The organism is Cryobacterium melibiosiphilum, assembly GCF_003602235.1.
GTDB classification, from domain to species: Bacteria; Actinomycetota; Actinomycetes; order Actinomycetales; family Microbacteriaceae; genus Cryobacterium; species Cryobacterium melibiosiphilum.
This window is the reverse complement of the sequence record NZ_QZVS01000097.1, coordinates 169,229-226,899: the sequence shown is the minus strand read 5'-3', so window position 1 is coordinate 226,899 and position 57,671 is coordinate 169,229. Positions and strand designations below refer to the sequence as shown.

The following is a 57,671-nucleotide window of genomic DNA, read 5'->3' as shown; positions in this document are numbered from 1 at the left end:
TTTGACAGAGCGAGCACGACCGTGAATTACGTGCCGGGAACGGCCGCGAGCATGGAGTCGTTCACGAGCGGGCGCGTGCAGGAAGTCGCTCAGTGGTTGATCGATAATTCCGTGCCTGCAGCGGGGCTCGTCGCATTCGTTTACAAAGACGGTACCTTTCCCCCGAACCCGGTTGTCCACTCGCCAGACAACACGTGGGCTACGAGCCTTGGCCCGGCCTACCACGACTTCAACGAGGGACTCCGGACAGCTGACGGCGAGGGAAAACCCGTGATCTCCATCGAGCACAGTTTCGGTACGAGCATTGCCGGCAAGGCTGAGACGGCAGGAACCGAGTTCGCCCATCGGGTGTCGCTTTCTGGAATTGGCATGACCGAGGAATGGTCGGCCAACCCGGGCACTCAGTATTCAGACTTCACGGGGTCGAACGACGTCATCCGTTCGGTGCGCGGAAGCCAGATTGGTGAAATTGGATATGGGCAGGCCCCCTCCGAAGCGAACGGTTACCAACTTCATGACAGCGGCCTCGGCGCCAGCTGGCAAGAGAACGTCTCGAAGGCTGTTCCCGTCCTCGGAAGCTGGCTGGATTCTGGGTGGGGAGTCCAGAACCACCTCACTATCGCTGGCGATACCGACAACGCGACCGTCCTCTTGGGGCTTCGAGAGATTGTGACGGACACACAATGAGGGTGGACACAAGATGAAGTACGCAGCGTCGATCGTTTTCGTGCTGGCCCTCAGCGTATTGCTCACAGGATGTTCGGGAGGACTATTCATGCAGTCTTATGAGAGTGTGAAAGCGGAGACGATCCACGAGGTGGATCTCGTCGAGGCGCTTCTCGACCCCCTCGACGTCGTCTCGGTGGAAGAAAACACGAAGGGCGATTCTTTTCCTTGTGCGAATCGAACCGGGCTGCTCTACACCGGCCAGCGTCTGATCGAGGTGAGTGTCGACTTCGATCGACCGGCATGGTTGAAGACATTGCAGCGCGACTATGACGACCGTGAGTGGGCCAGCACGATCGAGACGCGGAGCAATAGTGGTGAGGTGACCGTGACCCTGGTCAGTCCCGGCGGTATCACTCTGCACATTTCGGAAAATGAAACCCAGGCGGGCGCGCCACTGGTCGTACTGGAGTCCTTCTCCCCGTGCGGCACGGTCGACGACTAGAGTTCGACCCGAGCGAGCGCGCTAGGGCGTGCGCAGCGTGCGGCGCAGCAGCGACAGGGCGTGCTCGAGCACCTGCTCGCGGCTCGGGGCCACCTGACCTTCGCTTGAACCGGATGCCCCGGGCATCGCCGCCGAGTCGGGCGTCGGAATCCAGCGCGTCGCCACGAACCGCAGCACCCCCATGATCGCGTTGGTGAGCAACTCGGCCTGGTCGCGCAGGTCCTGCTCGAGCACGGCCGGCTCGACACCAGCCTGCTCGACAGGTGGCTGGCCCGCCGCCCGCCTGATCCGCAGGTAGACGAGCTCCGTGACCTCGGCGGTGACCCGGGTCATCCGTTCCATCTGCTTGTGCATGAGGTCGGGGTTTTGCCCGAAGACGATGATGCGGTCGGTCATCAGCTTCTCGTCGAAGTTGAGGTTCGCCGCCATCGTCATCATCAGCGTGAGCAGTTCGGCGAGCAGGTCGGAGTCCGACGAGATGAACTCCCGGGCCTTGGCCTCGTCGACGTGGGGCACGTCGGCGCCGATCACCGCGGCATCCTTCGTTTTGAAGTAGTTGAAGAAGGTGCGCTGCGAGATCTCACTCGCCTCGCAGATCATGTCCACGGTGACGTTGTCGAAACCGTGCCGCAGGACAAGGCGCACCGCGTTCCGTTCCACGCGCAGGGCTGTCGCCTGGTGCTTGCTCTCGCGCGTGGTGGGTGTGGTGGTCTCGGGCACGCCGTGTCCTGTCATCGTGTGTTCGTTACTTCGGTCGGGTCGTGAACGCTACTCGTAGCGCAGCGACTCGATCGGGTTCTGCTTCGCCGCGCGCTGGGCCGGAAGCGTTCCGGAGAGGAATGCGATCAGCATGACGAGCAGAATGACGAAGGCGACGGATGTCGGCTCGAACAGCAGGATGTTCAGGCCCGGCAGGCCAGACAGCAGTCCGTCGGCGAGCACGTTGCTGAGAATCGAGCCGAGCCCGATGGCCACGCCGGCGCCGATGGCGCTGCCGAGGAACCCGATGACGATGGCCTCGAGGCTGAACAGGGTGTAGACCTTGCCGCCGCTCATGCCCATCGCCTTCATCAGGCCGATCTCCCGGGTGCGTTCCTGCACGCTCATCAGCAGCGTGTTGATGATGCCGAAGGCGGCGGCGATGAGTGCGATCACGGCGAAGGCGTTGAGCACGCCGACGATGCCGGTGATCACGGTCTGCACGGCGCCGAGCTGGTCTTCGATCGTGCTGGCGGTGTAGCCGTCGGTGGCGAGGTCGGCCTTGAGGGCGGTGATCTGCTCGGCCGAGAGGGTGTCGTCGAAGTGGGCGATGGCCACGCCGTAGCTGGTGACGGCGGTGTCGATTCCCCCGGACTGGGCGTCGGCGAGTTCGGCGATGAGGGCGTCGTTGGCGCCCGCGCCGGCGGCGAGCAGGCTCTCGAGCGAGACGCCGACGACGGTCGCGTCCACGGTGTGCTTCTCACCGAGAATGTCGGTGATGCCGATGGTGACGGATGCCCCCACCGCGTCTTCTGCAGAGGCAAAGCCGAGCGGGCTGACGAAGGTGTCCGGCAGCACGAGCTGGGGTTCGGTCGAGCCGCCGTCGAGCTGCGCGCCGGCGGTGAGGTCGGCCGTGGTGACGGCGGAGGTCGCGTTGATGCTGAATTCGAACTGGGTGCTGCCGCTGTTTTCGATGTAGTCCGGCTGCACGGAACGCACCGGGTCGACCGATTCGATGCCGGCGGTGTCACCGATCGTCTCGAGGTCGGCATCCGTCAGCGCCTGCGTCGTGGTGCCGGGAGGACCCTGGTTGCTTGACACCATGGCGGAGCCGTTCGGGTCGTATTCGACCGGGCCGTCATCAGCGGATGCCGCCTGGCTGGCCTGGGCCACGATGAACACGTCGGGGGAGCCGAGGGCGCCGACCTGGGCGTCGACGTACTGGGACACGCCCGCGCCGACGGCGTTGGTCAGCGTGAGGGTGAAGGCGCCGACGAAGATCGCCAGCACGGTGAGGGTCGTGCGCAGCTTGCTGCGGAACGTGTTCGAGATCGCGGTGGCGACGAGGTCCTGGGTTCTCATGACGCGTCTCCAACGCTGGTGGTGCTGGCCGGGATGATGGCGTGTGCGCCGGTGGGAGCGCCCGCGTGGGAGGGGTTGTGGGTTCCGGAGTGGGCACCGGTGTGGGCCGCCGCGTGGGTCGGATTGTGCGCGCCGGTGTGGGATCCGACATGGTCCGTTGTGTGGTCGGTGCTGTGGATGGCGCCGCCCGGCACGATCAGGCCGTCGCGAATGTAGATCTGGCGGTCGCAGCGGGCGGCGAGGTCCTCGTCGTGGGTCACGATGACGAGCGTGATGCCCTGCTCCCGGTTGAGGGCGAAGAGGATGTCCTCGACGACGGCGCCGGTGGCGGTGTCGAGGTTTCCGGTGGGCTCGTCGGCGAAGATGACGCGCGGGTTGTTGACGAGCGCACGGCCGATGACGACGCGCTGCTTCTGTCCGCCCGAGAGGGTCGTGGCCTTCTTGTCGGCCTTGTCGGCGAGCTCGAGCTGGTTCAGAACCTCCATGCCACGCACCCGACGCTGTTTGTTTCGGATGCCGGCGATCTTCAGGGGCAGGATCACGTTGTCGAGCACCGAGACGTTCGGCGTGAGAAAGAACTGCTGGAAGACGAAACCGAACTCCTTGTTGCGCAGCTCGTTGATCTCCCGGCGGGAGAGGGCCTTGGCCTCCTTGCCGGCGACCTGAACGGTGCCCTCGTCGGGCTCGTCGAGCAGGGCGAGCAGGTGCATCAGGGTCGACTTGCCCGATCCGCTCTTGCCCACGATGGCGACGGTCTCGCCGGCAGCGATCTGCAGGGATACCCCTTTGAGCGCGTCGAAGCGGCTCGATCCCGACCCATAGGATTTCTCCAGGTCACGTGCGTCAATTACCAGGTCGGCTGACATCTCGTTCCATCCTCATCTCGACCGCCACGGCGGGGAGCCATGTTTTGCAGTTACTGCACTTTACGATGCAGAAGCTGCAAAAATGCTGGGATGAGGGCGTTTGCCTCGAACTGGGTCAGATGTCGAGGGAGTCTCCCGGCTCCAGCGCGAAGTACTCGCCGCCGCCCTCTTCGGTGGCCGCCGCGATGCGAGCATTGGACAGGTCCTTGCCGAAGCGGGACAGGCCCATCTCGTGCGTCGGAAAGCTGCGCTGCGGCTTCACGGCCAGCACGTAATCGATGACCTCGCTGATTTTCAGCCACGGCGCCCCGGCGGGCACCGCGAGGGTGCCGACCTGGACATCCGCTGGAATGGTGAAGGAGTCGCCGCCGTAGTAGAGCTCGTCATTGACCAGAACTCCCACGTTGTCGATCACCGGGATCGACGCGTGGATCACGGCGTGCTTCTCGCCGAAGAAGCGCAGCGTGAACGGGCCGGCCGCCACGGTGTCCCCGGCCTGCACGACGGTGATCGGATGCTCCGGCGCGGCATCGGCTACCCCCTGCGGCCCGTAGATGGGCACGTCGGGGTTCATGTCCCGGATGCGATCGAGCTGCGCCGGCGTCCAGTGGTCGGGGTGCTCGTGGGTGAGCACCACGGCGACGGCATTGGTCGTCTCGGTGAGCGCCGTCGTGAGCGAGCCGGGATCGATGAACAGCTTCTGACCGTTGAGTTCGAGGATGAGGGCCGCGTGCTCGAGTTTGGTCAGCTTCATACGCGCAATGTTACCCACCGGGGGCAGCGCGTGGCCCGGCGGGCGAGGGCATCCGTCGCCCGCAACACGCTCAGTTTCGGCTCAGTTTGTCTCACGACGCATTCGTGTGGCATACTCGTAAAGTTGCAAAAACGGCCCCATCGTTTAGCGGCCTAGGACATCGCCCTCTCACGGCGGTAACGCGGGTTCGAATCCCGCTGGGGTCACAGAGCACAACAGACAGCCCGGTATTCCTCGCTCGCGAGGTGCCGGGTTTCTCTGTTTAACCCCTGCCTTAACTCCTGTTCAGTTTGTGTATAACCCCGCGAGGCTGCGACCGGGTTCGGCACGATTGTGCTGATAGAGTTCTGCAAGCGAAGGGGAGTATCCCTAGGGGCTCAGTGAGCCCTATGTCGTGATCGTCAATACGGGCCGCACTGGCGGGGCCCCGGTCACGGTGGCACCCATGATGGTGCGGGAGAGACTTTCGGGTTCCGGCCGTTTCGGCCACCCACCCCGCACTGTCACCGTGAAAGGTTCCCATGGAACTCGCCCTGCCGCTTTGGTTCGAAGTTGGATCGCTGGTCGTCCTGACCCTGATTCTGGTTGCCGACCTGCTGATCGTCTACAAGCGTCCGCACGTGCCGTCGATGCGGGAAGCCGGCCTCTGGGTCGCCTTCTACGTGGGACTCGCGCTGATCTTCGCGCTGCTCATGTTGCTGCTCGGCGACGCCGAACACGCCGGGCAGTTCCTGGCCGGCTGGCTCACCGAGTACAGCCTGTCGATCGACAACCTCTTCGTCTTCGTGATCATCATGGCGAGATTCTCGGTGCCGCGGAAATACCAGCAGGAAGTGCTGATGGTGGGCATCATCATCGCCCTCGTGTTGCGCGGAATCTTCATCCTGCTCGGCGCCCAGCTGATCGAGAACTTCAGCTGGATCTTCTACATCTTCGGCGCGTTCCTGCTGTACACGGCCTTCAACCAGGCCACCGCGAAAGAAGACGACACCGAGAACAAGGAGAACGGCTTCATCCGCCTGCTCCGTCGTCGCATCCACATCTCGGGCGAGTTCGACGGTTCCAAAGTGCGCACCATGGTCGACGGCAAGAAGGTCTTCACGCCGATGATCATCGTGTTCCTCGCGATCGGCACCACCGACCTCATCTTCGCGCTCGACTCGATCCCGGCCATCTTCGGCATCACCCAGAGTCCGTTCATCGTCTTCACGGCCAACATCTTTGCCCTGATGGGGTTGCGCCAGCTGTACTTCCTGCTCGGCGGACTGCTGGAACGCCTCGAATACCTCAAATACGGCATCGCGGTCATCCTCGCGTTCATCGGTGTCAAGCTCTTCTTCCACGCCCTGCACACCAACGAGGTGCCCTTCATCAACGGCGGCGAGGGCGTGGCCTGGGCTCCCGAGATCGATACCTGGACCTCGCTCGGCGTGATCATCGGATCAATGGCCGTTGCCACCATCGCGAGCCTCATCAAGGCCAAGAGCGACGACCGCAAACGCGCCGCCAACCCCGAGGCCGCCCCGGCCCAGAAAACCCCGGAATACATCGACGAGTAGGCATCCGCCCAGACTTGATACGGTAGAGCCTTGCAGGAGTTTCGCCTGCACTGGTTTTGGCCGACGCCCCGAGGGGCGCGAAGCTTCGCGTGCGAAGTGGTGACGCGAACGGTGGGGTACGCATGGCGGTGAACGGCCGAAGCGAAATTGTCTTGGCGAACGCCACCGCGACCCTGCTGTTCAGCGCGCGCACCGACGTCGGCAAGGTTCGCAAGGTCAACGAGGACAGCCTGATGGCCCAGTCCCCTGTGTTTCTGGTCGCCGATGGAATGGGTGGCCACGCCCACGGCGACGTGGCCAGCCAGACCGTCGTGCGTGTCTTCGACGAGCACATCGAGCAGAACACGCCGTCCACGCCGGAACGGATCCTCGACGCCATCCACTCGAGCAACGACGCCGTGCGCGACCTCAGCGCCGTTGACGACTACGGCACCGCGGTGTCGGGCACGACGCTGGCCGGCGTGGCCTTCGTCGACGCCGGCGATGACGTGGGCTACCACTGGATGGCCTTCAACATCGGCGACTCCCGCGTGTACACCTGGAACGGCCGCACGCTCACCCAGTTGAGCGTCGACCATTCCGCGGTGCAGGAAATGGTCGACGCCGGTCTCATCACGGCAGCGGATGCCGAGAAACACCCTGAACGCAACGTCATCACCCGGGCCATCGGCGCGGACGAGTTCGTCGACGCCGACGTCTGGCTGCTGCCGGCCGCCGGACGCCACAGCTTCCTGATCTGCTCCGACGGCCTCACCAAAGAGCTCGACACCGCCGACATCGCGCGGGTTCTGGCCGAGCACCAGGGCGGCCCCGGCTTCAACGATGACCCGGTCGAGGGTGCCGAACTCGGCTTCGGCGCGGCCGGGCACACCGTCGCTGACGTTCTGGTTGAGGCCGCGATCGCGCACGGCGGCCACGACAACGTCTCGGTTGTCTACATCGAAGCCACGCTCGGCCAGGCCGACGACGCCGACCAGACGGGTGTGACGCAGGAGCGCTCACTCGACGACGTCGAAAACACCAATCCCCGAGGCGTGTGACATGTCTCACTACCTGCCGGGCCTCAGCTACGAACCGGGTACCGCTGGTGAATGGCTCGCGGCGACGGATGTCGATCGTCTCATTGTCCTGAAGCTCACCACCACGAGCCCCACCGCGAACGCGGTGTGGGAGAGCCTGCACCGCGGTAACCCGGCTGAGAGCCTGCTCGGAGAACTAACCCGTAACGGCCTCTTCGAGACGCCGCCGTTCGTGCTGCTCACCTGGCTTGGCGACGGCGCGGCGGCCCTGCACGCGATCGTGCGCGGTGACGTGACCGTGACGGTCACGGTCGGCGAGGCGACGATCGAAATCTCCGGACGTGGAGTATCGACCTGGGTGGAACAGTCCTTCACCGGGGCCACGGCGTTCTCCATCGTCTGCGGCGGGGCCGGAGGCACCCGCGGAGCAGACCTTCCTCTGCTCGCCGGTGCTGCCTGGTCCCGGCGCCTGAACGGCACGCTGAGCGCCGGGGCCGGCGCCACTGCCGGTGAGCCGGTCGTCGCAGTGCCGGCCGCAGTGCCGGCCGCAGAGCCGGCCGCGGTGCCGGCTGAAGCGCCAGCCGCAGTGCCGGCCGCGGAGCCGGCTGAAGCGCCGGTCAACGAGAACACGCTGGTGGAAAGTACGTTCATCGACGCCCCGCCGGCGGGCGCAGCAGCCGCGATCGCCGGGCCGCCGGCATCCGTCGTCAGCGGCGCCTCGGAGTACGACCACCTGTTCGGGGCCACCATGATGCGCGGCGTGGAGCAGGCCGCCGTGCGCGAGGATGACGGACCCGAGGGCAGCGAAGGCGCAGAGTCCGAAGCTGCAGCCCCGGAACACATCGAAGCCGAGGGTGATCACGACGGGCTCACGGTGATGAGCGGAGACATCCGCAAGCTCCGGGATTCGCGCCGGCTGGACCGCCGGGCGCCCGCCGCGCCCGTTGCGGTGGCGAACAGCCTGTACCTGCTGCTGCCGAACGGCGCACACGAGACGCTGGGGCAGCCCGTGGTGCTCGGCCGGGCGCCGAGTGTCAGCCAGGTGCTCGGCGGCCAGATCCCGAAGCTCATCAGCATCGGGGCCGGCGACCAGGACATCTCCCGCAACCACGCCCGGTTCGCCCTCGAGGGCGACACCGTGGTCGTGACCGACCTGCACTCCCGCAACGGCATCCTGATCGTGCTCCCCGGCAAGGCGCCGCAACGGCTGCGGCAGGGCGAGCCGACCGCGATCATCCTGGGCACGGTCGTCGACCTCGGCAGCGGCATCACCATCACGGTCTGCGACGACACGGTGGCTCCGCACACGATAACCGGGGACTGAGACGATGCGGCGCGCCCCCTCGGTTCCCCCCGAACTCCCCGGTTACACCTACGTGAAGCCGCTCGGATCCGGCGGGTTCTCCGACGTGTTCCTCTACGAGCAGCGCCTGCCGCGGCGTCGCGTCGCGGTCAAGGTGCTGCTGACCGAGCAGCTCGGGGAGTCGACCCGGGCCCAGTTCGTGGCCGAAGCCAACCTCATGGCGCAGCTGTCGACGCATCCGTACATCGTCACGATCTACCACGCCGACGTCGCGAGTGACCTGCGGCCCTACTTCGTCATGGAGTACTGCCCGGGGCCGAGCCTCGCCGAGCAGTACAAGCGCGAGCCGTTCGGGGTCGAGGACGCCCTGCGCATCGGGGTGCGCCTCGGCGGAGCCGTCGCGACGGCGCACAGCGCGGGCATCCTGCACCGCGACATCAAGCCCGCCAACGTGCTCACCAACGACTTCGGCTGGCCCGCCCTGACCGACTTCGGCATCAGTTCAACCCTCGACGACGAGCTGCCGGTGCAGACCATCACCGGCGTCACCGGCGGCCGGCCCAGCGACACCGCGGCCACGAGCGAGAGCCAGGCCGTGGGCATGAGCGTGCCGTGGTCGCCGCCCGAGATGTTCGACGACGATCCGAAAGCGGATGTGCGCAGCGACGTCTTCTCGCTCGCCGCGACCATCCACACGCTGCTCGCCGGCCGCACCCCGTTTGAGATTCGCGGGCGTTCCAACGGCACCCTCGACCTGATCGGCCGCATCGAACACGGTGCCATCACGCCGATCGACCGGCCGGACATGCCGCGGTCGCTGACCTACGTGCTGCAGAAGGGCATGGCCACCGACCGCGCCGATCGCTATGCCACGGCCGTGGACTTCGCGCGTGCCCTGCAGCGCGTCGAACTCGAGCTCGGCTACTCGCCGACCGGCATCGAGGTGCCGAACCTGCGCCAGCAGGCTCCGGAGAAGGCCGCCGCGACCCCCGAGGAAGCCGAGACCCGCGCCCGCACGGTCGTCACGATCGCCGCCCAGCCGCCCATGCAGGCGCCGGCACCGACCGCGGCTGCCGCGCCTGATGCGACCGCCACGGTGCCCGACGGGGTGCTCGCCGACCGCGAACACACCGACAGCACCGCTCGCGGGTCGCAGGATGAGGCGAGCGACGCAGCGGCCGTCGTCGAGGGCACGGTTCTGCGTTCAAGCGCACGGGAGGAGACGGTCGTGCGGCCGCGGGGTGCGGCATCCGCTCGCCCGGAAACGGCCCCGGACATCGCCGGTACCGTGACGGGTAACGACGCCGGAACCGAGACGACGGCCCAGGCCCCCGCCCGCCGCCCGCGCCTGCTGGCCCGGGTCATCGGGATCGCCGCCGGGGTCGCGCTGCTTGCCGGGGCGATCGCTGCGGTGGCCATCGTCGGCAATCCCGACTCCGATATCACGCCGAGCGCCCGGCCGACCACCGCGCAGGGCGGCGGCGCGAGCGCGGGAGGCGCGGTGCCGACGCCGACGCTCGACGGGGTGGAGACATCCGTCGACGGAACGGTCGTCACGTTCACGGTCAGCAATTCCGCCCCCGAAGACACCGACGTCTACCGCTGGGCCCGGGCCGAAACCCCGACGCAGCCGCAGCTCAGCCAGACCAACACCATCGTGATCGAGGGCGTGACCCCCGGCGCCCGGGTCTGCATCGACGTCTACCTGCAGCGCAGCGACGGCAAGCTCAGCGAGGCCGAACCGGCCTGCAACCAGTGATGTGGGCAGTGATGATCGCCGTGACGGGTGCAGCGTGAAGCCCCTCAAGATCGAGTTCTGCGGCGAGTGGTACACGACCCCGCCCGGAACCGACTTCTCGATCGGGCGGGAGTCCGACCTCTCCATCGACGACAACCCCTACCTGCACCGCACCTTCTTGCGGCTCTACGAGGACTTCGGCATGTGGTGGATCGCCAACGTGGGCAACCTGCTGTCCGCCACGGTGACAGATGCCACGGGGTCGGTGCAGGCCTGGCTCGCCCCCGGAGCCAAGCTGCCGATCGTCTTCCAGCGGATGCGCGTCTCGTTCACCGCCGGCTCGACCACCTATGACTTCACCATCCACGCCGAGGAGGACTACTTCAACACCTCGGTCTCGGCGGCCCAGTCCGACGGCAGCACCACGATTCTGCCGGTGGCCCTCACCACCAGCCAGCGAATGCTCGTCGTCGCGCTCGCCGAGCAGGTGTTGCGCCAGGAGGTTCCCGGCCGGGGAACGATCCCGACCTCGGCCGAAGCCGCGGCCCGGCTCGGCTGGAACAGCACCACCTTCAACCGCAAACTCGACAACGTCTGCGAGAAGCTCGACAAGCTCGGCGTCGACGGGTTGCGCGGCGGCCGCGGCAAGCTCGCCGTCAACCGGCGGGCGCGCCTGGTGGAGTACGCGGTGGCGACCCACCTCGTGAGCGCCGACGACGTCGACCTGCTCGATGCGCCGCCGCCGGCCTGAGCGCCCGCCTGAATACGTGGCCTCAGGGCTGGCGCGCCGGCATCCGCTGCGCGGTAGCTGCGCCGCTGCGCGGTACCTGCGCCACCTGTCCCGCAGGCCGGCCGGCAGGTGCGGTACCTGCGCCGCTGCGCGGTGGGTGTGCCGACCGCGCAGCGGCGCACTACCCGCGCTCGACCCAGGATGGTGCGGGCGCGGCTCAGGGGAGCGCGCTGCGCGGTAGTTGCGCCGCTGCGCGGGGGCAATGCGTTCGGCTGACGGCCGCGCTCGGGCGGCTAGAGGGTCGTGTTACGGTGAATCAGTATTTGCGCGCCCCTGGTCGGGGGTGCGGGCGAGCCGGGGGAGTTGCGTGGGGGCCTGGTCTGATCGGCTGCACGCACCGTCCTTTCTGAGGCCGTCCGCGTGGCGTAAGTCCACGGCATCCGTCGTCGCGCTGGCGGTTTTGGCGGGGGTGCCGCTGAGTTTCGCGGTGCTGCACCAGGGTTTTCCGGTGACGGATGTCGACCTCACCAGCCGGGATGTCTGGGTCACCAATGGCCAGGAGCTGCTCGCCGGCCGCCTGAACCGGCAGATCGAGGAGCTCAACGGCTCGGTCAACGCCGCGTCGAGTGCGTTCGACGTGCTGCAGCACGGCGACGATGTCTTCATGATCGATGAGAGCGTCGGCTCCCTCGAGCGGGTCGACCCCGCGTTCACGACCCTCGGGCAGCGCGTCGACGTGGTTCCGGGGTCGGTGCTCGCTTATGGCGGCGACCTGATCGCGGCCATGGCGCCGACCGGTGAGGTCTGGCAGTTTTTGGCCGCCGGGGAGCTGAACTTCGACCGGTTGACGACCGAACCCGTGATGGAACTGGGCGAGGGCGGCCACATTGCGCTGTCGTCGTCGGGGGCGCTGGTGGGCACGTCGGTGGTGGATGAGACGATCGTCACGATCGCGGAGTTCGGGGCCGAAGCGACCGAGACCGCGCTGCCCGGCCTCGGTGCGCACCAGGTCGCGTTCGTGGGAGAGCAGGCGGTGGTGCTCGACACTGATGCGGGCACCCTGGTCGTGGGCGACACGGTCGTCGAGCTTCCGGGAGACGCGCTGAAGCTGCAGCAGCCCGGTGCCGAGAACGGTTTCGCGGTCGTCGCGACCGGGGATTCGCTGCTGCAGGTGCCGCTTGACGGCGGTGATGTGCTGCAGGTGCCGGCGCAGATTGACACGCCGATCACGGATCCGGCCGCGGTCTCCGCGCCGGTCTGGCTGAACGGATGCGCCCACGGCGCCTGGGCGGGCGCCCAACGGTATATCTCGGCGTGCCTCAACGACGAGTCGGGCGGTGATCCCGTGGTGACGGTCGAGGCGATCGAGCAGCCGACGCTGGGCTCGGTGCTCGAGTTCCGGGTGAACCGCAGCGTCATCGCGTTGAATAACCTCAGCAACGGCAATGTCTGGCTGGTCGATGCGAACATGCGGCTGGTCGAGAACTGGGACGAGGTGACCCCGCCCGAGGAGGAGGACTCCGAGGAGGGCGACGAGAAGGCCTCGCAGCAGTCGTTCGAGGACACCCTCGCCGAGCGCACCGAGCAGAACCGGGCGCCGCTGGCCCGGGACGACGAGTTCGGGGTGCGGCCCGGCAAGACCACCGTGCTGCCGGTGCTCAGCAACGACACCGATCCCGACGGCGACGTGCTCACCGTCGTGAACGTCAACGGGTTTTCGGACGCTCAGGGAAAGCTCGACTTCATCGACGGTGGCCGGGCGCTGCAGTTCACCCCGGGCGAGGGCGTCGCCGGCACCGTCAGCTTTCGCTACACGGTCGCCGACGGGCGCGGGGCGGTGGCGGAAGCATCCGTCAATGTGACCATGCGTCCGCTCGACCAGAACCTGGCCCCGGTCTCCACCCGGGTCGGCGCCGTGAGCGTGGAGCAGGGCCAGCTGGTGAGCTACAACGTGCTCTCGGACTGGATCGACCCCGACGGCGACGACATCTACCTCGTCTCGGCGAGCCCGACCAGCGGCGACGGCGTGCGGTTCGGCCCCGAGGGCTTCGTGACCTTCGAGAGCCGCACCGCCGAACTCGGCCTCAAAGAGGTCACCTTCGTCATCTCCGACGGCCTGCTCACGGCGACCGGGGTTCTCACCGTCGACGTGAAGCCACCGGGAACGCTTGGCCCGGTCGGTACGCCCGACTTCGCGACGACGTTCGTGGGGGAGACCGTGCTCATCGAGCCGCTCGCCAACGACGTGTCCCCGTCGGGCGCTGCCCTGTCGCTCATTAGCGTGAACGAGGTGCCGATCGGCGTCTCGGCCGTGCTCAACCTCGACCGCGGAACGGTCGCGTTCTCGAGCGCCGAGGCCGGCAGCTTCGTCTTCACGTACAGCCTCGGGGCCGGTTCGGCGTCGAGCGTGGGCCTGATTCGCGTCGACGTGAAGGAGGACCCCGCCGAACAGCTGCCACCGATCGCCGTGAAGGACACCGCCTACCTGCGCGCCGGCGAACCCCTGACCCTGTCGGTGCTCACCAACGACGTGTCACCGAGCGGGCGGGTGCTCGCCGTGCAGTCCGTCGACACGAGCGCCGCCAACGACCTCGTCTCGGTCGAGATCCTCACCAACACGGTGCTGCGGGTCACCGCCTCGTCGGCGCTGACCGAGCAGGTGCAGTTCACCTACACGATCAGCGACGGCACCGCCACGTCCACCGCCGGGGTCACCGTCGTGCCGGTGCCGCCTTTGATCAAGCACCAGCCGCCGGTCGCGATCGACGACAACGTCAATGTGCGCGCCGGCGACATCGTGAGCGTCGACGTGCTCGCCAACGACTACCACCCCGACTCCGGAACCATGTCGGTGCTGCCGGGCCTCGCCGAGGCCCCCGCGGGCGGGCTCGCCTTCGTCGCCGGCAACGAGGTGCGCTACCAGGCCCCGAACGACCCCGGGTCGTACAGCGTCGTCTACACGATCACCGACACCTTCCTGGAAACAGCGACGGCGACCGTGCGCTTCACCGTGACGGCAGCGGATGCCGCCGCCAACCGGGCTCCGACGCCGCTGCCGCTGACCATGCGCACCTTCGCCGATTCGACGATCAAGGTTGAGGTTCCGCTCGACGGCATCGACCCCGACGGCGATTCCGTGGTGCTCACGGCCCTCGATTCCACGCCGAGCCTCGGGCGCATCGCCGAACAGGGCAGCGACTACTTCATCTACGAGGCCTACCCCGGCACCGCGGGCACCGACGAGTTCACCTACGAGGTCGAGGACACCTTCGGGGCCGCGGCGACCGGCACCGTGCGTATCGGCGTGATCCCGCGCCCCGAGGTGCTACTGCCGCCGATCGCCGTCGACGACGCGATCGAGATCAAACCCGGCCGCATCGGATCGATCCCCGTCGTGCTCAACGACTCCGACCCCAATGGCTACCCCCTCACCCTGTCCGAGGAACTGCCCGAGGTCGACCCGGGCATCATAGCCACGGTCGACGGCAGCCGCGTCATCGTGGAAGCGCCCGAGGCCGAGGGCACCTTCACCCTGCGCTACGAGATCACCAACGGAAACGGCGGCGCCGACACCGCGTTCGTTCAGGTCAAGGTCACCGCCGACGCCCGCATCGACCCGCCGACCGCCGTCGACCACTACGTCGAGCCCGTCGACGTGGAATCGGGTGACGACGTCTCCGTCGCGGTGCGGGACGGCGCCGAAAACCCGGGCGGACTCATCGCGGATCTGGTGATCAGCCTCGAGGGGCCGAACGCGGCATCCGCTCGCCTCGGCGACAACGGCCAGGTGAGCGTGACGCCGACCCGTGAACGGCAGGCGATCGCCTACCGCCTCACCAACGCGATCGACGAGCTCAGCGCCACGGCGTTCATCATCGTGCCGGCGATGCCCGACCCGGAACCGCCGGAGCCGACCGTAGACCCGAACGCGGGCGAACCGACCGCCGAACCGGAGGAGACCTTTGCGCCGCCGTTCCTCAAGAACATCGGCGACCAGGTGATCAAGATGAACGGGTCGAAGACCTGGAACCTCGGGGATATCGTCGAGGTGCCGTCGGGCCGGCCGCCGCTGATTCTGAGCGCCACCGCGATCAACAGCAACGGCGCCACGACCGCCCTCAACGGCACCACGCTGAGTTTCGTGGCCCGCACCGATTACCGGGGTCCGGCATCCGTCACCTTCGTGGTGACCGACGGCACCTCGGCCGCCGACCCGCTCGGAAACCAGGCGACCCTGACGATTCCGATCACCGTGGGAGACGCCAACTTCGAAGACGTGCCGCCGACCTTCACCCCGCCCACCGTCACGATCGAGGCCGGCGAGACCGCGCTCGTCGTGAACCTGCGCAGCTCGAGCGCGCACCCGAACCCGCAGATCCTGCAGCAGCTCAGCTACGGGGCACTGGCCGGAACGACCGCCCAGGTCGCCGCGACTCTCGACGGCGCGAGCCTGTCGGTCTCGGCGCCGCTCGGCGTGCAGCCGGGCACGAAGGCGACACTGAGCTTCACGGTCAACTACCGCGAGTTCTCGGTGCCGGGCTCCGTGAACGTGACCGTGGTGTCGTCGGCGCGTCCCCTGCCCCAGGCCGTCGCCGACTGCGGCGCGAACTGCAACGGCATTGAGACCCGGCCGAGCGCGCAGGTGATCGTGCCGGTGCTCGACAACGACTACAACCCCTTCGCCCAGGACGGCCGCGCCCTCACGGTGATCGACGCGGCCATCGAACAAGACGTGCAGGGTGGCACCGCCTCGATCAGCTTCACCGGCAGCGGCGTCACGCTGAACACCGGTCCGAGCGCGACCGGCACCCTGACCGCGGTGTACCGCATCCAGGACGCCACGAAAGACCCCAATCGTGAGGTGCAGGGCCGCATCACCCTAGTCATTCGCAACGTACCGGATGCCCCGAACCGGCCGGTCGCGAGCCCCGGCGATGCGAGCGCCACGGTTTCCTTCACCGCCCCGGCGTCGAACAACTCGCCCATCACGGGCTACACGATCGCCTGGAACGGCGATTCGATGAATGTCGGCGCGGCCGGCACCTACAACATTCCGAACCTCACCAACGGCACGAGCTACACCTTCACCGTCACGGCCCGCAACGCGATCGGTGACTCGGCGGCGTCCCCGGCGAGTGCCGCCGTGGTGCCGTTCGGGGTGCCGGGCAGGCCGGCGAGCGCGACGCTGTCCGCCCCGGGCCAGGGCACCGGTGCGCTCGTTCTGAACTGGGAGGCGCCGAACAACGACGGCGGACGCGGCGTCACCAGCTACGAGTACAAGTGGATCGAGGGAACGAGCGGAACCACTTCGACCGCGGCCCGCTCCGCGACAGCGACCGGCAACACTGACCGGCAATACCGCTACGACGTACGGGCCTGCAACCAGGCCGGCTGCGGCGAGTGGCGCACCTCGAACGCCGCGTCCCCCCAACCCAACCCGCCCCCGCCCCCGCCGAGCGCGACCATCAACAAGGGCTCAGCCGGCTCGGCCAACGGCTGCTCCTCGGGCTGCCACAAGGTGCGCGTCGACTACTCCAACTACGTGCCCGGCAACTACAGCATCGTCACCGAGAACAGCACCGGCGGATTCTCCGAACGCACCTTCTCACTCGGTGCGAACGGAAGCGTCGAACTGACCAACGTGATGGGAACCCGGCCAGCGGGCGAGTCCATCCGCGTCAAGCTGACGCGGCAGGGCGACGGCGCGGTCTTCTATACCAACTCCATCTCCGGTGCCCAGTGGAACGGCATGTAGGGCACCATGGAACACAGCAACGCACGACCAAACGGAAGCCAGCCAATGCCAGCACCACAGTCAGCCGTCATCCCCACCACCGTCACGCAGGAACAGGCCGACTGGTTCGCCGAAGCGTTCGACAAGCTCGTCGGCAATGTCAACCAGGCGATCCTGGGCAAGGACCCGGTCATCCGGCTCGTCGTCGCCGCCCTGCTCACCAACGGGCACGTGCTGCTCGAGGACTTTCCCGGCACCGGCAAGACCGTGCTCGCGAAGGCCCTCGCCAAGACCCTCGAGGGCTCCAACTCGCGCATCCAGTTCACCCCCGACCTGCTGCCCTCCGACGTGACCGGCGTCACGATCTACGACCAGGGCAAGGGACTCTTCGAGTTTCACAAGGGCCCGATCTTCGCCTCCATCGTGCTCGCCGACGAGATCAACCGGGCCAGCCCGAAGACCCAGTCGGCGCTGCTCGAGGTGATGGAGGAGGGCCGGGTCACCGTCGACGGCGTCAGCCACGAGGTCGGCACCCCGTTCATGGTGATCGCCACCCAGAACCCGGTCGAGCAGGCCGGAACGTACACCTTGCCCGAGGCGCAGCTCGACCGGTTTTTGATCAAGACCTCCCTCGGCTATCCCGACCACGACACCGCGATCACCCTGCTGCTCGACAGCTCCAACCGGGCCCGCGACTCGAAGATCACCCCGATCATCGCGTCGAGTTCGATCAACACGATGGCCGAGCTTGCGGCCTCGGTCTACGTCGACGAGGCCGTGCTCGGTTACCTCAACGAGATCGTCACCCTCACCCGCACCGACGTCTCCTCGACCCTCGGGGTGAGTATGCGCGGCGCACTCGCCCTCGCGCGGGCGTCCAAGACCTGGGCGCTGTCGCAGGGCCGCATCTACGTGACGCCGGACGACATCCGTGAACTGGCCGTACCGGTGCTCGCCCACCGCATCATCGTCGACCCGGAGGCGGATTTCGCCGGGGTCACGGCCGAGGACATCGTCGGGCGCATCCTGGTCGCCGTCTCGCCGCCGGCGTTCCGCGCGGTCTGAGCCCCGACCGCCCACGATCTGAACCTCGAGCCTGAAGAGCACCCGCCCCATGAGCAGCACCCTCCCCAGCACGTTGCCTCCCGATGACCCGACGACCCTGCCCGCCGCTGCGGCCGCCGGGCCCGGGGCATCCACTGCGCCCGGGCGTGCAGGCGGACAGTACGAGGCGAGCGCGCCCGTCGCGGGGCGGTTCGCGCAGGTGCGCTACGCCCTGGCGAGCATCGGCGGCGCCCTGCGCGCCCTGTTCGGCGCTCTGTGGCGGCTGCTACTGGTCGGGCTGCGCGCCGCGGCTCGGTTCGCGCGCCCGGTGACGGATGTTGTGGGCCCGGCCGGCTGGCTGACCCTCGCCGCCGCCGTGGTCGCGTTTTTGATCAGCCGCGTGTTCGGCTGGGTCGAATTCACCTACCTCGCGACGACCCTGCTCGCCGCGCTGCTCGTGGCCGTCGCCTTCATCTTCGGACGCGCAACGTACCAGGTGTCGATCGCCCTCAACCCGCACCGGGTCGTCGCCGGCCAGCGCGCGCTCGGCGAGATGATCGTCACCAACACCGGTGCGAAGGGGCTGCTGCCGGCCCGCATGGAACTGCCCGTCGGCGAGGGCCTCGCCGAATTCGTGATCCCGGGACTGGCCGCCCGCGGCGTGCACGACGAGCTCTTCGCCGTGCCCACCGAGCGTCGCGCGGTCGTCGTGGCCGGTCCGGCCATCTCGGTGCGTGGCGACCAACTCGGCCTGCTGCGCCGCACGGTGCGCTGGACCGACCCGGTCGAACTGTTCGTGCACCCCGTCACCACCCGGCTCGCGTCCTCGGCGGCGGGCCTCGTGCGCGACCTCGAGGGGGAGATCACCAAGAAGATCACCAACAGCGACATCTCCTTTCACGCGTTGCGGGCGTACGTGCCCGGCGACGCGTTGCGCAACGTGCACTGGCGCACCTCGGCGCGCACCGGCCAGCTCATGGTGCGGCAGTTCGAGGAGACCCGCCGCTCGCAGCTGACGATCATCCACACCGTCGAGAGCGTCGCCTACGCCTCCGATGAGGAATTCGAACTCGGCGTCTCGGTGATGGCCTCGCTCGCGCTGCAGGTGATTCGGGAGAAGACCAACATGAGCGTCGTCACCGAAGAACGCCAGCTCGTCACCGGCACCCCGCTGACCCTGCTCGACGATTCCTCGCGCATCAACCCCGTCGACGCCCGCTACCCGACGCTGCGGGATTTCGCCCGCGACGCCACCCGGCGCCTGCCCGCCCCGAGCGTCGTGATGATCATCGCCGGCTCCCAGACCGAACTGCTGCAGTACCGCACGGTGCAGGCCCTGTTCGGCCCCGACACCAAAACGCTCGCCTTTCGTATTGAGGCTGGGGCGCCGTCACGGCTGTCGAAGGTGAGCGGCCTGACCGTGATCACCCTCGGGCAGCTCGCTGACCTGCCCTCGATCCTGAGACGGGCCAACGGATGAGCCGTTCGACTCCCGCTGCCCGTGTGACTGCTGAGGCACCCCGCGCCTTTCCGACCCAGTCGTGGATCGACGTCGCCGTCATCGGCGTGCTCAGCCTGCTCGGCATCCTCGGTCTCGAAACCTCCTTCGGCGACTACAACTTTCTGCTCGCCGGCCTCGGCGGCCTGCTCGTGGGCACGGCCGTTGCCATCATCGGCTTTCGGCTGCGCCTCGGCGTCCTGACCGCCGTCTTGGCCGGCATCCTCGCCTATTTCCTGCTCGGTACCCCGTTCACGATGCCCGCGCAGGGCCTGCTCGTGGTGCTGCCGAGCCTCGAATCCACGGCTGGCCTCGCCCTCGGGGCGGTGTTCGGCTGGGCCGACATCGTCACCCTCGGCACCCCGGTCGAGGCGCCGTACTACATGCCGGTGCTGCCGTACTTCGCCGCCTGGCTCGTCGCCCTCGTCAGCACGATGCTCGCGAGCCGCTGGCTGCCCGGCCGCCGCCGCACGGTCTGGCGCACGAGCCTGCTGTTGATCGGCCCCGTGCTGCTGTATCTGGCCGGCATCCTCATGGGTACCGACGAGGCCTACTACGCTGCCCTTCGCGGGGTGGCATTTGCCGTCATCGCGCTGGTGTGGATCGGCTGGCGGCGCTCCGGCAGCGGCCTGGCCGCGGCATCCGCTGCCTCGATCGGTGGGGCAGCGGATGCCCCGCGCGTCGACCGGGTCGGCAGCGGTCGGCTGCTGCGCCGCAAACTGCTCGGCACCGTGACCCTCGTCGTCGGCGCCGTGCTCGTCGGCTCGCTCGCCGGCGCCGCACTCACGCCCCCGCCGGACAACCGGTTCGTGCTGCGCGACGAGATCGAGCCGCCGTTCGACCCGCTGCAGTTCGCGAGCCCGCTCGCCGGCTTCCGCATGTACACCAAGACCCTCGCCGACACCCCGCTGTTCACCGTCGAGGGCCTCGAGGCCGGGGACCTGCTGCGCCTGGCAAGCATGGACTCCTACGACGGCAAGCTCTGGAACGTCGCCGGGTCGAGCGGTTCCAGCGGCCCGGGCGGCTCGGGGAGCTTCCGCCTCGTCGGCCGCACTATCCCGGAGCCCGTGCTGGCGACATCCGTTCAGAATGCCGAGGTGACCCTCACGGCGACGGGCTACGACGACGTCTGGCTGCCCGGCATCGGCTATCCGCACACCGTCGACTTCGATGACGCCGACAGCCGGGCCCTGGCCGAAAACCTGCGCTACAACGCCTCGAGCGGTACCGCCGTGTTCACGAGCGGGGTGCAGCCGGGCTACGAGTACACGATCGACGCCGAACTGCAGCAGACCTACCGCGACGAAGACCTCGAAGGCGTGCCCGTCGCCCAGCTCACCCTGCCGACGGTGCAGAACATTCCCGACGTCGTGGTCGCCAAGGCCGACGAGTACGTCGGCACGACCGAAACGCCGATCGACCAGCTGCGCGCCATCGAACAGGCTCTGAAAACGCAGGGATTCCTCAGTCATGGGCTCGCCTCCGACGGGGCTCCCTCGCGCGCGGGCCACGGCGCCGACCGCATCGACGAACTCTTCACCCGCAGCCAGATGCTCGGCGACCAGGAACAGTACGCCTCGGCGATGGCGCTCATGGCTCGCAGCCTGAACTACCCCGCCCGCGTCGTGATGGGCTTCGCACCCGAGGTGCCCGAAGGCAGCGCCAGTGTGGAGGTCACCGGCACCAACGTCACGGCGTGGGTCGAGGTCGCCTTCGAGGGCATCGGCTGGATCCCGTTCTTCCCGACCCCCGACCAGACCGACGTTCCGCAGGACCAGACCCCGAAACCGAAGACCGAACCGCAACCGCAGGTACGCCAGCCCCCGCGCGCCGACAATGAAGCGGATGACCTGCTCACCGCCGTCGAGATCGACGACAGCACCGAAGATGAGCAGGATCAGGGCTTCGAACTGCCCGCCTGGGCCTGGGCCGTGATCTTCGGCGCCGGAATTCCCCTGCTCGCCTTCTTCGGGCCCCTGCTCGTGATCGCCGCGCTCAAGGCCCGACGGCGCCGGCGCCGGCGCACCCTCGGGGCCGGCGACCGACGCGTTGCCGGAGCCTGGGAGGAACTGACCGACGGCTACGGGGAGCTCGGCTTCGAGGTGCCCGCGCGGTTGTCGCGCCGCCAGATCGCCGAGCAGCTCGACGCCCAGTCGGCCGCACAGCCGGCCGGGACCCGCACGGCGCTGCTCGACCCACCCGCAGCACCGACTGCCGGCCCGCCGAACATTGGGCTGAGCGCGCTGGCGCGGTCGGTGGACCGGGCCGTCTTCAACGGCCAAGCCGTTGACGATGCCGCTGTCACCCGGCACTGGACCGAGGCTCTCGCCTCCCTCGCGGCGGTGCGCGCCTCGGCCGGTTGGGCCCGTCGTCTGGTCGCGAGGTTCCGCATCCGTTCGACCCGTTCGCCACGCACCGGCCGACCGAATCGACGAGGAAAGGCATAGGGTTTTTTCCGTGAGCACATCAGGCTTCATCGTTCCGCCGCCGGGATTGTTTCCCGCGACGTCACCGGCCCCGGCGCTGGCAGCGCCCGTCATCGACGGGGCGCCGCCGGCTGCGCCTTCCCGAGCTGCGCCTTCCCGAGCTGCGCCTTCCCGAGCTGCGCCGACGACCGCCGAGCCGACCGCGCCCGTCGCCATCCCCAGTTTTCGGTCGGTGCCGCTCGGCTCGAGTGCGCCGCGGGCTGCGGCCTGGCACCTCGATTGCGCCGACGGCCAGAGCGTCTCCGTGACCGGCGTGGTGCTGCTCGGGCGTCAGCCCGCGGCCGACCCCACGCGGCCGGGTGCGCGCCTGGTCGCGGTAGCGGATGCCGCCACGAGCGTCTCGAAGACCCACGCCGTCGTCGAGGTGGATCGCGCTGCGGGCCTGCCGGATACCCTCTGGGTCACCGACCTGCACTCCACCAACGGGGTCATGGTCACCGCCGCCGACGGCACCCAGTTCGACCTCGCCCCCGGTGGTCGCGCGCCGCTCACCCCGGGAGCGCAACTGTTCCTCGGCGAGTTCCTGATCGACATCCGCTACGCCTAACCCCCCTCCCCGGGCCCCTTCTTTCCGCGAGTGAGCAGTTTTTGCACTTCCCGGGCCCGGGAAGTGCAAAAACTGCTCACTCGCGTGAACAACGGGGGCGAACGCGGGCGAGTGGGCAGTCTTGCGCAGACCTGTTAAGCTGTCGACGTGCTGTTCGGTCAACTTCTTCTTCCGTGCCGCGACGAGGCTCAGACTCTCTAAGCCCTTCTCGTCGCGGAGTTCGTCGTTGGCTGACCACCAAATCTTGAGGAAGACGGACAATCACAGATGCCTAGTTCTACGAGCACCACAGCTTCTACGAGCACCACAGTTTCTACGAGCACCGTGCCACGCACCCTGGCTGAGAAGGTCTGGGCCAAGCACCTCGTCGCCAAGGGCGAAGACGGTGCGCCCGACCTGATCTACATCGACCTGCACCTGCTGCACGAGGTCACGAGCCCGCAGGCCTTCGACGGCCTGAAGCTCGCCGGTCGGCCGCTGCGCCGCCCCGACCTCACCATCGCGACGGAAGACCACAACACCCCGACCCTCGCGATCGACAAGCCGATCAAGGATGTCACCAGCCGCACGCAGATTGAAACCCTGCGCCGCAACTGTGAAGAGTTCGGGGTGCGCCTGCACTCCCTCGGCGACATCGAGCAGGGCATCGTGCACGTCGTCGGCCCGCAGCTCGGCCTCACCCAGCCCGGAATCACCGTCGTCTGCGGCGACTCCCACACCTCCACGCACGGCGCCTTCGGAGCCATGGCGCTCGGCATTGGCACGAGCGAGGTCGAGCACGTGATGGCGACGCAGACGTTGCCGCTCAACCCGTTCAAGACGATGGCGATCACCGTCAACGGAACCCTGCGCCCGGGGGTGACGTCGAAGGACATCATCCTCGCCGTGATTGCCCGCATCGGAACCGGCGGCGGCCAGGGCTACGTTCTCGAATACCGGGGCAGCGCCATCCGCTCACTGTCGATGGAAGCCCGCATGACGATCTGCAACATGTCGATCGAGGCCGGTGCCCGCGCCGGCATGGTCGCCCCCGACCAGACCACATACGACTACCTCGAGGGTCGCGCCCATGCACCCGAGGGCCAGGACTGGCTCGACGCGGTCGCGTACTGGGACACCCTTGCGACCGACGAGGGCGCCGTTTTCGACGCCGAGGTCATCGTCGACGCCGACGAGCTCGAGCCGTTCGTGACCTGGGGCACGAACCCCGGCCAGGGTGTATCCCTGAGCGGCAGCGTGCCCGACCCGGCCCTGATCGACGACGCCAACGAGCGGTCCGCCGCAGAGCGCGCCCTCGAGTACATGGACCTCACCGCGGGAACGCCGATGAAGGACATCCGGGTCGATACCGTGTTCCTCGGCTCCTGCACCAACAGCCGGGTCGAAGACCTGCGTGCCGCCGCCGAGATCGTCAAGGGTAAGACCAAGGCGGACAACGTTCGGATGCTTGTGGTGCCCGGTTCCGCCCGCGTGCGCATCGAAGCCGAGGCCGAGGGGCTTGACAAGATCTTCCTCGACTTCGGCGCCGAATGGCGCTTCGCCGGCTGCTCGATGTGCCTCGGCATGAACCCCGACCAGCTCGAGCCGGGGGAGCGCTGCGCGTCCACCAGCAACCGCAACTTCGAGGGCCGGCAGGGCAAGGGCGGGCGCACCCACCTGGTGTCGCCGCTCGTCGCGGCGGCCACCGCCATCCGCGGCACGCTCTCGAGCCCGTGGGATCTCGAACAGGCGACCCCCACCAATCAAGCCGGCGTCGCCAGCACCTCGAACGGAGCCAACTAATCATGGACAAGTTCACGACCGTCACCGGCATCGGCGTTCCGCTGCGCCGCTCCAACGTTGACACCGACCAGATCATCCCCGCCGTCTACCTCAAGCGGGTCACCCGCACCGGGTTCGAAGACGCCCTGTTTGCGGCCTGGCGCGCCGACCCCGAGTTCGTGCTCAACCAGAAGGCCTACCAGGGCGGCCGGGTGCTGATCGCGGGCGCCGATTTCGGTGTCGGGTCGAGCCGTGAGCACGCCGTCTGGGCGCTGCGCGACTTCGGTTTCGACGTGGTGTTGAGCCCCCGGTTCGGCGATATCTTCAAGGGAAACTCCGGCAAGCAGGGGCTGTTGGCTGGAACGATCACCGACGAGGCGGCCGAGCAGCTGTGGGCGATCACCGAGGCGGATCCCGGCATCGAAATCACCGTCGACCTGGTTGAAAGACACGCCCGTGTCGGTGACCTGACAGTGCCTTTCGAGATCGATGATTACACTAGGTGGCGGTTGCTCGAAGGTCTCGACGATATCGGCCTGACCCTGCGTGAAGAAGCGCGGATAGCAGAATTCGAAGCGACGCGGGAAGCTTTTCTTCCCCGCACTCTCCCGGCACGAACCGCACCGGAACGAACCACAAGGTAGGTAATTTGTGAGCACAGTACTTGATGAAGCACGGGCTGCCCGTGAGGATGCCCTGCACCGCGCCAGCGCGGCGAACCACGGCGCAGCCGTGGGCATGAACGTGGACAAGGTCACCATCCGTGGTGGCCGGCCACTCGTCGGCCGCATTGAGGTCAAGGGCGCCAAAAACCTGGTGACCAAGGCCATGGTCGCCGCGCTGCTCGGGGAAACTCCCAGCCTTCTCAAGGATGTGCCCAACATCAGCGACGTGCGCATCGTGCGCGGCCTGCTCGAGGTGCACGGGGTCAAGGTCACCGAGGGCGACGAGCCCGGCGACATGATCCTCGACCCCGTGGACGTCGAGAGCGCGCACTTCGCCGCGATCGACGCCCACGCCGGGTCGAGTCGCATCCCGATCCTGTTCTGCGGCCCCTTGCTGCACCGCCTCGGCGAGGCGTTCATTCCCGACCTCGGCGGATGCCGCATCGGCGACCGTCCGATCGACTTCCACCTCGAGGTGCTGCGCAAATTCGGTGCCGTCGTCGAGAAGCAGCCCAACGGCATCCGCATGTCCGCGCCGAACGGCCTCAAGGGCGCCAAGCTCGAGCTGCCCTACCCGAGCGTCGGAGCGACCGAGCAGGTACTGCTGACGGCGGTACGTGCCGACGGCATCACCGAACTCAAGAACGCCGCGATCGAGCCCGAGATCATGGATCTCATCCACATCCTGCAGAAGATGGGCGCCATCATCACGGTCGACACCGACCGCGTGATCCGCATCGAGGGCGTCGACCGCCTCGAGGGCTACACCCACCGCGCCCTGTTCGACCGCAACGAGGCCGCCTCCTGGGCCGCTGCAGCCCTCGCCACCCAGGGCGACATCTTCGTCGGCGGCGCCCGCCAGCCCGAGATGCTCACGTTCCTCAACGTGTTCCGCAAGGTCGGTGGCGCCTTCGACATCCACGACGACGGCATCCGCTTCTATCACCCGGGCGGCGACCTCAAGCCCGTCATCATCGAGACGGATGTCCACCCCGGTTTCATGACGGACTGGCAGCAGCCGCTCGTCATCGCCCTGACCCAGGCGCACGGCACCTCGATCGTGCACGAGACCGTCTACGAGCAGCGCTTCGGCTTTGTCGACGCCCTGGTCAAGATGGGCGCGACCATCCAGATCCACCGTGAATGCCTCGGCGGCCACCCGTGCCGATTCGGCCAGCGCAACTTCAACCACTCGGCCGTCATCACCGGGCCGACGAAGCTGTATGGCGCCGACATCGAGGTTCCCGACCTGCGCGGCGGCTTCAGCCACCTCATCGCGGCGCTCACCGCCGAGGGCTCCTCGACCGTCAGCAACGTGGGCATCATCAGCCGGGGGTATGAGAACTTCATCACCAAGCTGCGGCTGTTGGGGGCGGATTTCGATCTCGAAGGATAGCCCCACCGCCGGCGGCGCCCAGGTGCCGCCGGCGCGGACCGCTCGGGTCCGATCCGAGAAGAGCAAGCCCTCGATCTTCTGGATCCTCGGCGCCCTCGTTCTGCCCGGCATGAACATGGCCGTGAAGTTCACGATCATCGACGGCCACAAGATGCCGCGGCAGGGTGCGCTCGTGTTCGCGCCGAACCACTACAGCGAGATCGACCCGATCGTCATGGGTGTCGTCGCCTGGAAGCTCGGCCGCCTGCCACGGTTCCTTGCCAAGGCCTCGCTGTTCAAGATTCCCGTAGCCGGCTGGCTGCTGGCCAAGTCCGGCCAGGTTCCCGTGCAGCGCGGCGGATCGGTGCGCGGCAGCCAGCCCGTCGCGGCCGCCCGCAAGCTCGTCGAACTCGGCCAGATGGTCGTGGTCTACCCGGAGGGTTCGCTCACCCGCGACCCCGACATGTGGCCGATGCGCGGCAAGACCGGTGCCGTGCGCATCGCACTCGAGCAGGGCATCCCCGTCATCCCGGCGGCGCACTGGGGAACCCAGGCGCTCATGCCGCGTTACTCCAAGAAGCTGCGCCTGTTTCCCCGCAAGACCATCACCGTGAAGATCGGCGACCCCGTCGACCTGTCCCGGTTCAGCGAACGCAGCCTCGACACAGCCACCCTCAACGAAGCCACCGCGGTGGTGATGGATGCCATCACCCGCCTGCTCGAAGACCTGCGCGGTGAGAAGGCGCCCGAAAAACGCTGGAATCCCAGCGAGCACGACCAGAAAGAGACCGGCCGTTTTGAAGCCTAAGATCCACCCCGGAACCCGCGTCGCCGTACTCGGCGCCGGAAGCTGGGGAACCACCTTCTCGAAGATCCTCGTGGACGGCGGCGCCGACGTCGTGCTCTGGGCCCGCCGCCCCGAACTGGCACGCGAGATCCATGAGGCGCGTCGCAACAGCGATTACCTCAGCGGCATCAACCTGCCCGTCGGGCTGCGCGCGACTCCCGACCTGCAGAAAGCCCTCGCCGGAGCCAAGGTCGTGTTCATCTCGGTGCCGAGCCAGACCCTGCGCGACAACCTCGTGCTGATGGAACCGTTCCTCGAGCCCGGCGTGATTCTCGTCTCGCTCATGAAGGGCGTCGAACGCTCCACCGGCATGCGCATGAGCGAGGTCATCGCGGAGACCCTGCCGATCGCCCCGGAGCACATCGCCGCGATCAGCGGCCCGAACCTCGCCCTGGAAATCGCCCGCGAACAGCCCACGGCCGCCGTCGTCTCGTCACTGAGCATGGAGACCGCGCACATCGTGGCCAAGCTCGCCACGAACCGCTACTTTCGCTCCTACGTCAACACCGATGTCATCGGCACCGAGTTCGGCGGCGTGCTCAAGAACCTGATTGCCGTGGCGATCGGCATCGTCGACGGTGTCGGCTACGGCGAGAACACGAAGGCGTCGATCATCACCCGCGGCCTCGTCGAGATGACCGACTTCGCCGTCGCCTATGGCGCCCAGCCGGAGACCCTGTCGGGCCTCGCCGGCCTCGGCGACTTGATCGCCACCTGCACCTCGCCGCTGTCGCGCAACAACACGGCGGGACGCCTGCTCGGCCAGGGCTACAGCATCCACGACGTCGTGAAGCAGATGCAGCAGACCACGGAGGGGCTGGCATCCGTCGGCCCGATCCTGGACCTCGCCCGCGCCAAGGGCGTCGACATGCCCATCGTCGAGCAGGTACGCCAGGTGCTCGACGGCACACTCAACCCGCGGGACATCGCCCCGCACCTCACCACCGAGTCCAGCGAACCGCAGGGCGAAAGGAACATTGATGACTCTCACGGTGGTACTGCTTTTTGGCGGTCGGTCAAGCGAACACTCGATCAGCTGCGCCACGGCGGGCGGGGTTCTCGCCGCGATTGACCGCGAGCGTTACACCGTCATCCCGGTCGGCATCACGCGGGAGGGCGCGTTCGTGCTCGAAGACGACGACCCGGCGAAGTTCGTGCTGCACCCGGACGCCCACGCCGACGACCTTCCCGTCGTCGTGGACAACGGCACGCGGGTGCGCTGGCCGGACAGCACCGGCAGCCGTGAGCTGACGGTCGTCGAGAACGGTGTGGAGCGCAGCCTCGGCAGCGCCGACCTCGTGTTTCCGATCCTGCACGGGCCGTTCGGTGAGGACGGCACCATCCAGGGCCTGCTCGAACTCGTCGGCCTGCCCTTCGTGGGCTCGGGCGTGCTCGCCTCGGCACTCGGCATGGACAAGCACTTCACCAAGACCGTTTTTCAGCAGGCCGGCCTGCCGATCGCGCCGTGGCAGACCGTCACGGCGGAGGGCTGGGCCGCCGACACCGCTCCGGCCTACGCCGCCCTCGACCGGCTCGGCCTGCCCGCTTTCGTCAAGCCCGCCCGGGCCGGCTCGAGCGTCGGCGTCAGCCGGGTCTCCACCCCCGCCCAGTTAGCGGATGCCATGGAGCTCGCCCTGCGCGAAGACTCCAAGGTGCTCATCGAGTCCGGCCTGATCGGCCGGGAACTCGAGGTCGCGGTGCTGCAGGGGCGCCCGGGGGAGCCGAGTCGGGCATCCGTCGCCGGCGAAGTGATCGTCACCGGCCGCGAGTTCTACGACTTCGACGCGAAGTACCTCGGCGCCGGGGGAGTGGAACTGGTGTGCCCGGCACCGCTTGACGCGGCGGAACTCGCCGAGATGCAGCGCCTGGCGCTGGCCGCGTTCGACGCGATCTCCGGAGCCGGGCTCGCCCGGGTGGACTTCTTTCTGACCGCGGAAGGCTGGGTGATCAACGAGATCAACACGATGCCCGGCTTCACGGCGATCTCGATGTTCCCGAGCTGCTGGCTCGCGAGCGGCTACACGTATCCCGAGCTGATCGACGAGCTCATCGACGTGGCGCTGTCCCACGCCGAGCGCCGCGGCTAGCTTCACTCTGCGGGTGCGCGAATGGCCCCTTGAATCGAGTTCAAGGGGCCATCTGCGCCCACTCGCGGAGCATGGGGCCAATTGCGCCCACTCGCGCACGGGGAGGTGCCGGGCAGGCTCAGGACTCGGGGATGTCGAGGTCTTCGGCGCCGAGGCAGCCGTTGGTGGCGGGAATGAACTCCATCGCGGGGGACAGGTCGACGAGTGCCGTCGAGCCGGCGACCCGGTCGGAGTCGATGACGATCTCGGTTGCCGGCTCTCGGCCGTAGCTCGTGAACCGGTAGAGCGGCGCTTCGGAGTCGTCTTCGATCCAGTCGATGCCGTTGATGGTGACGCACGGCAGCGTCGTGGGGCCGGGAACGTCGACGCCGCAGTGCAGCAAAATCGCGGCCGGGTCGCCCCAGGCGCCGGTCGCCTGTGCGTTCGTCTCACGGCTGGGCTGGTCGGCGACCGTGTCGGGCAGCCGCACGATGAGGTCGGCGCAGCCCGGGTTCTCGGCGTCGGCCGCGGGGTCGAGCGGCACCGACGGGGTGCATCCGGTCAGCAGCGCCACACCGGCGAGCACGAGTGCCGCCGCACCGACGCTGCGAGCGCGGCCCGTTCGGGCGCGGCGGCCACTGCGCGAGCGGGAAAGCGGATGGCGCGGTGCGGGTGAAGAAGAAGGGGTCACGGATTCAGGTTACCGTTTGAAGCATGACGACTTCCGCAGAGACCCTGGCCGACCTGAGCGAGGGCGCGGTGCTGGAGCGGATATTTCCGCGGCTGCCGACATCCGCTGCCCAGCTGCTCGGGCCGGGCGATGACGCGGCCGTCATCCGCGCCCCCGACGGGCGTTTCGTCGTGACGACGGACATGATGATCCAGGGGCCGGACTTTCGCCTCGCCTGGTCGACCCCGTTCGATCTCGGCTGGAAGGCCGCGGCGACGAACCTGTCCGATGTGGCCGCGATGGGGGCCGTGCCGACCGCGCTCGTGCTCGCGATCGCGGCACCGCCGTCGACAGCGGTGTCGGTGCTCGAGGGCATCGCCGACGGTCTGCGGGCCTGCTGCGCCGCGCTGGCTCCCGGATGTGGCGTGGTCGGCGGTGACCTGTCGGCCTCCGACGCCCTCACCCTCGCTGTCACGGCCTTCGGGGACTTGGAGGGCCGTGCGCCCGTGCTGCGCTCCGGCGCGCGCCCCGGGGACGTCGTGGCGCTGGCCGGCACCCTCGGTGACGCCGGCGAGGGGCTCGCGCTGCTGTTCCGATACGGTGTCGACGACGCGGGCACCCCGGATGCCGGCCGGGCAGACCTGCTGAAGGCGGAGCATCCGCGGGCCGTCGCCGCCCAACTGCGCCCCAAGCCGCCGATCGACCGCGGCCCGGCCGCCGCCCTCGGCGGGGCCACCGCGATGCTCGACGTCTCCGACGGGCTCGCGATCGACGCCGGCCGCATCGCCCGAGCGAGCGGGGTCGGCCTCAACTTCTTCTCGAAGGACCTCGGCGACTCGCCCGAACGCGCCCTCGGCGGCGGCGAAGACCACGGCCTGCTCGCGACGTTTCCGCCCGGCGCGCCCTTGCCGGCCGGTTTTCGCCCGCTCGGCACGGTGACCGCGGATGCCGGCGCCGTGCTCCTCGACGGCGTGCCGCACGAGCAGGGTGGCTGGGACCCCTACCGCGGCTGGGACGGCGCCGCCTGATCCCCGCGAGTGAGCACTTTATGCACTTCCCGAGCCCGGGAAGTGCATAAAGTGCTCACTCGCGAAACTAAGGGGCGGCGGGGGGAAGGGCGGGGGAGGCGTACCAGACGGTCGTGTCGCCGTAGTCTTTGCGGCGGTCGAGTTCGAACGCGGAGCCCCACGCGGGTTCCGGCGAGCGCGAACTGCGCTCGACGATGAGCAGCGCGTCCTCGGCGACGAGCGGCGCGAGGGCGGCGAGGTTCGCGCCGAGTTCCGCGTCGCCCAGGTCGTAGGGCGGGTCGATGAAGACGATGTCGAAGCCGTCCTTGGTCGCCGCGAGAAAAGACTGCACGGCCTGGGTGCTCACGGTGATTTTGAGCGCGTGGTCGTCGGCGCTCGCTTTTTTCGGGGCCATGCGCAGCACGGCATCCGCGTTCTTGCGGCACATCTGCGCCGCTCCGAAGCCGTTTTCGACGAGCGTCACGATGCGCGCGCCGCGGCTGGCCGCCTCGAGCCCGAGAGCGCCGGACCCCGCGTACAGGTCGAGCACCCGGGTGCCGCGCAGGGCGTCGCGCGCGTCGAGGGCGCTGAACATCGCCTCCCGCACGCGGTCGCTCGTGGGGCGCGTTCCCGATTTCGGAACGTTCAGGGTGAGGGAGCCGGCGAACCCGGAAACGATGCGTGTCATGGTCGTTCGAGCCTAGCTTCCAGGCGACGGATGCCCCGCCCGGCTCCCGCGCGTCCCGCCCACCACGAGTGTCGGTGGTCCCGCCTACGATTGGGGCATGACCGGTGTGCAGCCCTCCGACGTTCCGAGCGACGCGAAAACCCTCGACTCGTCGCTTGGCACCATCGTCGGCGGCGGTACGGCGAAAGAGCTCGCCAACGCCTTCGGCATGCAGACCATCGCCGACCTGCTCGGCCACTATCCGCGCCGCTACGCACTGCGGGGCGAGTCGACCGATCTCACCCGCCTGATCGTGGGCGACATCGTGACCGTCATCGCGCAGGTTGTCTCCGTGACCGAGAGTGAGATGAAGAACCGCCCCGGCACCCGGGTCACGGTCAGGATCACCGACGGCCGCGATACCCTCAGCCTGGTCTTCTTCGGCAAGGGCAAAAACGGCACCCGCGGAAGCCAGAACTGGCGCACCCGGGAGCTGAGCCCGGGGGTGCGCGGCATCTTCGCCGGCAAGGTCACCGAGTTCGGCGATCAGGTGCAACTGGCGCACCCCGCCTACAAGCTCTTCGACGGCGACCTCGAGGACCTCGACGAGGTCGTGAGCGATCCGAAGGTGAAGCGGATGCTGCAGGACATCGTTCCGATCTACCCGGCCACGGCGAAGATCACCAGCTGGGAGATCGCCGACGCGGTCGCCCTGACCCTGGGCGCGCTCGGCCCCATCCCCGACCCGGTGCCCGAGATGCTGCGCCGCGACGAGCACCTGATGTCGCAGGCCGAGGCCCTGGAACTCATCCACCGGCCACACACGGCGACGGACTGGCAGAGCGCGCGCGACACCCTGCGCTTCACCGAGGCGTGGGTGCTGCAGTGCGCCCTCGTGCAGCAGCACACCCAGGCCAAGGAGCGCCACACCACGGCGCGGGAGCCGGTGCCCGGCGGGTTCCTCGACCGTTTCGACGCCCAGCTGCCCTTCGTGCTCACGCTCGACCAGCAGATCGCGGCCGCCGAGATCGCCGTCGACCTGTCGTCGACGTCTCCGATGAGCCGCCTCGTGCAGGGTGAGGTCGGCTCCGGCAAGACCGTCGTCGCCCTGCGGGCCATGCTGGCCGTCGCCGACAGCGGCGGCCAGGCGGCGCTGCTCGCCCCCACCGAGGTGCTCGCCGGCCAGCACCTGCGCTCGATCACGGCCATGCTCGGCGAGAACCTCGCCGCCGACCTGATGCCGACCCTGCTCACCGGGCAGCTGCCCGCGGCCCAGAAACGCAAGACCCTGCTGCGCATCGTGAGCGGGCAGTCGCACATCGTGATCGGCACCCACGCGCTGATGAGCGACAACGTCGAGTTCTTCGACCTCGGCCTCGTCGTCATTGATGAACAGCACCGCTTCGGCGTCAACCAGCGTGAGGTGCTGCGCCAGAAGGGCGCGACCCCGCCGCACACCCTCGTGCTCACGGCCACGCCCATTCCCCGCACGATCGCGATGACCGTCTTCGGCGACCTCGACGTGAGCACGATCGCCACGCTCCCGGCCGGCCGGCAGCCCATCGAGAGCGTCGTCGTGCCGCTCGACGAACACCCGAGCTGGTTTTTTCGCATTTGGGACCGCGTCGCCGAAGAGGTCGCGCTGGGGCGACAGGCCTTCGTGGTCTGCCCGGCGATCGCACCGAAACTGGTTGAAGAGGGTGAACTCCTCGCCGAGTCCGAAAACGCGGCGACGGATGCTCCCGCTCGCGCCGTGGCATCCGCCCCCCGCGTCGCCACGAGACCCGGCCAGCGGGCGGGCCGGGGTGCCGCGGTGCCCGACGAGCACAAACATCCGATCAACGACGTTGAGACGCTCATCGGGGGCATGCGGCAGTACCGGCCGCTGGCCGGTCTGCGCATCGAACCCCTGCACGGCCGCATGACGAGCGAGGAGAAAGACCAGACCATGCGGGCCTTCGCCGCCGGTGACATCGACGTGCTCGTGGCGACGACGGTGATCGAGGTCGGCGTCGACGTGCCCAACGCGTCGGTCATGGTCGTGATGGATGCCGACCGGTTCGGAGTCTCCCAGCTGCACCAGCTGCGCGGCCGGGTCGGCCGCGGCGGCGTTCCGGGGCTCTGCCTCCTCGCCACCTACGCGAAGACCGGGTCGACCAGCCGAGAGCGCATCGACGCCGTCGCCGCCACCCTCGACGGCTTCCGGCTCGCCGAACTCGACCTTGAGCTGCGTCAGGAGGGCAACGTGCTCGGGGACTCGCAGTCCGGCGACCGCTCATCGCTGCGGCTGCTGCGGGTGGCGATCGACGGCGAGCTGATCGCTCGCGCTCGCCAGGCCGCCCTGTTCCTGATCGGCGGCGACCCGGCGCTCCGCACCGAGCCGGTGCTGCGGCAGGCCGTCGAACGGCGCCTGAACGACAACCAGCTCACCTGGCTGCACAAGGGATAGAAACGACCGTTCTGCCCTCAGTGTGCGCCTCGATAGGGGCACGGTAACCGGAGGGCAGTAGGGTGTTTCCTATGCGCAGGATCGCCGTCGTCCCCGGATCGTTTGACCCCGTCACGCTCGGACACCTGGACGTGATCGACCGGGCCGCCGGCCTGTTCGATGAACTCCACGTGCTGGTCGTGCACAACCCCGGCAAGACCGCCCTGCTGCCGATCAGCCAGCGGGTGTCGCTGCTGCAACAGGCGATCGTCGAGGCCGGCCTGCCGCGCAACATCATCGTCTCGTCGTGGAGCATGGGCCTGCTCGTGGACTACTGCATGGACGTCGGGGCGAGCGTATTGGTGAAGGGCATCCGCTCGCAGGTCGACGTGGCCTACGAAACGCCGATGGCCATCGTGAACCGCAACCTCGCGGCGGTGGAAACCATCTTTCTGCTGCCGAACCCCGCCAACGCCCACGTCTCGAGCTCGCTCGTGCGGCAGGTGGCGGCCCTCGGTGGCGATGTGTCGCCCTATGTTCCCGCGGTCGTGAACCGTTTCCTGGAACGGGCGAAGGCATGACCACGGCCAGCCTCGGCCTCGCCGCCGACGAACCTTCGATGGTTGAGGCCGTGTCGCTGGCCGCCGTCGCCGAGGCGGGCCGCAGCATCATCCAGAACGTCGAGACCGTCATCGACGGCAAGCACGACGCCGTGCTGACCGCGCTGACGGTGCTGCTGGCCGGCGGCCACCTGCTCATCGAAGACGTGCCCGGGGTCGGCAAGACCATGCTCGCCAAGGCCCTGGCACGGTCGGTGGACTGCACCGTCGGTCGCATCCAGTTCACCCCCGACCTGCTGCCCTCCGACGTGACCGGTGTGTCGGTGTTCAACCAGGCCCAGAACCGGTTCGAGTTCAAACCCGGGCCGGTGTTCGCGAACATCGTCATCGGTGACGAGATCAACCGGGCGAGCCCGAAGACCCAGTCCGCGCTGCTCGAGTGTATGGAGGAGCGCCAGATCACCGTGGACGGCGCGACGTACCCGCTCGACCTGCCGTTCACGGTCGTCGCCACGCAGAACCCGATCGAGATGGAGGGCACCTACGCCCTGCCGGAGGCCCAGCGCGACCGCTTCATGGCGCGCATCTCGATGGGCTACCCCGATGCCGGATCCGAACTGGCGATGCTGGATTCCCGCGACGACACGAGTCCGCTGTCCCGCATCGATCCCGTCGTCTCCGGGGCTGAGCTGCGGGGCATGATGGCCGCCGCCCGCGGGGTGTTCGCCTCCGGGGCCGTGAAGGAATACGCCGTCAACCTCGTGCGGGCGACCCGCGACGACCGTGAGCTGCGGCTCGGTGCCAGCCCCCGTGCCACCCTGCAGCTGATCCGGGCCGCGAAAGCGCAGGCGGCCCTGCAAGGCCGCGAATACGTGTTGCCCGACGACATCGACGGCCTCGCGGTGGCCGTGCTCGGCCACCGCCTGGTGCCCACCAGTCGGGCCCTCGGCCACCACCACCAGGACAGCACCCCGCTCATCGAGGAGATCGTGCGGCGCATCGTCGCGGCGACGCCCGTTCCGGTCGGGGCGCAAGGCCGTCCCTGATGAGCGCCGCGAGCCTGAAGCGATGAGCGCGCGCCGCCGCCGCACCCGCCCGGCCTGGCTGCCGTGGCTGACCCTGCGCGGCGGCGTGTTTTTGCTCGCCGGGTCGACGCTCGCGGTGGTCGGCCTTGTGCTCGGCCGCCGGGACCTGCTCTTCGTGGCCGTGCTGCTGCTGCTGTTGCCGTTGCTCGCCCTCGTCTTCGTGTCGGTGCGCCCGGTGCGGGTGCACGTTGGGCGGGCGGTGTTTCCGGCGGTCGTCGCCGCCGGGGACAGCGCCCTGATCTCGCTGAGAATCCGAAACCTGTCGCCGCGTCCCGTATTCGGAGCCCGCTGGCGAGACACGGTGTCGGGCAGCATCCGTCCCCCCGAACGACGGGACCTGCCGACCCTGGACCGGGGCGGGTCCGGACCCGACGGCGGCCCCGACTCCGCGCGCGTGGACTACCCGGTGCTGCCGCCGAGCCGCGGGCTCTACACGAGCGGACCGCTGCAGCTCGGCCGCAGCGATCCCTTCGGCCTGGCCTTCCACGAACGCCCGGTCGGCGAACCCCAGGATTTCATCGTCACCCCCCGGGTCACGGTGCTGCCCGGCTCCGGCCTCGCCGTGGTGAGCGGCGATGGCGCCAGCCGGGAAGCGCTGCGCAACATCAGCCCCAACGCCGACGAGCTCATCGCCCGCGAATACCGCCCCGGCGACCCGCTGCGGCGGGTGAACTGGCGTGCCACCGCCCGCCACGGCGAACTCATGGTGCGTCAGGAGGAGCAGCGCAGCAACCCCGAGGCGCGGCTCGTGCTCGACACGACACCGCCGGGCAGCAACCCCCGCACAACCTGCGCGTTCGAGCTCGCGATCGAGGTGGCGGCATCCGTCGGCGTACACCTGATCGGGGCGGGTTTTCGCATGCAGCTCGTCGAGCTCGGGCCGAGCCAGGTCGCTCCGGGCGCCGAGCGCGAGCACGGCGGCCTGCGCGGCGACGCCCCCGTCTTCTTCGACGTGGGCGGTGAACGCCCGCTGCTCGAGGCCCTGTCCACCGTGCAACCGATCGCCGCGGCCCCGGCGACACCCGACGAGGCGCCCCTGCGGCAGCTGGGCACGGGCCAGAGCCCCACGGTCGCGATCCTGGTCGAAACGGATGCCCGCGGCCTGGCCGACCTGCGCGCCCTGCGCGAGCGGTCCCATCCGGCCATCGCCTTCGTGCTCGCCACCGTGAGTCCGGGGAGCGTGGTCACCCTGCGTGATGCGGGGTGGCGTTGCATCCTCGTCAACACGGCCGCCGACATCCCCGAAGCCTGGGACTCGGCGCTGCGGCCCGGCCCGGACCGGGAGGGGGAACTCGATGAGTAGCAGCTTCGCCCGCGTTGCCCGACGCCGCACCGCGCCCCGCAGTGCTGAATGGCCGCTCATGCTCGTGCTGCTCGTTCTGCTGCTGACCGGGTTCAGCGGGCTGGCTCCGGTGCTGCGCGGATCGGCATGGTGGTGGGTGATCGCCATGATGGCGGTCGTGACCCTCGCCGCGCTCGCCGCACTGCGCCGCATCGGCGTGCCCCGGCCGCTGGTACCGGTGGCCGGCCTCGGCGTGCTCGTGGTCGTGCTCACCCTGTTCTTCGGCCAGGGAACCGGGCTGCTCTGGTTGATCCCCACACCCGGCACCGTCGCGGTGGTGACCACCCTCACCGAACAGGGCGTCAGCTCGATCAACGAACAGACCACGCCCGCCGTGCTGACGGAGGGCATTGCGTTCCTGCTCGCGGCGGGGGCCGGCATCCTGGCCTGGCTCGTGCACCTCATCGCGGTCACCCTGCGCGTGCCCGCGATCGCGGGGCTCGCGGTGCTCATCCCCGTGCTCATTCCGGGCCTGGTGCTGTCGCAGGGCGTCGGCCTCGTGCCGCTCGTGCTCGTCGGGGCGGCGTACCTGTGGCTGTTACGCATCGACGTGCGGCTACGGCAGCGCCGCAGCCAGGTCGAGACCCGCCCGGCGCGTGACCGTGCCGGGGCTCCCGGCCGCGCCGCGCCTCGCGTCTGGGCGTCCGGACCCTGGGGCGGCCCGGGCTCCGGTGGCGGTTCGCTGCTGCTCGGTGGGGTCACCCTCGTCGGCGCGCTGACGCTCAGCTTGCTCGTGCCCGCGGTCGCGACGGGCAACGGCGTGGGCAGCGGCCCAGGGTCACTGTTCGGAGGTGGGGTGAACCCGATGATCGACCTCGGCCAGGACCTGCGGCGCCCCGACGCCGGGCCGGCACTGCACTACGTGACGACGGCCGAGAACCGCCCCTACCTGACCCTGCTCACCCTGGACCGGTTCGAGGGGACCACCTGGACGTCCGTCGAAGACGCCGTCGACGAATCCAACACGGTCGATGCCATCGACCGGCCGGCCGGGCTCGGCGACGACGTGGCCACGGTGGATTTCAGTTCGTCCATCGTCATCGACGGGGTACGGTCGACCCTGTTGCCGCTTCCGATGCCGGCTACCCGGGTGAACGGCCTCACCGGTGACTGGTACTGGAACAGTGAAACGCTCACGGTCACCGGCGTGGATGCGACCACGCAGGGTCAGACCTACACCGTCTCCGGATTCGAGGTCGCGCCCACGGCCGAGCAGCTGAGGGTGTCGAGCAGGGACTATCCCGCGGATGCTGCCGCGAACCTCGAACTGCCCGAGGACCGCCCCGCGATCATCGACGACACCGCACGTGCGGTGACGGCCGGGAGCGCGTCTGCGTACGACTCCGCGGTGGCGCTCCAGGACTTCCTCAACGGCCCGGACTTTCGTTACGACACCGACGCGCCCGTCGAGGACGACTACGACGGCGGCGGCCTCGGGGTCGTGGGCACGTTCCTCGAGGCGAAAAGCGGTTACTGCGTGCACTTCTCCAGTGCCATGGCCGTGATGGCGCGGGCGCTCGGCATTCCCGCTCGCATTTCGATCGGGTACCTGCCCGGCACCCGCACCTTCGACCAGGGCATCGAAACTTTCGAGGTCGACTCCCATGACCTGCACGCGTGGCCGGAACTGTACTTCGTGGGCGTCGGCTGGGTGCCCTTCGAACCGACCCCGGGCCGCGGCAGCGTGCCCGACTACGCGCAGGCGAGCGCCAATCCGGCACCGTCGAGCACTCCCGGGGCAGCGGATGCCACGGCGCCGGCGACCCCCGGTGCGGCCGTCCCCACCGACGCGGGTGCGGTGCCCGGGCAGACGCCCGCCGGCGACGCGATCATCCCGGCGATCGTCTTCTGGCCTGGAACCGTGCTGCTGCTGGCCCTGATCGTGGTGCTCGTGCCGGGGCTGCTGCGGGGATGGCGGCGTCGTGGTCGGTTGCGTCGCATCCGCGCGGGCCAGGGTGCCGACGCCGGTGCGGCCGACGCATGGACGGAACTCACCGACACGGCGCTCGACCTCGGCGTGCCGGTCAGTCGTACAGACACGCCGCGGGAGGTGGCGCGGCGCATCGCGGACCGGATCGGGGCATCCGCTGACCCGCACCCGGCGGCCCAGGCCGCCCTTGAGCGTGTGCTCGGTCGCTTCGAACGGCTCCGGTTCGCCCGTCCCGCACCAGGTGGGAACGCTGCCGGGGCCGGCAGCGCCGTGCTCGCTGAGGCTGTGCTGGCTGAGGACGTGCTGCTCGTCGTGGGCGCCCTGCTCGAGGCGTCGCCGCGAGTCGCACGGCTGAGGGCCGCGCTCTCGCCCGTGTCGCTCGCTCGAAGCGGCCCACGCGCCCTGTTCGGGGCCGCGCGCGGGCGAGGCCCGTCACACGCGTAGAATAGGGCTGGTGACCAAGTTCAAGAAAACGCCATACACGATTGATGTCCGTGATCTCATCAACCGTCCCGGCACAATGCACGAACGGGAACTCGACATTGTCGTGCCCGAAGACCTCGGTGCCGGCCTCGTGTCGGTCAAGGCGGGCTCCACGCTCGAAACCGACCTGCGCCTGGAAGCCATGCACGAGGGCATCCTGGCGACGTTCAGCATCACCGGAACGGCCGAAGGCATCTGCGGTCGCTGCTTGAAAGACATCGCTTTGCCGGTCCGAGTTCATTTCTCGGAACTTTTCGGCTACTCTCAAGACGAAGCTTTTGAGTTTGAGATTTCCGACGACCATGTCGACGCGGAATCCTTGATTCGGGACGCGGTAGTCTTGTCACTACCGTTCCAGCCGGTTTGCCGGCGGGATTGCCCGGGTCTTGACAGTGAGACCGGGCAGCCCCTGGAAGATTCACCGGAACTCGAACCGATTGAAGCGACCGATCCCCGGTGGTCAGCGCTTGCGGGATTCCAAGCCTCCACCACCATCAACACGGATGAAAACATCCATGCTGACAAGCACGGCGTTGACTCAGACGGCGTTGGTTCAGACAGCGTTGATTCATACAGAGAAGAGAAGTAGTCATGGCAGTACCGAAGCGCAAGATGTCGCGTTCCAACACCCACTCCCGTCGCGCGCAGTGGAAGGCCACCCCTCCCACCCTCGTGAAGACCATGGAAAACGGCAAGGTTGTCTACAGCCTTCCCCACCGCGCCAAGGTCGTCACCGACTCCGCCGGCACCGCCCTCTTCATGGAATACAAGGGCCGTAAAGTCGCCGACATCTAAATCGTCGACAATTTCGACTGTCGACACCGAACGATGACGAACTCTGATCCCGAGCGGTCGCCTCTTCTGGCGACCCTCGGTGTGCAGATTGAGCCGAACCTTCTGGAACTGGCACTGACTCATCGTTCGTACGCGTACGAAAATGGCGGCATCCCCACCAACGAACGCCTCGAGTTTCTGGGCGATTCGATCCTGGGACAGGCCGTCGCGGTCATGCTGTATCGCAGCAATCCGCTGGTCGATGAGGGCGTGCTGTCCAAGCGCCGGGCAAGTCTCGTCTCGAGTTCCGCCCTCGCCGACATCGCTCGGGGCATCGGCCTCGGCGACTACCTGCGGCTCGGCCGCGGAGAGTTGCTGACCGGCGGCCGGGACAACTCGTCGATCCTCGCCGACACCGTTGAGGCACTCATCGGCGCGGTCTACCTCGACTCCGGCGCAGACGCCGCCACGGCCCTCGTGCTGCGCCTCATCGCGCCGCTGCTGGCCGACCCGAAGCGCTTCGGCGGCTCGATGGACTTCAAGACCTCGCTGCAGGAGCTCTCCGCCCGCCGCGGAACCGGAGCGCCCGCCTACACGGTCACTGAAACCGGACCCGATCACGCCAAGGTCTTCGTTGCCGCCGTGGCCGTGGGGCCCGACCTCGTGGCGCATGGCGAAGGCACGAGCAAGAAATTCGCCGAAATGGCCGCCGCTCGCTCCGCGGTCGAGCAGCTCACCGCGCGCAGCTCCCGCTGATCCGCCTGACCTGACCGTGCATGCCTGAGCTGCCCGAGGTCGAGGTGGTGCGTGCGGGGCTGGATCCGGCGCTCACCGGGGCATCCGTCACCGCCGTCGAGGTTTTCGAACCGCGTTCCCTGCGCCGCCACGACGCCTCGGCCGGTTCCTTCGTCGAGCTTCTCGACGGGCAGCGGATGCTCGCGGTCGTGCGCCGCGGAAAGTTTCTCTGGGTGCCGCTCAGCTCCGGGCAGGCCCTCGTGGCGCACCTCGGTATGAGCGGCCAGGTGCTGCTGCGCGCGCCGGGCGCCGTCGACGACCGCATGTTGCGCATCCGCCTGAAGGTCGAGCACCCCGTGCTCGGCGAGCTCTGGGTGCACTTCGTCGACCAGCGCATCTTCGGCAGCATGGCCGTCGACGCCATGACGCCGACAGCGGATGGCCGCTCCGGCGGCTTCTCGGGCCTGGCCACGGTCGCCGGCGGTGAGCGCGGCGAAACCGGCTGGCAGCGTCGCCTGCCGTCCCAGGTCGCCCACATTGCCCGGGACCCGCTCGATCCGGCCTTCTCGGCGCCAGCGTTCTATCGTGCCCTGGCCCGCAAGAAGACCGGCATTAAACGGGTCTTGCTCGACCAGACCGTGATCAGCGGCATCGGCAATATCTACGCCGACGAAGCGCTGTTCGCCGCGAAGGTGCACTACGAGCAGCCCGCGTCTTCGCTGTCACTGCCGCGGGCGCGAGTGCTGCTCGCCGCGGTGCGCACCATCCTGCAGCGCGCCCTGGTTGAGGGCGGCACGAGCTTCGACGCCCAGTACGTGAACGTCAACGGGGAGTCGGGTTACTTCTCCCACAGCCTGAGCGTCTACGGGCAGCAGGGCACCCCGTGCGCGCGGTGCGGCACCCTGATCGTGCGCGAGCAGTTCATGAATCGCGGTTCCCACCTGTGCCCGCGGTGCCAGCGGCTGCGCCCGACCTAGGAGCCAGCTGCACCACCCTCCTCGGGACCATGGGTGTCGGTGCAAACTCATCCGGTCATCGAGCCTGTTAGGGGATAGCACATAGCTGCTACTTTTCTGCCACGATTCCTGAAAAAAGCTCGAGTTTTGGGGTTGGGTGTGGGAAAATGGTGTTATGACCATTTCACGGGAAATGCCAGATGAGGAGCCGGATAGTCCGGTTCCGCCGCCCGATCGCCCGCCCGACGCGTCGTGGGTATCTGAGAACACACTGACGACTGACTGGCAGCCTGAGGATCCGGCCCTGCTTGATCCGGCCCTGCTGGATCCGGCGCTGTTCGACCCGGCACCGCTTGATCCAGCGCTTTTGGATCCGGCGCTGTGTGTCCCGGGACTCTCTGCTGCGGTGTTGACCGATCCGCTGCCGGCCGAGCCCGCACCGGCCGATCCGGCCGCACAGTCCCGTCGGGTGTGGGTGTCGGGGATGGAGAAGTGCAATCTGCTGCTCGATGTGGTCGAGGAGTCGCATCGGCGGATGGCGGCGGCGGCGGCCGACCGCGCTCTTGCCCTCGATGCGGTGCAGACCCACATGCGGGGTCTGGTGCTGCCGGGCCGGCCCGTGACCGAGCCAGGCAACGAGCCGGCGCGGGATGCGTTGGGCCGGGAGATTCCGCGGTGGAGCGATGAGCGCCGGGGCGAAGAGACCCTGGTCTCGGAGGTTGGTGCTCTGCTGCGTCAGAGCCCTGACCAGGCCCGGGCGTTGCTGTACGAGAGTGAACGGCTCGCGCAGTCGTTGCCCGCGATGCTGTCCCGGCTGCAGCGCGGGGACATCAGCTATGAGCACGCGCAGGTCGCCGTCGACCAGTCCGGCATGCTGCCCGATGAGGTGCTCGGAGAGTTCGAGGAGCGTGTGCTGAAAGACGCCGAGTGGCTCTCGATCGAGCAGCTGCGACGCCGGGCGGCGCGGGTGCGGGAACGCCTGAACCCGGAATCCATCACCCGACGGCACACGAAAGCCGTCGCGGAACGGTGTGTGCGCCTCAAAGACACCGTCGACGGCATGAGCTTTCTCGATCTGCTGCTGCCCACCGACGATGCCCACGCCATCTTCAACCGCCTCACCACCATGGCCAAAGAGCTCCGCACCACTAATACTGATCAGCGCACCCGGGCCCAGTTGCGTGCCGATATCGCCACCGACCTCCTCATTCAGGGGGTCACCGCCACGGGCCTCGGCCATGGCGTGCGCGCGACGGTGCACGTGACGGTTCCCGTCTTCACGTTGATGGGTCACAGCGACGAACCCGGCCTCCTCGACGGCACCGTCCCGATCGATCCCGACACCGCCCGCCGTCTCGCCGGCACCGCGACCGGTTTCACCCGCCTGCTCACCCACCCCGAGACCGGGGTCGTGCTCTCCGTCGGCCGTGACCGCTACGCCGTTCCGGCCGGGCTGCGCAAGGCGGTCGAGATTCGCGATCAAACCTGCCGGTTCTTTGGCTGCACCCGTCCCGCCACCGACGACGACGTCGACCACACTCACGACTGGGCTTTCGGCGGTGAAACCAACCTCAACAACCTCGCCATGCTCTGCCGGTACTCGCACCGACTCAAGCACGAAACCGGGTGGGAAGTCAGCCAAGACAAACAGGGCATCCTGCACTGGACGAGCCCGGCCGGCCGGCATTACCCCACCTTCCCCGACGCCCGCCTGAACCCACCCATCCCGATCCCGATCCGACCGAAAACGAAAGCCCAACTCAGGGCCGAGGAGAAAGCACTCGAACCCCGCCACCTCACCTGGGACGAACTCATGGCCCTCCCGACACCGAACGACTGCCCCTTCTAGGAGGCCGCTGAAGCTGGTGGCGGTCTGAGCTGGTCGAGGTCGGAGCTAGCCCGCGGTCTGAGCGAGCCGCGGTACAAGCTAGTCGCGGTCTGAGTTCGATGCGGCCGGCTCGGGCGCCGCGTTGAGCGGTGCGGGTGGGGCCGGGAGCGACCGGCGCCAGGCTCCCTCGTAGCCGATCGGAACGAACCCCAGGGCCTCGTTGACCGCGAGCATGTGTCGGTTTTCCTCCGCGTTGAACGTGATGATCGAGGGATGTCCCGGGCTGACGCCCTGCAGGTAGTGCAGGTTCGCAACTTTGAGCAGCATGCCGAGGCGGTGGCCGCGGTACTCCCTCAGCACGAGGGTGTCTTCCTGGCTGACCGGGCGGGTGAGTTCGGCGGGCACGGACAGCTGGCTGTAGCCCACGAGGCGACCCGTGGGGATATGGCGCACGGCGGCGGTGAGCAGCACGCGCGGCGAACCGGCAAACGACTGTTCCTCGTCGACGATGCGCTCGGCGGTCCACACCTCTACCGGCTCCTTGAGACCGGCGGAGGGGGCATCCGAGCTCATGCGCGAGTACAGCATGGCGATGTTTTCCCGCCATTCGGGGGGAGTCGTGTTGCACCAGCAGTGCACGATGAAGTCGACGCCCGCAAATTCTGCGGCCTGTTCGGCGAAGCTCGCCAGCAGATCCGGGCCGATCGGCAGCGACAGGCGGCTGCCCCGCTCGACCTGCTCCAGCCGGTACCCGCGGCGCAGCAGAAACCGCACCTCGGCGTTCCCGAGGGGCACCGCACCGAATCCGGTCGGCGAGGCCAGGGTCGCACCGGGCGCGGGACGAGACGCGGCGTAGACGATCAGCGTGCGGCATCCGTCGGCGGCGGCGAGGGCCTCAATTCGGTCGGTGAGGGCGCGGCCGATGCCGTGCCGTCGCCATTCGGGCAGCACCTGAACCGAGAGCCAGGCCACGTCACGCGGTGCAGCGTTCGCCTCAGCGCTGGTTGTGATGGTCGTCTCGCCGGAGTCGGCGTCCCGAACGGGCAAACGCTCGAACGTGGCACGCGCCACGATGCGGCCCTCGACCCGGGCGGCCAACGCCCGTTTGGGCTCATAACGCTGGTTCTGCCAGACCGGCAGCAGCTCCTCGGGCGTGAAATCCAGCTCATCGCTGCCATACGCCTCGGCGTCGACCGTGTTGCGCACCGCCACCATGGCGACAAAGTCGTTCCAACCGGCGGCGCCGGGCGCCGTCGGAACGGTCAGTTCGTCTACGGTGAACGAGATCTCAGTCATCGCAAGCAGGATAGCCCCACATCCGGCGCTTGGCTGAGGGCGCTGGTGATCGCCGGCACTCTGATTTCTGGCCGCGGTTCGCCGATTTCGCCGCCACACGGCGCGGCAAGCGGATGTTCCGGGCTGTGTCGGTGGGGCAAGGTAGCGTTAAACACGCCCACGATCAGCACCTGTTCGGTGCCTGTTTCAGTGGCGATGCGCGGCCGACCGACCAAGCGACCGACGAAAGGGGTGTGCGTGTACCTGAAAAGCCTCACCCTGAAAGGGTTCAAGTCGTTCGCGCAGCCGACGACCTTCGCGTTCGAGCCCGGCGTCACGTGTGTCGTCGGGCCGAACGGCTCCGGAAAGTCCAACGTCGTCGATGCGCTCGCCTGGGTGATGGGGGAGCAGGGCGTGAAAACGCTGCGCGGCGGCAAGATGGACGACGTGATTTTCGCCGGCACCTCCACCCGGGGGCCGCTCGGCCGCGCCGCGGTCACACTGACCATCGACAACAGCGACGGTGCCCTGCCGATCGACTACTCCGAGGTCACCATCTCGCGCACCCTGTTTCGCACCGGGGCCAGCGAATACGCCATCAACGGCCGCACCTGCCGGTTGCTCGACGTGCAGGAGCTGCTGAGCGACTCCGGCCTCGGCCGCGAGATGCACGTCATCGTCGGCCAGGGGCAGCTCGACGCGGTGTTGCGCGCGAGTCCCGAGGAGCGCCGCGGATTCATCGAGGAGGCCGCCGGCATCCTGAAACACCGCCGCCGCAAAGAGAAGACGCTGCGCAAGCTCGACGCCATGCAGGCCAACCTCACCCGGCTGAGTGACCTCGCCGGGGAGATCCGCCGCCAGCTCACGCCCCTGGGCCGCCAGGCCGAGGTCGCCCGCGAAGCGCAGACGATCGCCGCCACGGTGCGGGATGCCAAGGCCCGGCTGCTCGCCGACGACGTGGCCTCGCTGCGGGCCCTGCTCGACGCGCACGGCCGCACGGAGCGCGAGCGCCACTCCGAACGCCTCGTGCTGCAGGAACAGCTCGCGCACCGGCAGGCTCGCGTGCTGCGCCTCGAAGACGAGCAGGTCGGCGACGCGGTCGACGAAGCACGCCGCACGAGCTTTGCGCTGGAGGCGGTGCAGGAGCGCCTGCGCGGCCTGCTGAGCCTCGCGACCGGGCGCCTGGCGCTGCTCGGCTCCGCCGCCGAACCCGCGCCCGTCACCGCGGGCGTGACGCCGGCCGCAGTGCACGACGCCGAAGCCGAGATCGAGCGGTTGCAGGCCGCGATCTCGACCGCCGAAACGCACCGGGCCGCGCGGCAGGCGCAGACGATCGCCGTGCGCGCCCGTGTGGATGCGGCCGACGAGCAGATCGCCGAGCAGGCCGCTCTGGTGTCGCGGTACGACCTGGAGAAGTCCGAACTGAGCGGGCAGCTGGCGACGAGTGCGTCGCGGCTGGCCGCCGTGCGCGGCGAGGTGCTCCGGCAGCAGAACGCCCTCGACGCGGCGGCCGCCCGTCGCGCCTCCGCACAAGAAGTCGTCGACGCGGTGAACGCGGCCGGAGCCCGCCTGGAGGCCGAGCAGGCGGCATCCGCTGACGAGCAGAGGCCGGTACCGAGCGCGGCGGCGCTCGACCGGCTGCGCTCGGAGGTACGCCGCACCGAGGGCGAGATCGAGCGGCTGCGCGAGGCGCTGCACGGCCACGAGCGTGAGCGCGACGCGCAGGCCGCCCGCGGCGGAGCCCTCGCGCTCGCCCTCGACCAGCGTGACGGTTCGTCGGCCCTCATCCAGGCCACACTGCCGGGCATCACCGCACTCGTCGCGGAGCACGTGCACGTGCAGCCCGGTTTCGAGAGCGCTATCGCGGCCGCGCTCGGAACGCTCGCCAACGCGGTGCTCGCTGACACCCGCATCCAGGCCGTGGCGGCGCTCGAGCAGGCCGCGGCGAGCGACCTCGGCCGGGTCGAGCTGATCGTCGCCGGGCCGGTGCCCGAGTCCCCGTCGGGCGTTCCGGCGACGGATGCCCCGGCCGGCCTCGTCTGGGCCCACACCGTGATCGAGGCTCCCGCCGGGGTGCTCGGCGTGCTCGAGTCGTGCGTCATCGCCGACGACCTGGCCGCGGCGCAGGCCGCATTCGCCGAATCGGTCGCCGTGCACGGTCTGACCGTCGTCACCCTCGCCGGCGAAGTGCTCACCGATCATGCCCTGCGCGGCGGATCGGGTGCGACTCCCAGCAAGGTCGAGCTCGTCGCGGAACGGGAGGCGGCCGCCGAGCGTCTGGTCGTCGCGACCCGGCTGGTGGAATTGGTGCGCGGGAAACTCGCCGAACAGCGGGCGGCCCTGCAAGCCCAGAAAGCGCAGGTCGAGCGATCCCGCACGGCCCTGCGTGCGCTCGAGGCGGCGCGCACCGCCCACACCGACAAGCGCAACCGCGCCCGGCTGCAGCTCGACGCGGCCGAGGCCGACTTTCAGCGCCTCGCGACCGGTCACGAACCGGCGCTGCTCGCCGTGGCCGAAGCCGAAGCCGCCGCAACGGCGGCTGATGCTGCGCTGCAGGCGGCGCTGGCGCTTCCGCGACCGGTGCTCGATGTGACCGCCCGCGACGAGCTCTCCCGCACACTCGAAGCCTGCCGGGAAGACGAGGTCGAGGCCCGGCTCGGTCTCGACACCGCACGGGAACGCGTCTCCGCGGCACGCGCCCAGGCCGAAGCCCTCGCAGCCCGGCTCGAAGACGAACGTGCCGCCGCCCTCGAAGCCGCCCGACGCGCCGTGCTTCGCCGTCGGCAGGTGGATGCCGCGTCCGGCGTCGCGCAGGCGCTCCCGCTCGTGCTCGCCTCTGTCGATGCGGCCGTGAGCACCGCCCGCCTGCGGGTCGCCACCGCCGAAGCGCAACGCAGCGCCCAGAACGAAGAATTGCGCGCCCTGCGCCGCGAAGAATCGGCGCTGCGCGACCGGGTGCAGGCCCTCACCGAGACGGTGCACGGCCTCGAACTGCAGATCTACGAGAAGAAGCTGCACCTGTCGGGCCTGCTCGAACGGGCGTTGAGCGAACTCGGCCTGACCGAAGAGGTGCTCGCCGCGGAGTACGGCCCCGACGTGCTCATTCCCGAGGTGCTGATTCCCGACGTGCTGATTCCTGCCGTGCTGCCCGCGGCATCCGCTGCCACAATCACGCAGGCAGGAATCGGGCAGGCCACGGGCACGCCCTACGTGCGTGAGGAACAGCAAGCCAGACTCGGCCTGGCCGAGCGCAAACTCGGCCGACTCGGCCGCGTCAACCCGCTCGCCCTCGAGGAGTTCGCCGCGCTCGAACAGCGCCACCGCTTTCTCACCGAGCAACTCACTGATCTCACCCAGACCCGCGCCGACCTGCTCACCATCATCGACGAGATTGACGAGAAGATGCAGGTCATCTTCCGTGCCGCGTTCGACGACACCCAGGCGGCGTTCGCCGAGGTCTTCCCGGTGCTGTTCCCGGGCGGGGTCGGCAGCATCTGGCTGACCGATCCGAGCGACCTGCTGGCCACCGGCATTGAGGTGTCGGTCAAGCCGGCCGGCAAGAAAATCGAACGGCTGTCGCTGCTCTCCGGCGGCGAACGCTCCCTCGCCGCGGTGGCGCTGCTGATCGCGATCTTCAAGGCCCGGCCGAGCCCGTTCTACATCATGGACGAGGTCGAAGCCGCCCTCGACGACGCCAACCTCGGTCGTCTGCTCACGATCTTCGAAGACCTCCGCGAGACAAGCCAACTCATCGTGATCACGCACCAAAAGCGCACGATGGAGATAGCGGATGCCCTCTACGGCGTCAGCATGCGGCAAGACGGGGTCAGTGCCGTCGTCGGCCAGCGGGTCGAGCGCGACTCCGTCGCCTCCTGACCCTCCCGGCCCCGGCGCCGGTGGTTGAGGAGCGTGTCTCGACAGGCTCGACAACCGACGAGCGTCTCGAAACCTGGTGGGCCGACCTGCAGAGCCAGGGGCCTAGGCCTGCGGCGGCAGCACCGAGATCACGGGGTGGTCCTTGGCGATCACGCCGACCTTGGCCGCGCCGCCCGGGGAGCCGATGTCGTCGAAGAACTCGACGTTGGCCTTGTAGTAGTCGGCCCACTGTTCGGGCAGGTCGTCTTCGTAGTAGATGGCTTCGACCGGGCAGACCGGTTCGCAGGCGCCGCAGTCGACGCACTCGTCGGGGTGGATGTAGAGCGAGCGTTCACCCTCGTAGATGCAGTCCACGGGGCACTCGTCGATGCAGGCCCGGTCCTTGACGTCCACACAGGGCAACGCGATGACGTACGTCACAGCGCCAGCAACGCTTCCGCGCGGGAGATCTCGACCTGTTCGTCGCGGGCGACGACCTTGATCCGTTCACGGGCCGTGGCCCCGGCCGCAGCCGCGGCGCCGAGCGCCCGTTCGTGGGCGTCGAGCGTGAGCCAGCCGGCCCAGTCCGTGTAGCGGATGCCGCGCTCATCCAGCAGGGTCAGAATCGCGTCCCCGTCGACATCCTCTGTCCCCGCCTGCAGCACCGGAATGTCCTCGACGAGGCGCGTGACCGTCTCGAGGGCATCACCCTTGGTGTGGCCGATCAGCCCGACCGGGCCGCGCTTGATCCAGCCGGTGGCATAGAGCCCGGCAACGGGCACGCCCGCGTCGTCGATGACCCGGCCACCGTCGTTCGGAATCACGCCACGGGCCTCGTCGAAGGGCACGTCGAGAAGCGCGCTGCCGCGGTAACCGACCGCGCGGTACACGGCCTGCACCGGGTAGTCGAGGATCTCGCCGGTGCCGCGCACGCCGCCATCACCGGTGTGCTCGGTGCGTTCGAAGCGGATGCCCTCCACCCTTTCATCGCCGTAGACCTCCACCGGAGCGTGCAGAAAGTGCAGGTGCAGGCGACGCGAGGCGCCGCTCGGAACCCGGGTGAGCCATCCGTTCAGCGTGCGGGACATGATCTTGACCTGGTTGTTCGAGGCGACGAGCTGTGCCACGTGCTCGTCGGGCACAAAGTCGTCGGCGTAGACGACGAGGTCGACGTCGGGAATGTCGGCCAGCTCGCGCAGCTCGATCGGCGTGAACTTCACCTGTGACGGGCCGCGACGGCCGAAGATGTGCACGTCGGTGACCGGCGATCCGGCGAGCCCGGCGTAGACGTTCTCCGGAATATCCGTCGAGAGCAGGTCGTCGGGGTGCTTGGCGAGCACGCGGGCCACGTCGAGGGCGACGTTTCCGTTGCCGATCACGGCGATGTCGGTCGCGTCGAGCGGCCAGGTGCGGGGCACGTCGGGGTGGCCGTCGTACCAGGACACGAAGTCGGCCGCGCCGAAGGATCCGGGCAGGTCGATGCCGGGAATCACCAGTGGCGCGTCGCTCAGCGCGCCGGTCGCGAAGATCACGGCGTGGTAGCGGGCCTGCAGATCGGCGAGGTTCACGTCGACGCCGTAGCGCACGTTGCCGAGGAACCGCAGAGCACCGCCGGCGAGCATTTCGTGCAGGGAGTTGACGATGCCCTTGATGCGGGGGTGGTCGGGGGCGACGCCGTAGCGGATGAGCCCGTACGGGGTCGGCAGGGCGTCGAAAACGTCGATCGCGACCTCGTGGCCGGCTTCACCGGCGAGACGGGTGAGGATGTTGCCGGCGTAGATACCGGCCGGCCCGGCACCGATGATGGCGACGCGCAGCGGCGAGGTGGATGGGAGTACGGCGGTCACAGGAGGCCTTTCACAAAACAACGAGCACGAAAAAAGTGGATGCGCGCGGGTGGCGCAGGTCAAACCGGAGCGGTCAGCGCAGTCCGGCGGCCATGAGCCCGCGGCGGCGCAGCAGGCGACGCTCGATCGGCGCGAAGATCACGAGCTCCACGAGGATACCGACGAAGAGGATCACGAGGATCGTGGCGAGCACTCCCGACAGGTCGGCGAGCTCGCGGCTCTGCTGCAACAGTGAACCGAGGCCGAATCCGATGGTACCGCCCATCGCGATGATTTCCGCGGCCATCAGCGAACGCCACGCGAACGCCCAGCCCTGTTTCAGGCCCGAAAAATAACCGGGCAGGGCGGCGGGCAGCACGACGAGGGTCGCCATCTGCAGTCGAGAGGCGCCGAGCACGGTGCCCACGCGGCGCAGCTGCGGTGGGATCTGGTCGACGCCGGAGACGAGGCCGTTGGCGATCGAGGGAACGGCGCCCATCAGCACTACGAAGTACACCGTGGCGTCGGTGAGGCCGAACCAGATGATCGCGGCGGGTACCCAGGCGACCGACGGCAGGACCTGCAGGCCGGAGAGCAGCGGCCCCAACGCCCGACGCACGGGGCGGCACTCGGCCAACAATAGGCCGATCGGCGTGCCGATGGCGACGGCGATGAGAAAACCGGCACCGCCGCGTTCGAGGCTCGTCAGCACGGCAATCTGCAGCCGGTCGCTGGACCAGGCGCTGACGAGGGCACCGAAGACGTCGAACGGGCCGGGAATCAGGTCGGGCCGGGGCCGGGCGATGACGATGTAGAGCTGCCAGGCGGCGACGAGGCCGATGAGCAGCAGGATCGGCGGCACGACGCCGTCGAGGGTGCGGCGCACGGCCCCGCGCGGAGTCTCGGGCACGGCCTGCAGGCTGTCGAGCCCGGCTTCGAGGCGGCGCAGCTCATCGTGGCCGGCAGCGCCGGAGCCAGCCGGTTCCGCGGGGCGCGTGCTGGTGGTGCTGGTTTCAGGCGGCATTGCGGCGGATCTCCTGTCGCAGCTGGTCGGTGATTTCGTCGCCCAGACGGGCGACCTCGTTGGATTCGATGCGGCGGGAGCCGGTGTCGGCGATCGTCCACTCGTTGACGACGCGGCCGGGCCGGGACGACATCAGCAGAATACGCTGGCCGAGCCGCGCGGCTTCGCGCACGTTGTGGGTGACGAAGACGATGGTGCGGCCGGTCTGCTTCCAGACCCGTTCGAGTTCCTCGTGCAGCAGGTCGCGGGTGATGGCATCGAGGGCGGCGAAGGGCTCGTCCATCAGCAGCACCTTACGGTCCTGCGCGAGCGATCGGGCGAGCGCAACGCGCTGGCGCATGCCACCGGAGAGCTCGTGCGGGCGCTTGTCGGCGGCGTCCGCGAGATTGACCAGGTCGAGCAGTTCGAGGGCGGCGGGGCGGCGCGCGGCGCGCGGCATGCCGCGCAGCTTGAGGGCGAGTTCCACGTTTCGGCCGGCGGTCAGCCACGGAAACAGGGCGGCGTCCTGGAACATGACGGCGGCCTTGCCGCTGGCCACGGTCACACTGCCCTCGGTGGGTTTTTCGAGGCCGGCGATGATGTTCAGCAGGGTCGACTTGCCGCATCCGCTCGCGCCGAGCAGGCAGACGAACTGGCCGGGCTCGATACGGAGGTTGATGTCGTCGAGCACGAGCGGGCCGGCGCCGTAACGCTTGCCGAGCGCGTCGATGCTGATCGCGGCCGGTTCGACGACGGATGCGGCGAGCCCTGTTGTCGAGACCGGTGCGGCCGTCGCGACCGGCGTACTCACGGCGACACCTCGGAGCCTGCGCCCGAGCCGTCGCCGGCGCCGGTCAGCGGCCCCGGCGCGGTGACGATACCGGCGGCGAGGGTCGAACCGTCCTGAGGGTGAATGACCAGGAACGCGCCGGAACGACGGTTGTCGGCGTAGCGTTCGATGGGCAGGTCACGCGACAAGCGGATGCTGGCCTGCCCGATATCGTTCACGGCGAGCGTCGTGGCCGGCTCCACGGCGAGGGTGGTCAGGTCGAGTCGGCCGGTCACCTCCGCGATCAGGGCCTGCACGACGGTGGTGCCGAACTTCACGAGCACCCGGGCGCCGGGGGCCAGCGGCCGAGGGTCGAGCCAGAACAGCTCGGCGTCGAGCGAGCGGGTGACACCGGGCAGGGTGCCGGCGGCGGCGATGACCGCGCCGCGGGCGATGTCGAGCTCGTCGGCCAGGCGCAGGGCGACCGACTGCGGCGCGAACGCCTCGGTCAGTTCGACGCCGGCGAAGTCGATGCCGGTGACCACGCTCGTGCCGCCGCCGGGCTGCACGGTGACGGCGTCGCCGACACGGATGCTGCCGCTCGCGACCTGGCCGGCATAGGCGCGGTAATCGCGGTAGTCATCGGCCAGCTCGGGGGCGACGACGACCGCACCCTGCGGGCGCAGCACGAGCTGCACGGGCAGGCGGAAGTCTTCGGTGGCGCGGCCGTTCTCGTCGAGGTCGTCGATCACGGTGAGCGTTTCGAGCAGTTCGAGCAGGCTGGGGCCGTCGTACCAGGGCGTGAGCGCGGAGCGGTCGACGACGTTGTCGCCGACGAGCGCCGAGACGGGGATGACGCTGACAGCCGCGGCGTCGATGCCGAGTTCCGTGGTGACCTGGCGAACGCTCGCCTCGACCTCACGGTAGGCGAGCTCGTCGTAGTCGAGCAGGTCGATCTTGTTCACGGCCACGATCACGTGCGGCACCCGCAACAGCGCGACGACGCTCAGGTGGCGGCGGGTCTGCTCGAGCACGCCCTTGCGGGCGTCGATCAGCATGATGACGGCATCCGCTGTCGTCGCGCCGGTGACCATGTTGCGGGTGTACTGCACGTGCCCGGGGCAGTCGGCGAGGATGAATGAGCGTGCCGCGGTCGCGAAGTAGCGGTACGCGACGTCGATGGTGATGCCCTGTTCGCGTTCGGCGCGCAGGCCGTCGGTCAGCAGGGCGAAGTCGATGCCGCCGGCGGCGCCGCCGAAGCCGCGCTCCTGCGAGGTGCGGGTGACGGCTTCGAGCTGGTCGGCGAGGATCGCCTTCGAGTCGTGCAGCAGCCGGCCCACGAGGGTGGACTTGCCGTCGTCGACCGAGCCGGCCGTCGCGAAGCGAAACAGGGTGCCCTGCGGTGCCTCAGAGATCAGGGGCGCCTCGGCGGTAATGAAGGGTGCGGGGGTGTCGGTTACCAAGGTCATGCGCTTACTCCGTTCCGAGTCCGGCGGCCGAGATGGGCGCGCCTCCCGCTTCGGCGAGCACGCCGTTGAGCAGGGTCAGGTCAAACAGGCCGTCGAGGTCGCCGTCTTTGGCGGTGCCGGCCGCCACGGCTTCCCGCAAAGAGACGGGAAAGGTGCTGGCCAGCGGATCATTGGTGAATCGCAGACCGCCGAGGGCACGGTCGATGACCGCGTCCGAGAGTGGTTTTCCGGTGTCCGCGGTGAGCTTGGCGTTGATCACGTCGGCCGCCTCGTCGGGGTGGTCGGTGAGCCAGGCGACGGATGCCGTGTGCCCCTTGAGCAGGGCCCGCACCGTCTCCGGGTGGTCGCGGTTGAAATCCGCACCGACGAGCAGCACGGTGGTCGGGAAGTCGCCGTTCTCCCAGAGGGAGGCCTCGTCGACGAGCACCGTGGCATCCGCCTCGAGCACGAGGCGGGAGACCCAGGGCTCCGGCAGCCAGGCGCCGTCGATCTGCCCGCTCTGAAACAGAGTGAAGGCCCGCGCGTTGTCGGTGGGTGCGACGGTGACGTCGCCGCCGCCGGTCGTGCTGGTCTCGTAGCCTTCGCTCGCGAGCCAGGAGCGCAGGGCCACGTCCTGGGTGTTGCCGAGCTGAGGGCTGGCGATGAGGGCGCCGGCGAGGTCGGCGGGCGAGTCGATGCCCTCCTGCACGACGAGGGCGGCACCGCCGACGGTCGCCCCGGCGACGATGACCGCGCTGCGGCCGGCGCTCTGCACGAAGGTGTTCACGGCGGGGCTCGGGCCCACATAGGCGGCGTCGATCGCGCCGGCGCTGATCGCCTCGATCGCGGCCGGTCCGGCGCCGAAGCTCTGGGCGTTGAGGGCGGTGTCGCCGAGGGCGTCCTGCAGAAAACCGTTTTCGATGCCCACGAGCGCGGGCGCGTGCGTGAGGTTGTCGAAGTAGCCCAGGCGCAGTTCCGCGGCGGGGCCGGGGGCAGCAGAAGCGGCGCCGGAGCATCCGCTCAGCAGGAGTGACGCACCGACCGCGACGGCGACGACCCCGAGGGGGGCGGCCCGCATCAGAAGTAGCCTTCCTTCTTGCGGTCCTCCATGGCGGCTTCGGAAATGCGGTCGTCGGCGCGGGTGGCGCCGCGCTCCGTGATGGTGCTCACGCCCACCTCGCGCACGACATCGGCGACGGATGCCGCGGTCGAGTCGACCGCGCCGGTGCAGCTCATGTCGCCCACGGTGCGGTAGCGCACCGTGCGCGTTTCGACGATTTCGTCTTCGCGGGGCAGGCTGACCGGGCTGACCGACCGCCACATGTTGTCGCGGCGATAGACCTCACGCTCGTGGGCGTAGTAGAGCGGGGGCAGTTCGATGTTCTCGCGTTCGATGTAGCGCCAGACGTTCAGTTCGGTCCAGTTGCTGATCGGAAAAGCGCGCACGTGCTGGCCGACGGTGTGGCGGCCGTTGTAGAGGTTCCACAGCTCGGGTCGCTGGTTGCGCGGGTCCCACTGGCCGAACTCGTCGCGCAGCGAGAGGATGCGCTCCTTGGCGCGGGCCTTGTCCTCGTCGCGGCGGGCGCCGCCGAAGACGGCGTCGTGCCGGCCCGCCGCGATCGCGTCGAGCAGCGGCAGGGTCTGCAGCGGGTTGCGGGTGCCGTCGGCGCGTTCGGCCAGGCGGCCGTCCTGCACGTAGTCCTCGACCTTCGCCACGGTCAGCCGCACGCCGTGGCGGGCGACGGTCTTGTCGCGAAACTCGAGCACCTCGGGAAAGTTGTGGCCGGTGTCCACGTGCAGCAGCGAGAAAGGGATCGTGCCCGGCCAGAACGCCTTCGCGGCGAGGTGCAGCACGACGACGGAGTCCTTGCCGCCCGAGAACATCAGCACCGGGCGTTCGAACTCGGCGACGACCTCGCGGATGATGTGGATGGCCTCGCTCTCGAGCACGTCGAGTTCGCTCAGGCGGTGGTCGGTCGTGGTCGCCGTCGTGGCGGTTGTGGCTGTGACAGTGCTCATAGGTGCAACCCGCATTCCGTTTTCTCGAGGGTGGCCCAGCGGCCGGATCGTGGGTCGTCGCCTTCGGCGACGCCTTTGGTGCAGGGCGCGCAGCCGATCGACGGGTAGCCCTGGTCGAGCAGCGGGTTCAGCACGACCTCGTTCTCGGCCGCGTAGGCGAGGATCTCGTCGTACGACCAGGCGGCGACCGGGTTGACCTTGACGAGGCCGTTGCGGTCGTCCCACACCACGAGCGGCGTGTTCGCGCGGGTCGGCGCTTCGTCGCGGCGCACGCCGGTGAACCAGAGTTCGTAGTCCTTCAGGGACCGCTGAAGGGGTTCGACCTTGCGCATCGCGCAGCAGGCGTTCGCGTCGCGGCCGAACAGTTCGGCGCCGTACTCGGCGTCCTGCTCGGGCACGGTCAGCAGGGGCAAAACGTCGACGATGGTCACGTCGAGGCTCGCCGCAACGGCGTCCCGCGTCTCGTAGGTCTCGGCGAAGTGGTAACCGGTGTCGAGAAAGAGCACGTCGACGCCCGGCAGCTGCTCGGCCACGAGGTGGGGGAGCACGGCGTCGGCCATCGAGCAGGCGACGGCGGCGGCATCCGGGCGAAAGTTCTCGGCGACCCAGGCGACGACCTGATCGGCGCTGGCCTCCCCGAGCAGGGCCGAGCCGCGAGCGGCGAGGGCCTGCAGCTCGGCGTGGGAGCGTTTGGCCGGGCGCAGCGGAACGGCGACGGGCGCTGCCGGGTGCGTACGAATCGTGCGGGGTGACGTCATTTCAGTGCCTCCTCGGGGGCGCGGTGCGCCCATTCGGCGAATGTCTCGTCGTTCTGGCGGTCGGCGAGAAAGCGGCGCACGAGGCGTTCCACGTAATCGGCGAGGTCGTCGGCGGTGACTTTGAGGCCGCGCACGGTGCGACCGAGTCCGGCTTCTTCGCGGTCGACGGATGCGAGGCCGCCGCCCAGGTGCACCTGGAACCCGGGGGTCGACCCGCCGTCGCCGTCGGGCAGCAGCTGGCCCTTCAGGCCGATGTCCGCCGTCTGGATGCGGGCGCAGGAGTTCGGGCAGCCGTTCACGTGCAGGCTGATCGGGTGCGGGGCGTCGATGCCGGCGAGGCGTTTTTCGAGCTCGAGGATCGCATCCGTCGCCGCCTGTTTGGTCTCGACGATCGCGAGCTTGCAGAATTCGATGCCGGTGCAGGCGATCGTGGAACGGCGGAACAGGCTGGGCCGTGCCGCGAGGCCGATCTCGTCGAGCTCTGCGATGAGGGACTCCACGTGCTCCTCGGCGACGTCGAGCACGACGATCTTCTGGTGCGGGGTCGTGCGCAGCCGGGTCGAACCGCGCTCTTCGAGCAGCTCGGCGAGCCTGATCAGCGTCTGGCCGGAGATGCGGCCGACGAAGGGGGCAACGCCGATGTAGAAGCGCCCGTCCTTCTGCTTGTGCACGCCGATGTGGTCGCCCTGGGTCTTCGGGCGCGGGGCGGCGGGGCCGTCGGGCAGGGGGTAGCCCAGATATTCGTCTTCGAGGATGCGGCGGAACTTCTCGGTGCCCCACTCGGCGAGCAAAAACTTCAGGCGGGCCTTGCCGCGCAGGCGTCGGTAGCCGTAGTCGCGAAAGATGGAGGCGACACCGCGCCAGACCTCGTTGATGCGGTTGGGGGCGACGAAGGCGCCGAGCCGTTCGGCCAGGCGGGGCGTGGTGCTGAGGGCGCCGCCGATCCAGAGGTCGTAGCCGATGCCGAGCTCGGGGTGCTCGACGGCGACGAGGCCGATGTCGTTGATCTCGTGCACGACGTCCTGGCTG

The 57,671-nt window shown here is 68.8% G+C and carries 46 protein-coding genes and 1 tRNA gene (2 of these 47 running past the window's edge); 31 read left to right on the top strand and 16 right to left on the bottom strand.

The annotated features are described in order from the left end of the window. Both D6T64_RS21545 and D6T64_RS21540 read left to right on the top strand, forming a co-directional pair. Positions 1–687, top strand: the final stretch of a protein-coding gene (locus tag D6T64_RS21545; protein ID WP_119976726.1) for a hypothetical protein. 1,089 nt of this gene lie to the left of the window's left edge; the window shows 687 of its 1,776 coding nt (coding positions 1,090–1,776); its start codon lies off the left edge, out of view; the stop codon is at positions 685–687. A gap of 13 nt (positions 688–700) precedes the next feature. Continuing rightward, positions 701–1,171, top strand: coding sequence for a hypothetical protein (locus tag D6T64_RS21540; RefSeq protein WP_147364637.1), 471 nt, complete (start codon positions 701–703; stop codon positions 1,169–1,171). A 21-nt stretch (positions 1,172–1,192) separates the two neighbouring features. Here the strand turns inward: D6T64_RS21540 and D6T64_RS21535 are convergent, their stop codons facing one another. The 4 genes from D6T64_RS21535 to D6T64_RS21520 all read right to left on the bottom strand — a co-directional run bounded on the left by D6T64_RS21535 (position 1,193) and on the right by D6T64_RS21520 (position 4,852). Continuing rightward, complete coding sequence (locus D6T64_RS21535; protein WP_233551501.1) at positions 1,193–1,891, bottom strand: TetR/AcrR family transcriptional regulator; 699 nt, start codon at positions 1,889–1,891, stop codon at positions 1,193–1,195. A 48-nt stretch (positions 1,892–1,939) separates the two neighbouring features. Next, complete coding sequence (locus tag D6T64_RS21530; protein ID WP_119976723.1) at positions 1,940–3,232, bottom strand: ABC transporter permease; 1,293 nt, start codon at positions 3,230–3,232, stop codon at positions 1,940–1,942. Next, entirely contained in the window at positions 3,229–4,098 is an 870-nt protein-coding gene (locus D6T64_RS21525) for an ABC transporter ATP-binding protein (protein ID WP_233551499.1), read from the bottom strand. Before D6T64_RS21525 ends, D6T64_RS21530 begins: the two co-directional genes overlap by 4 nt. A 115-nt stretch (positions 4,099–4,213) precedes the next feature. Then, positions 4,214–4,852, bottom strand: a complete 639-nt coding sequence (locus tag D6T64_RS21520; RefSeq protein ID WP_119976722.1) for an MBL fold metallo-hydrolase — start codon at positions 4,850–4,852, stop codon at positions 4,214–4,216. A 133-nt stretch (positions 4,853–4,985) separates the two neighbouring features. On the opposite strand from D6T64_RS21520, the gene D6T64_RS21515 reads away from it, so the two are divergent. The 17 genes from D6T64_RS21515 to D6T64_RS21435 all read left to right on the top strand — a co-directional run bounded on the left by D6T64_RS21515 (position 4,986) and on the right by D6T64_RS21435 (position 29,245). After that, a tRNA-Glu gene (locus D6T64_RS21515) sits at positions 4,986–5,058 on the top strand. Between the two features lie 315 nt (positions 5,059–5,373). Continuing rightward, a complete protein-coding gene (locus tag D6T64_RS21510; protein WP_119976721.1) occupies positions 5,374–6,411 on the top strand; it encodes a TerC family protein in 1,038 nt (345 codons plus the stop codon). 152 nt (positions 6,412–6,563) lie between these two features. Next, on the top strand, positions 6,564–7,451 hold the full coding sequence (locus D6T64_RS21505) for a PP2C family protein-serine/threonine phosphatase (protein WP_233551497.1): 888 nt from the start codon (positions 6,564–6,566) through the stop codon (positions 7,449–7,451). Position 7,452: 1 nt separating this feature from the next. Next, on the top strand, positions 7,453–8,754 hold the full coding sequence (locus D6T64_RS21500; protein WP_119976719.1) for an FHA domain-containing protein: 1,302 nt from the start codon (positions 7,453–7,455) through the stop codon (positions 8,752–8,754). A gap of 4 nt (positions 8,755–8,758) precedes the next feature. Next, the gene (locus D6T64_RS21495) at positions 8,759–10,492 is read left to right on the top strand and encodes a serine/threonine-protein kinase (protein WP_119976718.1); all 1,734 of its coding nucleotides are present in this window, start codon (positions 8,759–8,761) and stop codon (positions 10,490–10,492) included. Positions 10,493–10,526: 34 nt separating this feature from the next. Next, positions 10,527–11,222 carry an FHA domain-containing protein gene (locus D6T64_RS21490; RefSeq protein WP_119976830.1) on the top strand — a complete coding sequence of 232 codons (696 nt, stop codon included), beginning with the start codon at positions 10,527–10,529 and terminating at the stop codon, positions 11,220–11,222. Between the two features lie 346 nt (positions 11,223–11,568). Beyond that, the gene (locus D6T64_RS21485; RefSeq protein WP_147364636.1) at positions 11,569–16,956 is read left to right on the top strand and encodes an Ig-like domain-containing protein; all 5,388 of its coding nucleotides are present in this window, start codon (positions 11,569–11,571) and stop codon (positions 16,954–16,956) included. 45 nt (positions 16,957–17,001) lie between these two features. Then, complete coding sequence (locus D6T64_RS21480; protein ID WP_119976716.1) at positions 17,002–18,000, top strand: AAA family ATPase; 999 nt, start codon at positions 17,002–17,004, stop codon at positions 17,998–18,000. A 49-nt stretch (positions 18,001–18,049) separates the two neighbouring features. Further along, positions 18,050–19,459: a DUF58 domain-containing protein gene (locus D6T64_RS21475; RefSeq protein ID WP_119976715.1), complete on the top strand. Its 1,410-nt coding sequence runs from the start codon at positions 18,050–18,052 to the stop codon at positions 19,457–19,459. A 23-nt stretch (positions 19,460–19,482) separates the two neighbouring features. Next, positions 19,483–21,924, top strand: a complete 2,442-nt coding sequence (locus tag D6T64_RS21470) for a transglutaminase-like domain-containing protein (protein ID WP_119976714.1) — start codon at positions 19,483–19,485, stop codon at positions 21,922–21,924. Between the two features lie 10 nt (positions 21,925–21,934). Continuing rightward, positions 21,935–22,510 carry an FHA domain-containing protein gene (locus D6T64_RS21465; RefSeq protein WP_158594934.1) on the top strand — a complete coding sequence of 192 codons (576 nt, stop codon included), beginning with the start codon at positions 21,935–21,937 and terminating at the stop codon, positions 22,508–22,510. 267 nt (positions 22,511–22,777) lie between these two features. Next, on the top strand, positions 22,778–24,292 hold the full coding sequence (gene leuC / locus D6T64_RS21460) for a 3-isopropylmalate dehydratase large subunit (protein WP_199719256.1): 1,515 nt from the start codon (positions 22,778–22,780) through the stop codon (positions 24,290–24,292). A gap of 2 nt (positions 24,293–24,294) precedes the next feature. Further along, positions 24,295–24,915: a 3-isopropylmalate dehydratase small subunit gene (leuD, locus tag D6T64_RS21455; protein WP_119976711.1), complete on the top strand. Its 621-nt coding sequence runs from the start codon at positions 24,295–24,297 to the stop codon at positions 24,913–24,915. A 94-nt stretch (positions 24,916–25,009) separates the two neighbouring features. After that, a complete protein-coding gene (murA, locus tag D6T64_RS21450; protein ID WP_199719261.1) occupies positions 25,010–26,332 on the top strand; it encodes a UDP-N-acetylglucosamine 1-carboxyvinyltransferase in 1,323 nt (440 codons plus the stop codon). Positions 26,333–26,441: 109 nt separating this feature from the next. Continuing rightward, positions 26,442–27,119, top strand: a complete 678-nt coding sequence (locus tag D6T64_RS21445; RefSeq protein WP_377010467.1) for a lysophospholipid acyltransferase family protein — start codon at positions 26,442–26,444, stop codon at positions 27,117–27,119. Continuing rightward, positions 27,109–28,230, top strand: a complete 1,122-nt coding sequence (locus tag D6T64_RS21440; protein ID WP_233551493.1) for an NAD(P)H-dependent glycerol-3-phosphate dehydrogenase — start codon at positions 27,109–27,111, stop codon at positions 28,228–28,230. The genes D6T64_RS21445 and D6T64_RS21440 overlap by 11 nt, the downstream gene beginning before the upstream one ends. Next, entirely contained in the window at positions 28,139–29,245 is a 1,107-nt protein-coding gene (locus tag D6T64_RS21435; RefSeq protein ID WP_119976708.1) for a D-alanine--D-alanine ligase family protein, read from the top strand. The genes D6T64_RS21440 and D6T64_RS21435 overlap by 92 nt, the downstream gene beginning before the upstream one ends. Before the next feature lie 118 nt (positions 29,246–29,363). Here D6T64_RS21435 and D6T64_RS21430 read toward each other — a convergent pair whose 3' ends face one another. Continuing rightward, positions 29,364–29,915: a DUF3515 domain-containing protein gene (locus D6T64_RS21430; protein WP_119976707.1), complete on the bottom strand. Its 552-nt coding sequence runs from the start codon at positions 29,913–29,915 to the stop codon at positions 29,364–29,366. A 23-nt stretch (positions 29,916–29,938) separates the two neighbouring features. Here D6T64_RS21430 and thiL point away from each other — a divergent pair, with 23 nt between their 5' ends. Next, positions 29,939–30,922 (top strand): thiamine-phosphate kinase, encoded by a 984-nt coding sequence (thiL, locus tag D6T64_RS21425; protein WP_119976706.1) that lies wholly within the window; start codon positions 29,939–29,941, stop codon positions 30,920–30,922. 67 nt (positions 30,923–30,989) lie between these two features. On the opposite strand, the gene rsmD is transcribed toward thiL, so the two are convergent. Then, positions 30,990–31,589, bottom strand: coding sequence for a 16S rRNA (guanine(966)-N(2))-methyltransferase RsmD (gene rsmD / locus D6T64_RS21420; protein ID WP_119976705.1), 600 nt, complete (start codon positions 31,587–31,589; stop codon positions 30,990–30,992). Between the two features lie 97 nt (positions 31,590–31,686). Between rsmD and D6T64_RS21415 the strand changes: the two genes are divergently transcribed. From D6T64_RS21415 to D6T64_RS21370, 10 genes are all read left to right on the top strand, one after another. Beyond that, a complete protein-coding gene (locus D6T64_RS21415) occupies positions 31,687–34,017 on the top strand; it encodes an ATP-dependent DNA helicase RecG (RefSeq protein ID WP_119976704.1) in 2,331 nt (776 codons plus the stop codon). A gap of 71 nt (positions 34,018–34,088) precedes the next feature. Continuing rightward, entirely contained in the window at positions 34,089–34,577 is a 489-nt protein-coding gene (coaD, locus tag D6T64_RS21410; RefSeq protein WP_119976703.1) for a pantetheine-phosphate adenylyltransferase, read from the top strand. After that, complete coding sequence (locus D6T64_RS21405; RefSeq protein WP_119976702.1) at positions 34,574–35,602, top strand: AAA family ATPase; 1,029 nt, start codon at positions 34,574–34,576, stop codon at positions 35,600–35,602. The genes coaD and D6T64_RS21405 overlap by 4 nt, the downstream gene beginning before the upstream one ends. Positions 35,603–35,624: 22 nt before the next feature. Then, complete coding sequence (locus D6T64_RS21400; RefSeq protein WP_119976701.1) at positions 35,625–36,944, top strand: DUF58 domain-containing protein; 1,320 nt, start codon at positions 35,625–35,627, stop codon at positions 36,942–36,944. Further along, on the top strand, positions 36,937–39,357 hold the full coding sequence (locus D6T64_RS21395) for a transglutaminase TgpA family protein (RefSeq protein WP_158594933.1): 2,421 nt from the start codon (positions 36,937–36,939) through the stop codon (positions 39,355–39,357). The genes D6T64_RS21400 and D6T64_RS21395 overlap by 8 nt, the downstream gene beginning before the upstream one ends. 10 nt (positions 39,358–39,367) lie before the next feature. Further along, on the top strand, positions 39,368–39,985 hold the full coding sequence (locus tag D6T64_RS21390; RefSeq protein ID WP_233551491.1) for a YceD family protein: 618 nt from the start codon (positions 39,368–39,370) through the stop codon (positions 39,983–39,985). Positions 39,986–39,987: 2 nt separating this feature from the next. Continuing rightward, positions 39,988–40,191 (top strand): 50S ribosomal protein L32, encoded by a 204-nt coding sequence (gene rpmF / locus D6T64_RS21385; RefSeq protein WP_119976699.1) that lies wholly within the window; start codon positions 39,988–39,990, stop codon positions 40,189–40,191. A 33-nt stretch (positions 40,192–40,224) separates the two neighbouring features. Next, complete coding sequence (gene rnc, locus D6T64_RS21380; RefSeq protein ID WP_119976698.1) at positions 40,225–40,926, top strand: ribonuclease III; 702 nt, start codon at positions 40,225–40,227, stop codon at positions 40,924–40,926. A 20-nt stretch (positions 40,927–40,946) separates the two neighbouring features. Continuing rightward, positions 40,947–41,882 (top strand): bifunctional DNA-formamidopyrimidine glycosylase/DNA-(apurinic or apyrimidinic site) lyase, encoded by a 936-nt coding sequence (gene mutM / locus D6T64_RS21375; RefSeq protein ID WP_119976697.1) that lies wholly within the window; start codon positions 40,947–40,949, stop codon positions 41,880–41,882. A 154-nt stretch (positions 41,883–42,036) separates the two neighbouring features. Beyond that, entirely contained in the window at positions 42,037–43,710 is a 1,674-nt protein-coding gene (locus D6T64_RS21370) for an HNH endonuclease signature motif containing protein (protein ID WP_119976696.1), read from the top strand. A 78-nt stretch (positions 43,711–43,788) separates the two neighbouring features. Here D6T64_RS21370 and D6T64_RS21365 read toward each other — a convergent pair whose 3' ends face one another. Next, positions 43,789–44,985: a GNAT family N-acetyltransferase gene (locus D6T64_RS21365; RefSeq protein WP_119976695.1), complete on the bottom strand. Its 1,197-nt coding sequence runs from the start codon at positions 44,983–44,985 to the stop codon at positions 43,789–43,791. Positions 44,986–45,222: 237 nt separating this feature from the next. Between D6T64_RS21365 and smc the strand changes: the two genes are divergently transcribed. Further along, a complete protein-coding gene (gene smc / locus D6T64_RS21360) occupies positions 45,223–48,840 on the top strand; it encodes a chromosome segregation protein SMC (RefSeq protein WP_119976694.1) in 3,618 nt (1,205 codons plus the stop codon). A gap of 102 nt (positions 48,841–48,942) precedes the next feature. Here smc and fdxA read toward each other — a convergent pair whose 3' ends face one another. From fdxA to D6T64_RS21315, 9 genes are all read right to left on the bottom strand, one after another. Then, a complete protein-coding gene (fdxA, locus tag D6T64_RS21355) occupies positions 48,943–49,260 on the bottom strand; it encodes a ferredoxin (RefSeq protein ID WP_119976693.1) in 318 nt (105 codons plus the stop codon). Beyond that, complete coding sequence (locus D6T64_RS21350) at positions 49,257–50,666, bottom strand: FAD-dependent oxidoreductase (RefSeq protein ID WP_119976692.1); 1,410 nt, start codon at positions 50,664–50,666, stop codon at positions 49,257–49,259. The genes fdxA and D6T64_RS21350 overlap by 4 nt, the downstream gene beginning before the upstream one ends. A 73-nt stretch (positions 50,667–50,739) precedes the next feature. Further along, positions 50,740–51,669 (bottom strand): ABC transporter permease, encoded by a 930-nt coding sequence (locus D6T64_RS21345; RefSeq protein ID WP_119976691.1) that lies wholly within the window; start codon positions 51,667–51,669, stop codon positions 50,740–50,742. Then, entirely contained in the window at positions 51,659–52,378 is a 720-nt protein-coding gene (locus D6T64_RS21340; protein ID WP_377010464.1) for an ABC transporter ATP-binding protein, read from the bottom strand. The genes D6T64_RS21345 and D6T64_RS21340 overlap by 11 nt, the downstream gene beginning before the upstream one ends. Before the next feature lie 77 nt (positions 52,379–52,455). After that, complete coding sequence (locus tag D6T64_RS21335) at positions 52,456–53,886, bottom strand: sulfate adenylyltransferase subunit 1 (protein WP_119976690.1); 1,431 nt, start codon at positions 53,884–53,886, stop codon at positions 52,456–52,458. 4 nt (positions 53,887–53,890) lie between these two features. Further along, positions 53,891–54,943, bottom strand: a complete 1,053-nt coding sequence (locus D6T64_RS21330) for an ABC transporter substrate-binding protein (RefSeq protein WP_119976689.1) — start codon at positions 54,941–54,943, stop codon at positions 53,891–53,893. After that, a complete protein-coding gene (cysD, locus tag D6T64_RS21325) occupies positions 54,943–55,884 on the bottom strand; it encodes a sulfate adenylyltransferase subunit CysD (protein WP_233551489.1) in 942 nt (313 codons plus the stop codon). The genes D6T64_RS21330 and cysD overlap by 1 nt, the downstream gene beginning before the upstream one ends. Further along, a complete protein-coding gene (locus tag D6T64_RS21320; protein ID WP_119976687.1) occupies positions 55,881–56,642 on the bottom strand; it encodes a phosphoadenylyl-sulfate reductase in 762 nt (253 codons plus the stop codon). The genes cysD and D6T64_RS21320 overlap by 4 nt, the downstream gene beginning before the upstream one ends. Beyond that, positions 56,639–57,671 carry the 3' portion of a nitrite/sulfite reductase gene (locus tag D6T64_RS21315; protein ID WP_119976686.1) on the bottom strand. Its footprint extends 704 nt past the window's final position, so only the last 1,033 of its 1,737 coding nucleotides appear in the window; its start codon lies beyond the right edge, outside the window; it ends in the stop codon at positions 56,639–56,641. Before D6T64_RS21315 ends, D6T64_RS21320 begins: the two co-directional genes overlap by 4 nt.

What these genes read in the sequence shown, in the direction of transcription:
- D6T64_RS21400 (WP_119976701.1), top strand. Translation starts at nt 35,625, where the DNA reads ATGAGCGCGCGCCGCCGCCGCACCCGCCCGGCCTGGCTGCCGTGGCTG.
- D6T64_RS21540 (WP_147364637.1), top strand. Translation starts at nt 701, where the DNA reads ATGAAGTACGCAGCGTCGATCGTTTTCGTGCTGGCCCTCAGCGTATTG.
- coaD (WP_119976703.1), top strand. Translation starts at nt 34,089, where the DNA reads ATGCGCAGGATCGCCGTCGTCCCCGGATCGTTTGACCCCGTCACGCTC.
- rsmD (WP_119976705.1), bottom strand. Translation starts at nt 31,589, where the DNA reads ATGACACGCATCGTTTCCGGGTTCGCCGGCTCCCTCACCCTGAACGTT.
- D6T64_RS21525 (WP_233551499.1), bottom strand. Translation starts at nt 4,098, where the DNA reads ATGTCAGCCGACCTGGTAATTGACGCACGTGACCTGGAGAAATCCTAT.
- D6T64_RS21330 (WP_119976689.1), bottom strand. Translation starts at nt 54,943, where the DNA reads ATGCGGGCCGCCCCCCTCGGGGTCGTCGCCGTCGCGGTCGGTGCGTCA.
- mutM (WP_119976697.1), top strand. Translation starts at nt 40,947, where the DNA reads ATGCCTGAGCTGCCCGAGGTCGAGGTGGTGCGTGCGGGGCTGGATCCG.
- D6T64_RS21530 (WP_119976723.1), bottom strand. Translation starts at nt 3,232, where the DNA reads ATGAGAACCCAGGACCTCGTCGCCACCGCGATCTCGAACACGTTCCGC.
- D6T64_RS21370 (WP_119976696.1), top strand. Translation starts at nt 42,037, where the DNA reads ATGACCATTTCACGGGAAATGCCAGATGAGGAGCCGGATAGTCCGGTT.
- D6T64_RS21480 (WP_119976716.1), top strand. Translation starts at nt 17,002, where the DNA reads ATGCCAGCACCACAGTCAGCCGTCATCCCCACCACCGTCACGCAGGAA.
- D6T64_RS21495 (WP_119976718.1), top strand. Translation starts at nt 8,759, where the DNA reads ATGCGGCGCGCCCCCTCGGTTCCCCCCGAACTCCCCGGTTACACCTAC.
- thiL (WP_119976706.1), top strand. Translation starts at nt 29,939, where the DNA reads ATGACGACTTCCGCAGAGACCCTGGCCGACCTGAGCGAGGGCGCGGTG.
- D6T64_RS21335 (WP_119976690.1), bottom strand. Translation starts at nt 53,886, where the DNA reads ATGACCTTGGTAACCGACACCCCCGCACCCTTCATTACCGCCGAGGCG.
- D6T64_RS21395 (WP_158594933.1), top strand. Translation starts at nt 36,937, where the DNA reads ATGAGTAGCAGCTTCGCCCGCGTTGCCCGACGCCGCACCGCGCCCCGC.
- leuC (WP_199719256.1), top strand. Translation starts at nt 22,778, where the DNA reads ATGCCTAGTTCTACGAGCACCACAGCTTCTACGAGCACCACAGTTTCT.
- D6T64_RS21520 (WP_119976722.1), bottom strand. Translation starts at nt 4,852, where the DNA reads ATGAAGCTGACCAAACTCGAGCACGCGGCCCTCATCCTCGAACTCAAC.
- D6T64_RS21415 (WP_119976704.1), top strand. Translation starts at nt 31,687, where the DNA reads ATGACCGGTGTGCAGCCCTCCGACGTTCCGAGCGACGCGAAAACCCTC.
- D6T64_RS21500 (WP_119976719.1), top strand. Translation starts at nt 7,453, where the DNA reads ATGTCTCACTACCTGCCGGGCCTCAGCTACGAACCGGGTACCGCTGGT.
- D6T64_RS21320 (WP_119976687.1), bottom strand. Translation starts at nt 56,642, where the DNA reads ATGACGTCACCCCGCACGATTCGTACGCACCCGGCAGCGCCCGTCGCC.
- D6T64_RS21445 (WP_377010467.1), top strand. Translation starts at nt 26,442, where the DNA reads ATGAACATGGCCGTGAAGTTCACGATCATCGACGGCCACAAGATGCCG.
- D6T64_RS21510 (WP_119976721.1), top strand. Translation starts at nt 5,374, where the DNA reads ATGGAACTCGCCCTGCCGCTTTGGTTCGAAGTTGGATCGCTGGTCGTC.
- D6T64_RS21345 (WP_119976691.1), bottom strand. Translation starts at nt 51,669, where the DNA reads ATGCCGCCTGAAACCAGCACCACCAGCACGCGCCCCGCGGAACCGGCT.
- rnc (WP_119976698.1), top strand. Translation starts at nt 40,225, where the DNA reads ATGACGAACTCTGATCCCGAGCGGTCGCCTCTTCTGGCGACCCTCGGT.
- D6T64_RS21405 (WP_119976702.1), top strand. Translation starts at nt 34,574, where the DNA reads ATGACCACGGCCAGCCTCGGCCTCGCCGCCGACGAACCTTCGATGGTT.
- cysD (WP_233551489.1), bottom strand. Translation starts at nt 55,884, where the DNA reads ATGAGCACTGTCACAGCCACAACCGCCACGACGGCGACCACGACCGAC.
- rpmF (WP_119976699.1), top strand. Translation starts at nt 39,988, where the DNA reads ATGGCAGTACCGAAGCGCAAGATGTCGCGTTCCAACACCCACTCCCGT.
- murA (WP_199719261.1), top strand. Translation starts at nt 25,010, where the DNA reads ATGAACGTGGACAAGGTCACCATCCGTGGTGGCCGGCCACTCGTCGGC.
- D6T64_RS21475 (WP_119976715.1), top strand. Translation starts at nt 18,050, where the DNA reads ATGAGCAGCACCCTCCCCAGCACGTTGCCTCCCGATGACCCGACGACC.
- D6T64_RS21435 (WP_119976708.1), top strand. Translation starts at nt 28,139, where the DNA reads ATGACTCTCACGGTGGTACTGCTTTTTGGCGGTCGGTCAAGCGAACAC.
- D6T64_RS21365 (WP_119976695.1), bottom strand. Translation starts at nt 44,985, where the DNA reads ATGACTGAGATCTCGTTCACCGTAGACGAACTGACCGTTCCGACGGCG.
- leuD (WP_119976711.1), top strand. Translation starts at nt 24,295, where the DNA reads ATGGACAAGTTCACGACCGTCACCGGCATCGGCGTTCCGCTGCGCCGC.